54 protein-coding genes and 1 pseudogene (1 of these 55 only partly in view) are annotated in these 54693 nt (G+C 74.7%); 17 read left to right on the top strand and 38 right to left on the bottom strand.

Translation table 11 applies throughout. From position 1 onward, the window contains the following. Nucleotides 1–335, top strand: the 3' portion of a protein-coding gene (locus BMY40_RS11740) for an FAD synthase family protein (protein WP_093658393.1). The gene continues 94 nt to the left of window position 1, outside the view; the window shows 335 of its 429 coding nt (coding positions 95–429); its start codon lies off the left edge, out of view; it ends in the stop codon at nt 333–335. 89 nt (nt 336–424) lie between these two features. Here BMY40_RS11740 and BMY40_RS11735 read toward each other — a convergent pair whose 3' ends face one another. Then, nucleotides 425–1165 (bottom strand): CDP-alcohol phosphatidyltransferase family protein, encoded by a 741-nt coding sequence (locus BMY40_RS11735; protein ID WP_093658391.1) that lies wholly within the window; start codon nt 1163–1165, stop codon nt 425–427. Nucleotides 1166–1387: 222 nt separating this feature from the next. Here BMY40_RS11735 and BMY40_RS11730 point away from each other — a divergent pair, with 222 nt between their 5' ends. From BMY40_RS11730 to BMY40_RS11720, 3 genes are read left to right on the top strand one after another with little or no spacing between them, the layout of a single operon-like run. Next, nucleotides 1388–2554 carry an exonuclease SbcCD subunit D gene (locus BMY40_RS11730; RefSeq protein ID WP_093658389.1) on the top strand — a complete coding sequence of 389 codons (1167 nt, stop codon included), beginning with the start codon at nt 1388–1390 and terminating at the stop codon, nt 2552–2554. After that, nucleotides 2551–5589 carry an AAA family ATPase gene (locus BMY40_RS11725; protein WP_093658387.1) on the top strand — a complete coding sequence of 1013 codons (3039 nt, stop codon included), beginning with the start codon at nt 2551–2553 and terminating at the stop codon, nt 5587–5589. The genes BMY40_RS11730 and BMY40_RS11725 overlap by 4 nt, the downstream gene beginning before the upstream one ends. Before the next feature lie 34 nt (nt 5590–5623). Next, nucleotides 5624–6445 carry an SDR family oxidoreductase gene (locus BMY40_RS11720; RefSeq protein WP_093658385.1) on the top strand — a complete coding sequence of 274 codons (822 nt, stop codon included), beginning with the start codon at nt 5624–5626 and terminating at the stop codon, nt 6443–6445. Between the two features lie 94 nt (nt 6446–6539). Here BMY40_RS11720 and BMY40_RS11715 read toward each other — a convergent pair whose 3' ends face one another. From BMY40_RS11715 to BMY40_RS11680, 8 genes are all read right to left on the bottom strand, one after another. Then, entirely contained in the window at nt 6540–7667 is a 1128-nt protein-coding gene (locus BMY40_RS11715; RefSeq protein ID WP_245770019.1) for a cytochrome P450 family protein, read from the bottom strand. Continuing rightward, entirely contained in the window at nt 7631–9100 is a 1470-nt protein-coding gene (locus BMY40_RS28570; RefSeq protein WP_245770018.1) for a cytochrome P450 family protein, read from the bottom strand. Before BMY40_RS28570 ends, BMY40_RS11715 begins: the two co-directional genes overlap by 37 nt. Beyond that, nucleotides 9097–9708 (bottom strand): GTP-binding protein, encoded by a 612-nt coding sequence (locus tag BMY40_RS11705; RefSeq protein WP_093658381.1) that lies wholly within the window; start codon nt 9706–9708, stop codon nt 9097–9099. The genes BMY40_RS28570 and BMY40_RS11705 overlap by 4 nt, the downstream gene beginning before the upstream one ends. After that, on the bottom strand, nt 9686–10048 hold the full coding sequence (locus BMY40_RS11700) for a DUF742 domain-containing protein (protein WP_093658379.1): 363 nt from the start codon (nt 10046–10048) through the stop codon (nt 9686–9688). The genes BMY40_RS11705 and BMY40_RS11700 overlap by 23 nt, the downstream gene beginning before the upstream one ends. Continuing rightward, entirely contained in the window at nt 10045–10455 is a 411-nt protein-coding gene (locus BMY40_RS11695; RefSeq protein WP_093658377.1) for a roadblock/LC7 domain-containing protein, read from the bottom strand. Before BMY40_RS11695 ends, BMY40_RS11700 begins: the two co-directional genes overlap by 4 nt. After that, a complete protein-coding gene (locus BMY40_RS11690) occupies nt 10452–11840 on the bottom strand; it encodes an ATP-binding protein (RefSeq protein WP_177213968.1) in 1389 nt (462 codons plus the stop codon). The genes BMY40_RS11695 and BMY40_RS11690 overlap by 4 nt, the downstream gene beginning before the upstream one ends. 387 nt (nt 11841–12227) lie before the next feature. Continuing rightward, nucleotides 12228–13958: a DUF885 domain-containing protein gene (locus BMY40_RS11685; RefSeq protein ID WP_093658375.1), complete on the bottom strand. Its 1731-nt coding sequence runs from the start codon at nt 13956–13958 to the stop codon at nt 12228–12230. Nucleotides 13959–14061: 103 nt separating this feature from the next. After that, entirely contained in the window at nt 14062–14544 is a 483-nt protein-coding gene (locus tag BMY40_RS11680; protein WP_093658373.1) for an Lrp/AsnC family transcriptional regulator, read from the bottom strand. A gap of 59 nt (nt 14545–14603) precedes the next feature. Here BMY40_RS11680 and BMY40_RS11675 point away from each other — a divergent pair, with 59 nt between their 5' ends. Beyond that, entirely contained in the window at nt 14604–15875 is a 1272-nt protein-coding gene (locus tag BMY40_RS11675) for a trans-sulfuration enzyme family protein (RefSeq protein WP_245770017.1), read from the top strand. On the opposite strand, the gene BMY40_RS11670 is transcribed toward BMY40_RS11675, so the two are convergent. From BMY40_RS11670 to BMY40_RS11660, 3 genes are all read right to left on the bottom strand, one after another. Next, nucleotides 15823–17319 carry a GNAT family N-acetyltransferase gene (locus BMY40_RS11670; protein WP_093658371.1) on the bottom strand — a complete coding sequence of 499 codons (1497 nt, stop codon included), beginning with the start codon at nt 17317–17319 and terminating at the stop codon, nt 15823–15825. The two genes, BMY40_RS11675 and BMY40_RS11670, sit on opposite strands and share 53 nt — an antisense overlap. Nucleotides 17320–17438: 119 nt before the next feature. Further along, entirely contained in the window at nt 17439–18005 is a 567-nt protein-coding gene (locus BMY40_RS11665; RefSeq protein WP_093658369.1) for a DUF1990 domain-containing protein, read from the bottom strand. Between the two features lie 60 nt (nt 18006–18065). After that, the gene (locus BMY40_RS11660; RefSeq protein WP_093658367.1) at nt 18066–19655 is read right to left on the bottom strand and encodes an alkaline phosphatase D family protein; all 1590 of its coding nucleotides are present in this window, start codon (nt 19653–19655) and stop codon (nt 18066–18068) included. 365 nt (nt 19656–20020) lie between these two features. On the opposite strand from BMY40_RS11660, the gene BMY40_RS11655 reads away from it, so the two are divergent. The 4 genes from BMY40_RS11655 to BMY40_RS11640 all read left to right on the top strand — a co-directional run bounded on the left by BMY40_RS11655 (nt 20021) and on the right by BMY40_RS11640 (nt 22267). Next, nucleotides 20021–20458, top strand: coding sequence for a roadblock/LC7 domain-containing protein (locus tag BMY40_RS11655; protein WP_093658365.1), 438 nt, complete (start codon nt 20021–20023; stop codon nt 20456–20458). 17 nt (nt 20459–20475) lie between these two features. Continuing rightward, complete coding sequence (locus BMY40_RS11650; protein WP_093658612.1) at nt 20476–21273, top strand: DUF4388 domain-containing protein; 798 nt, start codon at nt 20476–20478, stop codon at nt 21271–21273. A 37-nt stretch (nt 21274–21310) separates the two neighbouring features. Continuing rightward, nucleotides 21311–21745, top strand: a complete 435-nt coding sequence (locus BMY40_RS11645; protein WP_093658364.1) for a roadblock/LC7 domain-containing protein — start codon at nt 21311–21313, stop codon at nt 21743–21745. A gap of 147 nt (nt 21746–21892) precedes the next feature. Further along, the gene (locus BMY40_RS11640; RefSeq protein WP_093658362.1) at nt 21893–22267 is read left to right on the top strand and encodes a hypothetical protein; all 375 of its coding nucleotides are present in this window, start codon (nt 21893–21895) and stop codon (nt 22265–22267) included. A gap of 133 nt (nt 22268–22400) precedes the next feature. Here BMY40_RS11640 and pdxR read toward each other — a convergent pair whose 3' ends face one another. Next, entirely contained in the window at nt 22401–23918 is a 1518-nt protein-coding gene (gene pdxR / locus BMY40_RS11635) for a MocR-like pyridoxine biosynthesis transcription factor PdxR (RefSeq protein WP_425443101.1), read from the bottom strand. 47 nt (nt 23919–23965) lie between these two features. Here pdxR and BMY40_RS11630 point away from each other — a divergent pair, with 47 nt between their 5' ends. Beyond that, nucleotides 23966–25003: an EamA family transporter gene (locus BMY40_RS11630; RefSeq protein WP_093658358.1), complete on the top strand. Its 1038-nt coding sequence runs from the start codon at nt 23966–23968 to the stop codon at nt 25001–25003. A gap of 109 nt (nt 25004–25112) precedes the next feature. Here the strand turns inward: BMY40_RS11630 and BMY40_RS11625 are convergent, their stop codons facing one another. Beyond that, nucleotides 25113–25862: an SDR family oxidoreductase gene (locus BMY40_RS11625; protein WP_093658356.1), complete on the bottom strand. Its 750-nt coding sequence runs from the start codon at nt 25860–25862 to the stop codon at nt 25113–25115. Between the two features lie 212 nt (nt 25863–26074). Here BMY40_RS11625 and BMY40_RS11620 point away from each other — a divergent pair, with 212 nt between their 5' ends. Beyond that, nucleotides 26075–26818 (top strand): GntR family transcriptional regulator, encoded by a 744-nt coding sequence (locus BMY40_RS11620; RefSeq protein ID WP_093658354.1) that lies wholly within the window; start codon nt 26075–26077, stop codon nt 26816–26818. 30 nt (nt 26819–26848) lie between these two features. On the opposite strand, the gene BMY40_RS11615 is transcribed toward BMY40_RS11620, so the two are convergent. Together BMY40_RS11615 and BMY40_RS11610 are read right to left on the bottom strand one after the other, a co-directional pair. Further along, nucleotides 26849–28003, bottom strand: a complete 1155-nt coding sequence (locus BMY40_RS11615; RefSeq protein ID WP_093658352.1) for an ROK family protein — start codon at nt 28001–28003, stop codon at nt 26849–26851. Nucleotides 28004–28168: 165 nt separating this feature from the next. Continuing rightward, a pseudogene (locus BMY40_RS11610) lies at nt 28169–28543 on the bottom strand (helix-turn-helix transcriptional regulator); the annotation flags it as partial. A gap of 93 nt (nt 28544–28636) precedes the next feature. On the opposite strand from BMY40_RS11610, the gene BMY40_RS11605 reads away from it, so the two are divergent. Continuing rightward, nucleotides 28637–29371, top strand: coding sequence for an ABC-2 transporter permease (locus tag BMY40_RS11605; RefSeq protein WP_093658350.1), 735 nt, complete (start codon nt 28637–28639; stop codon nt 29369–29371). Between the two features lie 41 nt (nt 29372–29412). Here BMY40_RS11605 and mug read toward each other — a convergent pair whose 3' ends face one another. The 12 genes from mug to bioB form a co-directional block, all read right to left on the bottom strand. Continuing rightward, the gene (gene mug, locus BMY40_RS11600; RefSeq protein WP_425443100.1) at nt 29413–29985 is read right to left on the bottom strand and encodes a G/U mismatch-specific DNA glycosylase; all 573 of its coding nucleotides are present in this window, start codon (nt 29983–29985) and stop codon (nt 29413–29415) included. Between the two features lie 82 nt (nt 29986–30067). Then, nucleotides 30068–31498: an adenylosuccinate lyase gene (gene purB / locus BMY40_RS11595; protein ID WP_093658348.1), complete on the bottom strand. Its 1431-nt coding sequence runs from the start codon at nt 31496–31498 to the stop codon at nt 30068–30070. Between the two features lie 11 nt (nt 31499–31509). After that, a complete protein-coding gene (locus BMY40_RS11590) occupies nt 31510–32361 on the bottom strand; it encodes an SGNH/GDSL hydrolase family protein (protein ID WP_093658608.1) in 852 nt (283 codons plus the stop codon). Between the two features lie 80 nt (nt 32362–32441). After that, nucleotides 32442–33449, bottom strand: a complete 1008-nt coding sequence (locus BMY40_RS11585) for a hemolysin family protein (protein ID WP_093658346.1) — start codon at nt 33447–33449, stop codon at nt 32442–32444. Continuing rightward, entirely contained in the window at nt 33446–34912 is a 1467-nt protein-coding gene (locus BMY40_RS11580) for a hemolysin family protein (RefSeq protein WP_093658344.1), read from the bottom strand. Before BMY40_RS11580 ends, BMY40_RS11585 begins: the two co-directional genes overlap by 4 nt. Nucleotides 34913–35182: 270 nt before the next feature. After that, nucleotides 35183–35665 (bottom strand): GNAT family N-acetyltransferase, encoded by a 483-nt coding sequence (locus BMY40_RS11575; protein WP_093658342.1) that lies wholly within the window; start codon nt 35663–35665, stop codon nt 35183–35185. A gap of 67 nt (nt 35666–35732) precedes the next feature. Continuing rightward, nucleotides 35733–36623, bottom strand: coding sequence for an LLM class F420-dependent oxidoreductase (locus BMY40_RS11570; protein WP_093658340.1), 891 nt, complete (start codon nt 36621–36623; stop codon nt 35733–35735). Between the two features lie 147 nt (nt 36624–36770). Next, on the bottom strand, nt 36771–37550 hold the full coding sequence (locus tag BMY40_RS11565) for an ABC transporter ATP-binding protein (RefSeq protein WP_245770016.1): 780 nt from the start codon (nt 37548–37550) through the stop codon (nt 36771–36773). A gap of 151 nt (nt 37551–37701) precedes the next feature. Continuing rightward, complete coding sequence (locus BMY40_RS11560) at nt 37702–38364, bottom strand: class I SAM-dependent methyltransferase (protein ID WP_093658336.1); 663 nt, start codon at nt 38362–38364, stop codon at nt 37702–37704. Nucleotides 38365–38386: 22 nt separating this feature from the next. Continuing rightward, nucleotides 38387–39121, bottom strand: coding sequence for a dethiobiotin synthase (gene bioD, locus BMY40_RS11555; protein ID WP_093658334.1), 735 nt, complete (start codon nt 39119–39121; stop codon nt 38387–38389). A 66-nt stretch (nt 39122–39187) separates the two neighbouring features. Beyond that, nucleotides 39188–40555 carry an adenosylmethionine--8-amino-7-oxononanoate transaminase gene (locus BMY40_RS11550; protein WP_093658332.1) on the bottom strand — a complete coding sequence of 456 codons (1368 nt, stop codon included), beginning with the start codon at nt 40553–40555 and terminating at the stop codon, nt 39188–39190. Further along, the gene (gene bioB / locus BMY40_RS11545; protein WP_093658330.1) at nt 40548–41819 is read right to left on the bottom strand and encodes a biotin synthase BioB; all 1272 of its coding nucleotides are present in this window, start codon (nt 41817–41819) and stop codon (nt 40548–40550) included. The genes BMY40_RS11550 and bioB overlap by 8 nt, the downstream gene beginning before the upstream one ends. Nucleotides 41820–41969: 150 nt before the next feature. On the opposite strand from bioB, the gene BMY40_RS11540 reads away from it, so the two are divergent. Beyond that, nucleotides 41970–43142, top strand: a complete 1173-nt coding sequence (locus BMY40_RS11540; RefSeq protein ID WP_093658328.1) for an 8-amino-7-oxononanoate synthase — start codon at nt 41970–41972, stop codon at nt 43140–43142. Nucleotides 43143–43177: 35 nt separating this feature from the next. Here the strand turns inward: BMY40_RS11540 and BMY40_RS11535 are convergent, their stop codons facing one another. The 3 genes from BMY40_RS11535 to BMY40_RS11525 all read right to left on the bottom strand — a co-directional run bounded on the left by BMY40_RS11535 (nt 43178) and on the right by BMY40_RS11525 (nt 44761). Next, on the bottom strand, nt 43178–43678 hold the full coding sequence (locus tag BMY40_RS11535) for a DUF6328 family protein (protein WP_093658326.1): 501 nt from the start codon (nt 43676–43678) through the stop codon (nt 43178–43180). Nucleotides 43679–43769: 91 nt separating this feature from the next. Further along, entirely contained in the window at nt 43770–44075 is a 306-nt protein-coding gene (locus BMY40_RS11530; RefSeq protein ID WP_093658324.1) for a hypothetical protein, read from the bottom strand. A 17-nt stretch (nt 44076–44092) separates the two neighbouring features. Beyond that, nucleotides 44093–44761, bottom strand: coding sequence for an ATP-dependent Clp protease proteolytic subunit (locus BMY40_RS11525; protein WP_093658322.1), 669 nt, complete (start codon nt 44759–44761; stop codon nt 44093–44095). Between the two features lie 92 nt (nt 44762–44853). Between BMY40_RS11525 and BMY40_RS11520 the strand changes: the two genes are divergently transcribed. Beyond that, a complete protein-coding gene (locus BMY40_RS11520; RefSeq protein WP_093658320.1) occupies nt 44854–45159 on the top strand; it encodes a type II toxin-antitoxin system Phd/YefM family antitoxin in 306 nt (101 codons plus the stop codon). A gap of 106 nt (nt 45160–45265) precedes the next feature. Here the strand turns inward: BMY40_RS11520 and BMY40_RS11515 are convergent, their stop codons facing one another. After that, nucleotides 45266–45997 (bottom strand): lysophospholipid acyltransferase family protein, encoded by a 732-nt coding sequence (locus BMY40_RS11515; RefSeq protein ID WP_093658318.1) that lies wholly within the window; start codon nt 45995–45997, stop codon nt 45266–45268. 349 nt (nt 45998–46346) lie between these two features. Next, nucleotides 46347–47771, bottom strand: coding sequence for an argininosuccinate synthase (argG, locus tag BMY40_RS11510; protein WP_093658316.1), 1425 nt, complete (start codon nt 47769–47771; stop codon nt 46347–46349). A 211-nt stretch (nt 47772–47982) separates the two neighbouring features. Between argG and BMY40_RS11505 the strand changes: the two genes are divergently transcribed. After that, on the top strand, nt 47983–48390 hold the full coding sequence (locus tag BMY40_RS11505; RefSeq protein ID WP_177213966.1) for an SSI family serine proteinase inhibitor: 408 nt from the start codon (nt 47983–47985) through the stop codon (nt 48388–48390). A gap of 111 nt (nt 48391–48501) precedes the next feature. Here the strand turns inward: BMY40_RS11505 and BMY40_RS28035 are convergent, their stop codons facing one another. The 4 genes from BMY40_RS28035 to BMY40_RS11490 all read right to left on the bottom strand — a co-directional run bounded on the left by BMY40_RS28035 (nt 48502) and on the right by BMY40_RS11490 (nt 51915). Beyond that, nucleotides 48502–48663 (bottom strand): hypothetical protein, encoded by a 162-nt coding sequence (locus BMY40_RS28035; RefSeq protein WP_177213965.1) that lies wholly within the window; start codon nt 48661–48663, stop codon nt 48502–48504. Nucleotides 48664–48768: 105 nt separating this feature from the next. Next, nucleotides 48769–49719, bottom strand: coding sequence for a cytochrome c oxidase assembly protein (locus tag BMY40_RS11500; RefSeq protein WP_093658312.1), 951 nt, complete (start codon nt 49717–49719; stop codon nt 48769–48771). A 136-nt stretch (nt 49720–49855) separates the two neighbouring features. Then, nucleotides 49856–50584 carry a type 1 glutamine amidotransferase gene (locus BMY40_RS11495; protein WP_093658310.1) on the bottom strand — a complete coding sequence of 243 codons (729 nt, stop codon included), beginning with the start codon at nt 50582–50584 and terminating at the stop codon, nt 49856–49858. 92 nt (nt 50585–50676) lie between these two features. Then, a complete protein-coding gene (locus tag BMY40_RS11490) occupies nt 50677–51915 on the bottom strand; it encodes a MurT ligase domain-containing protein (protein ID WP_093658308.1) in 1239 nt (412 codons plus the stop codon). Between the two features lie 108 nt (nt 51916–52023). On the opposite strand from BMY40_RS11490, the gene def reads away from it, so the two are divergent. Then, nucleotides 52024–52554, top strand: a complete 531-nt coding sequence (gene def / locus BMY40_RS11485) for a peptide deformylase (protein WP_093658306.1) — start codon at nt 52024–52026, stop codon at nt 52552–52554. A 49-nt stretch (nt 52555–52603) separates the two neighbouring features. Here the strand turns inward: def and BMY40_RS11480 are convergent, their stop codons facing one another. Beyond that, entirely contained in the window at nt 52604–53245 is a 642-nt protein-coding gene (locus tag BMY40_RS11480; RefSeq protein ID WP_093658304.1) for a TetR/AcrR family transcriptional regulator, read from the bottom strand. Nucleotides 53246–53407: 162 nt separating this feature from the next. Here BMY40_RS11480 and BMY40_RS11475 point away from each other — a divergent pair, with 162 nt between their 5' ends. Further along, on the top strand, nt 53408–54682 hold the full coding sequence (locus BMY40_RS11475; protein WP_093658302.1) for an acyl-CoA dehydrogenase family protein: 1275 nt from the start codon (nt 53408–53410) through the stop codon (nt 54680–54682). Nucleotides 54683–54693: the final 11 nt, after the last annotated feature.

Below are 54693 nucleotides of genomic sequence, written 5' to 3'. Positions count from 1 at the left end.
ACCTGGTGGCCGGGGTGGTGTCCGACGAGATGGCCCGGCAGGCCAAGGGCAGGTCGCCGGTCGTGCCGCTCACCGAGCGGCTGGAGATCGTACGCAGCATCCGCTTCGTGGACGCGGCGTTCGTGGAGACGGTGCCCGACAAGCTGGAGACCTGGCGGCAGGTGCGCTTCGACGTCATCTTCAAGGGCGACGACTGGCGGGGCACCGAGAAAGGGGAGAAGCTGGAGCGCGACTTCGCCGGGGTCGGGGTCGAGGTCGTGTACTTCCCCTACACCGTCCACACCTCCAGCACCCTGCTGCGGCGGGCGCTCGACGGGCTGGTCGAGTCGGCCTGAGCCGGCCGGGCTACCCACCATCGTTCTCCACGCGGCCCTTTCGCCGCCCCGGCCCCGTGCGCCGGGGCGGCGAAAGGGCGAGCGGCCGGTCAGCGGGCGGGGGCGGACAGCTCGCGGTACCACTTCGCCAGGAACGCCGGCAGGAACAGCAGATGGGCGGCCAGCAGCGCGCAGTACAGCACCAGGAACACCTCGCGGCTGCCCAGGAAGAGGAAGACCGCGCACAGCAGCCCGTAGTCCAACGGCAGCAGGGCCACCGAGCGGAGCGCGGAGGGCGCGGTCGGCGGCGCGGCGGCCGCGCCGCCGACCGCGCCCTCCGCGGCCCTGGCGTTCCGCTTCAGCTGCTCGGTGAGGACGCCCCCGAAGAAGACCGTCACGGCGGCGAACTGGAAGGCCAGGGGGATGAGCAGGTACACCGGGTCGGAGAAGCCGAAGTGGCGGTGGAAGGAGACCAGCACCGCCATGTGGAGCGCCAGCATCTTCGCGCAGTCCACCACGTGGTCCAGCCACTCCCCGGCAGCACTGCCCCGCCGCGTCAGCCGGGCGAGCTGCCCGTCGGCCGAGTCCAGCGCGAAACCGGTCACCAGGGCGGCGAACACTCCCAGCGCCAGGGTGTGCGAGGGCGGCAGCAGGGCGATCAGCGCCACCCCCGTGAACGTGAGAACCGCGCTGACGGCCGTTACCTGGTTGGGCGACATCCGCACCCCGTAGGCCGCGGCGGCCAGTAATCGGCCGGCCGGCCGGTTGACGTACCGCGAGTACAGCGACACCCCCTTGGCCGACTTCTGCGCCGCCGCCAACTCCCCCACCGCGTAACGGAACCGGCTCATTCTCTCTCCCCCCACTCGGACTCCCCCGCTCGAAGCACCGAGCGCCGGGGAGCACATCATGGCAGGCGGCCCCCGGCCGCCCGGGCCGCCGGGCTCCCCGATCCGCCCGGTCCGCCCGGTCCGGCCGTATGCGGCGCTCCGCCGAACGGATCATGCGAGAATCCGGAGGGCGGCCGACGGGGGCTGAGGAGAGGGACAGACGTTGCGGGGCGGAGCCGGATCTTGAGACTGCTGCACACCTCCGACTGGCACCTGGGCCGGAGTTTCCACCGGGTGAGCCTCCTGTCCGCCCAGGAGGCCTTCGTCGACCACCTGGTGGAGGTGGCGCGCGCCGAGCGCGTCGACGCCGTACTCGTCGCCGGGGACGTCTACGACCGGGCGGTGCCCCCGCTGGCCGCCGTCGAACTCTTCGACGACACCCTGCACCGCCTGGCGGACCTCGGCGTGCCGACCGTCATGATCTCCGGCAACCACGACTCGGCCCGCCGGCTGGGGGTGGCCGCCGGGCTCATCGAGCGGGCGGGCGTCCATCTGCGTACCGACCCCGCCGGCTGCGCCACCCCCGTCCTCCTGCCCGACGCCTACGGCGAGGTGGCGTTCTACGGGCTGCCCTACCTCGAGCCGGCCCTGGTCAAGGACCACTTCGGGGTGGAGCGGGCCGGGCACGCGGCGGTGCTGGGCGCCGCCATGGACCGGGTGCGCGCCGACCTGGCCGCCCGCCCCGCCGGGACCCGCTCGGTCGTCCTCGCCCACGCCTTCGTCACCGGGGGCCGGCCCTCCGACAGCGAGCGGGACATCACCGTCGGCGGCGTCGCCTCCGTCCCGGCCGGTGTCTTCGAGGGCGTGGACTACGTGGCGCTGGGCCATCTCCACGGCTGCCAGACGCCGGCCGAGCGGATCCGCTACTCCGGATCGCCGCTGGCCTACTCCTTCTCCGAGACCCACCACCGCAAGTCGATGTGGCTGGTCGACCTCGGACCGGCCGGGCAGGTGGCGGCCGAGCGGATCGACTGCCCCGTGCCGCGCCCACTGGCCCGCGTCCGCGGGACACTGGAGGAACTGCTCGCCGACCCCGCCCTGGAGCGCCACGAACAGGCCTGGGTCGAGGCCACCCTCACCGACCCCGTCCGCCCGCGCGAGCCGATGGCCCGGCTCGCCGCCCGCTTCCCCCACGTCCTCACCCTCGTCTTCGAGCCCGAGCGCGCGGAGGGGGACCCCTTCGCCTCCTACGGGCGCCGGCTGCGCGACCGCACCGACCAGGAGATCGCCGAGGACTTCGTCGCCCACGTACGCGGCGGAGCGGGCCCGGACGGGGGCGAACGGGCCCTGCTGGGCGCCGCTCTGGACGCCGTACGCGCCGAGGCGGCCCGCACGGAGGCGCCCCGATGAGACTGCACCGGCTCGCCGTCACCGCCTTCGGGCCCTTCGGCGGCACCCAGGAGGTGGACTTCGACGAGCTGTCCTCCGCCGGGCTGTTCCTGCTGCACGGGCCCACCGGCGCGGGCAAGACCTCCGTGCTGGACGCCGTCTGCTACGCCCTGTACGGCGGGGTGCCCGGCGCCCGCCAGGCATCCGGCCCCGCCAGGCTGCGCAGCGACCACGCCGACCCCGGCACCCGTACCGAGGTGGTCCTGGACCTGACCGTCGGCGGACGGCGGCTCGAGGTCACCCGGCAGCCCGAGCAGCGGCGCCCCAAGAAGCGCGGCACCGGCACGACCACCGACAAGGCCCAGTCCTGGCTGCGCGAGTACGACGCCGCGACCGGCACCTGGAAGGCGCTCAGCCGCTCCCACCAGGAGATCGGCGAGGAGCTGGCCCAACTGCTGGGCATGAGCCGCGAGCAGTTCTGCCAGGTGGTGCTGCTGCCGCAGGGCGACTTCGCGCGCTTCCTGCGGGCCGGCGCGGAGGAGCGCGCGAGACTGCTGGGCCGTCTCTTCGACACCCGCCGCTTCGCCGCCGTCGAGCAGCACCTGGCCGAGCTGCGCACCGCCGCGCAGCGCCGGGTGCGCGACGGCGACGAGCGGCTGCTCGCCCTGGCCCACCGCATGTGGCAGGCGGCCGGGGGCGCCGGCGAGCCGGACGGCGATCCCTTCGCCGGTCTCTCGCCCGGCGACATCGGCCTGACCGACGCCGTACTCGGCTGGGCCGCGCCCGCCCGCGCCCTGGCACGCGAACGGCTGGACGCCGCGGCCTCGGCCCTGCGCCTGGCCGAGCGGGCCCACACAGACGCCCGGCGGCGGCTGGAGGAGGCGCGCGAGCTGGAGCGGCGCCGCAGGCGGTACGCACAGGCCCGGCGGCGCGCCCAGGAGCTGGCCGCGCGGGAGGATGAGCACCGCGCCGACCGCGCCCGGCTGGAGCGGGCCCGCGCCGCCGACACCGTCGCCCCCGCCCTCGCCCTGCGCGAGGAGGCCGAGCGGGAGGGCCGCGACGCCGCGTACGCCGAGGAGCGGGCCCGCGCCGAACTGCCCGGCGAGGCGGCCCAGGCCCCCGCCGAGCGCCTCGCGGACCTGGAACGCGCCGCCCGCCGGGAGCTGGGCGCACTGGAGGCCGCCCGGCGCGCCGAGGAGCGCGTCGCCCGCCTCAGCGCCGAACTCGCCCTGCTGGAGAGGGAGTCGGGCTCGGACGAGGAACTGCTGCGCGAGGTGGAGGACTGGCTGGAGGGCTGGGAGGCCACCCGCGCCGCCCACCAGCGGAACGTGGACGCCGCCGCGGAGGCCGCGCCCCGCGCCGAGCAGCTCGCCCGGCGGCTGGACGGCCTGCGGCGCACCCTGGACGCCGCGCGCCGACGCGACACCCTGGCCGCCGAGCGGACCGCGGCCGGCGAGGGGCTGTCGGCCGCCCTTGACCGGGCCCTGGCCGCCAAGGAGCACTGGCTGGATGTCAAGGAGCGGCGGCTGCGCGGCATCGCGGCCGAACTCGCCGCCGGGCTGGAGGAGGGCGCGCCGTGCACGGTGTGCGGCTCCCGCGAGCACCCCGACCCGGCCCGCCCCGGGACCGGGCACGTCGACCGGCGCGCCGAGGAGAGCGCTCTGGCCGACTACCAGCGGGCGGAGGACCTGAGGCGGCGGGCCGAACAGCGGCTGGACTCCATACGCGACCAGTTGGCCGCGGCGGCCGAGGAGGCGGGCGAGACGCCCGCTGCCGAACTCGCCGAGCGGATCGCCGCACTGGAGGACGACCACGGCGCCGCCCGCCGGGCGGCGGCCGCCGCACAGGACGCCCGGGCCGCCCTGGAGCGCGCCGTCCGCGAGCACGACGCCCGCCTCGCCGCCCGGCGGGAGGCCGAGCGGCGGGTGGCCTCCCGTCTCTCCCGGCGCGAGGCGCTGCTGGGCGAGCGGGCGGAGCTGGAGGAGCAGGTGGCCCGCGCCCGGGGCGAGGCCCCCTCCGTCGCCCACCGGGCGGCCGAACTGGAGCGTCTGGCACGGCGGCTGGCCGGTGCCGCCGAGGCCGCGTCCGCCGCCGAGGCCGCCGCGCTGCGGCTGAAGGAGGCCGACGCCCGGCTCGCGGACGCCGTCTGGCGGGCCGGGTTCGACACCCCGCAGGCCGCCGCCGACGCCCGGCTCGCCGGCGACGAGCAGCGTCTGCTGCAACGCCGCATGGACGACCGTCAGGCCGAGGAGGCGGCCGTCGCGGCCGAACTGGCCGCCCCCGAACTCGCCGGCTTCGAACCGGCCGACGCGGAGTCGGCCGGAGCCGAGCCGGCCGGCGCGGCAGGGGCCGAGGCCGCGCTGGCGTCGGCCGTGGCGCGGCTGAACGCCGCCTCCGCCGCCCACGCCGAGGCCCGCACCCGCTGCGAGCAGCTCGACCGGCTCTCCGCCCGCGCCCTGGCCGACGCCCGGGAACTCGCCCCGCTGCGCGAGGAGTACGACCGCGTCGCCCGGCTGGCGGCCCTCACCGCCGGTACGTCGGCGGAGAACGAGCACAGGATGCGCCTGGAGTCCTACGTGCTGGCCGCCCGCCTGGAGCAGGTCGCCGCCGCGGCCAGCGCCCGCCTGGCGCACATGTCCGCGGGCCGCTACACCCTCGTCCACTCCGACGCGCGGGCCTCCGGCCGCGGCCGTTCCGGGCTCGGCCTGCACGTGATCGACGCCTGGACGGGCAACGAGCGCGACACCGCCACCCTCTCCGGCGGCGAGTCCTTCTTCGCCTCCCTCGCCCTCGCCCTCGGCCTGGCCGACGTCGTCTGCGAGGAGGCGGGCGGACTGCGTCTGGACACGCTCTTCATCGACGAGGGGTTCGGCAGCCTGGACGACCAGACCCTCGACGAGGTGCTGGACGTCCTGGACTCCCTGCGCGAACGCGACCGCAGTGTCGGCATCGTCAGTCACGTCGCCGATCTGCGCCGGCGCATCCCGGCGCAGCTGGAGGTGGTCAAGACCCGGACCGGTTCCGCCGTACGCCACCGGGTGCCGAAAACCGGGTGACGGCCACCGCGGTGCGCCGCGAGGATGACGGATCATGACCCACGAAGCGCCCCACCGCGACCCCCTGCCCCTGCTCGGCCGCACCGCCCTGGTCACCGGCGCCTCCCGCCGGGCCGGGATCGGCTACGCGATCGCCCGCCGGCTGGTGGCGTACGGCGCGAGCGTCCACCTCCACCACCACATCCCCCACGACGCCGGACAGCCCTGGGGAGCGGACCCGGACGGCCCCGAGGCGCTCGCCGCGGACCTGCGCACGCTCGCCGCCGACGGCGCGGCCGTCACCCACAGCCCTGCCGACCTCACCGCCCCCGGCGCTCCCGCGGAACTCGTCGCCACCGCGGCCGGGGCCCTCGGCGGACGGCTGGACGTCCTGGTCGCCAACCACGCCCTCAGCGGCCGCGACGGCACGCTCGACGAGATCGACGCGGACATGCTGGACGCCCACTGGGCGGTGAACACCCGCTCCACGGTGCTGCTGGTCCAGGCGTACGCGCGCCGCCGCGGCGAGGGGCAGGACGGCGGCCGGGTGGTGATGACCACCTCCGGCCAGGACCGGGGCGGCGGCATGCCGGGCGAGATGGCCTACGCGCTGGCCAAGGGGGCGCTGGCCTCCGTCACCCGGAGCCTGGCGACCGCCCTGGCCCGCCGGGGCGTCACCGTCAACACGGTCGACCCCGGCCCGGTGGACACCGGTTACGCCACCGGCGAGACCCATGCGTTCATCGCCTCCCTCTTCCCCGGCGGGCACTGGGGGAGGCCGGACGACCCGGCCAGGCTGGTCGCCTGGCTCGCCACCGACGAGGCTGCCTGGATCACCGGCCAGGTCATCACCTCCGACGGCGGCTTCAACCGCTGACGCCGACGGGGCGGCGCACCGGCGGGTCGGCGCGCCTGCGGGCCGCCGGGCACGGAGCCCGGCGGCCCGCAGGCGCGGAAAGGTTCCGGCGGCTTCAGGCGACGGGCTTGAGATGGACCGGCAGGGACCGGTGGCCGTTGGCGATGAACGATGCCTGGGGCACGGGCCCCTCCACCCCGGAGGCCGGCCGGATGTCCGGGAAGCGCTCGAAGAGGGCGGGGAGCGCGACGGCCGCCTCCATACGGGCCAGGGGCGCGCCCAGGCAGAAGTGCACGCCGTAGCCGAACGCCAGATGCTCCCGCTCGGTGCGGGTGAGGTCGAAGGCGTCGGCGTCCTCGCCGTGGAGGGCGGGGTCGCGGCCCGCGGCGCCGAAGGCCAGGATGATGGGCTCGCCCCTGCGGATCCGCACGCCGTCGAGGTCGATGTCCTCCACCGCGTAGCGCAGGGGCATGTGCATGATCGGGCCCTCGACGCGCAGCGTCTCCTCGATCACGTCGTCCCAGCTCGCCTTCCCCTCCCGTACCAGGGCGAGCTGGTCGGGGCGGGTGATCAGGGCGTGGACGGCCTTGGCGATCAGGTTGACGGCCGTCTCGCTGCCCGCGCCGATCATCAGGACGAGGGTGCTGATCAACTGGTCCTCGTCGAACGCGAAGTCGCCGTCGCGGGCGGCGATCAGCTCGGTGGTCATGTCGTCGCCCGGCCGGACGCGCTTGACGTCCGCGAGCGCGCGCATGCAGGCCCACATCTCGGCGTAGGCCGCCCGCGCCTCCTGGGGGGAGGCGCCGGTGTTCAGGACGGCGTCCATGACCCGGCGGGTCCAGGCGCGCATGTCGGCGGGGACGCCGAACAGCTCGCAGATCACCTCGTTGGGGATGATGTAGGCGAACTCCGCCCGCAGGTCGACCGGTTCGCCCGGATCGGCGGTCTCCAGAGAGGTGATCAGCCCGTCGACGATCTCCTGGACGCGGGGGCGCAGCGCCTCGGTTCGGCGGGGGGTGAAGGAGGGGGCGATCATGTTGCGCAGCCGGCGGTGCTCGGCGCCGTAGCTGGTGAAGGCGCTGACCACCCGCACCCACACGTTCAGCGACCAGTCCTGGGGTATTCGCTCCAGCTCCGGCCAGTGCTGCCGCGGATCACGGGAGACGCGCCGGTCGCCGGCCAGGCGCCTGATGTACTCGTGCCCGGTCACCGACCACGCGACCACCCCACCGGGAAGCTCCACCCGCGTCGCCGGCCCCTGGGCGCGGAGGCGGGCCGCCTCGCCGTGGAGGTCGCGTCCCGTGGGGTCGAGGACGGGGATGTCTGGTGATTCCATGGCTGGCCTCCGGATGTCGTGTCGGACGGTGCGGGGGTGTGCACGGGCGTGGAGCCGGACGCGGAGAGTGCCGGGAAGGTCACCGGCAGCGCCGACAGGCTACGGTGGAAGGGCCCCGGCCGCCAGGTCAGTTCGGAGGCCGGGACGGCCAGCGCCACATCGGGCAGCACGTCCAGCAGCGTCTCGATGGCCACGTCGGTGATGATCTCCGAGACGCCCTGCGCGGGGCACACGTGCGGCCCCGCGCCGAACGCCAGATGGGCGTGGTTGGCGGACCGGCGGTCACCGCCGCCGTCGCGCGGCTGCTGGGTGTTGGCCGCCGCGTGGCTGATGAGCACCGGGACGCCCGGGGGGATCAGCAGCCCGGCGCCGGAGTCGTCGCGCAGGTCGTACTCGTTCGTGGCGTAGTGGAAGCAGAAGTTCGCCATCGGCGACTGCTCCCACAGCACCTCGTTGAGCGCGTCGGAGACGGTGAGGCTGCCGCCGGAGAGGTCGCCGGCGAACCGGTCGTCGGTCAGCAGCAGCATGATGGAGCTGGAGATCCAGGCCGACTGCGGCACGGTGCCCGCGCCGATGAGGACCACCAGCTGGTGGATCATCTCCTCGTCCGACAGCTTCAGCGGGTGGTGCAGCAGCCAGGAGGTCACATCGGCGCCGGGGGAGCGGCGCTTGGCGGCGACGAGCTCGCCAAGGCAGCGGGCCAGGTCCTCGCTGCCCTGCTGGGCCGTGGCGGGCTCGGCGTCGATCATCCGCGCGCAGGCCCGGGACATCCGGCCCGCCAGCGCGTCGTCGCAGCCGAAGAGCTGGGTGAACACCAGCGCCGGAAGCCGCTCGGCGTACTGGGAGACCAGGTCCGCCGAGCCGGCGGGGCCGAACTCGCCGATGAGCGCGGTCGCGCTGCGCTGCACGAAGGCACGCACGCGGTAGGAGTCGACGCGGGCCAGCGCGTCGTCGACGGTCCTGCGCAGCCGCAGGTGCCGGTCGCCGTCGGCGAACAGCAGGCTGGGCCGGAAGCCCATCATGGGGACGACCTGGTTGTCCATCGGGATCAGCCCCTGGTTCAGGGCCGTCCAGCGGCGCGCGTCCTTGCTGAACCGCGAACTGCGCAGCACCTCCAGCGCCGCGCCGTAGTCGGTGACCACGATCGCGGGGACGCCGGGGGCCAGCTCCACCCAGCTCGCCGGGCCCTGCGCGCGCAGCCCGGCGTAGGTGGCCTCCGGGTCGGCGGCGAAGGCGGGGCCGTACAGCCGGGGCAGACCGGCGGCGGGTGCGCCCGGGGGCCGGTGGGCGGGGCAGCCCGGCGGGGGAGCCGTGTTGGGGCCGGAAGGCGGGGTCGTCACGAAACGTGCTCCTGGTAGTGGGTGCGGACGTGCTTGACCAGGGCGATCAGCGCCCGTGCGGCGGAGGCGCGGTCCCGCGCGTCGCAGTCGACCAGGGGGGTCTCGGGCCCCAGGTCGAGGGCCTCGCGGAGCTCCTCCTCGGGGAAGCGCGGTGAGTCGGGGAAGGAGTTGAGGGCGACCGCGTACGGCAGGCCGTGCCGCTCCACCGTCTCCATCGCGTCGAAGGAGGCGTCCAGGCGCCGGGTGTCGGCCAGCACCAGGGCGCCGTAGGCGCCGAGGGCCAGCTGCCGCCACACCGGGGCCACCCGCATGAAGCGCTGCTGGCCGGGCGCGCCGAACAGGTACAGCACCAGCTCGGGGGAGAGGGTGAGGCGGCCGAAGTCCATCGCGACGGTGGTGGTCCTCTTGTCCTCCACGCCCTTCAGGTCGTCCACCAGCGCACCGGCCTGCGTCATGACCTCCTCGGTGCGCAGCGGCTCGATCTCGCTGACCGCGCCGATCAGCGTGGTCTTGCCGACGCCGAACGGTCCGACGACCAGGAGCTTGGCGGCGGTCTGGACGGTGTCGCGGACGTAGACACCGCCGTCAGAGAATGTTGTTGAGGCCATCCAGGACCTTCTCCAGGACGTCGAGGTCGGTGGGCCGGGCCACCGGCGGGGGCTTGCGTGCGACCATGTGGCCGCTGTCGATCAGGTCCGCCAGCAGGATGGTGGTGACGGACACGGGCAGCCGTACGTGGCCGGCTACCTCGGCCACCGACAGATAGCCGCCCCGGCAGAGCCGGACCATCCTCTGCTGCTCGGGCTCCAGTTCGGCCACCGGCCGGTCCCCGGTCGCGGTGACCAGGGTGACCAGTTCCAGGGCGTGGGTGTTGCGGCTGGGCCGGTTGCGGCCGCCGGTGATGACGTACTGCCGGACCAGGTCCGTGCGTACGCGGCGGGGGGTCATGTCGGGCCGCCCGCGTCGTGGCGGGGCTCGCTGGCCATCTGCCCGCCGAGCTGGGCCACCAGCTGGTGCATCCGGAAGCCGACGGCCTCCACGTCCGCCGCGCCGGAGGTGCCCACGGCCAGGAAACTCCCGTCGCCCGCGCGGATGGTGATGACGTATCCGTCGCGGAACTGCGTCAGGCTCTGCTCCCAGGAGTCCGGTTCGGAGCGGCACAGCCGGGCGCTGGCGCTGGAGGTGGCCTGGACGCCGGCCAGCGCGGCGGCGGTCTGCTCGGCGGTGTCCCGGTCCAGGCCCGGGGTGCAGGCCCGGACCAGGCCGTCCCCGGAGACCAGCAGGGCGTCGTGGACCTCGGGCTGGTCCATGATCTGTCCCAGCATCCAGGCCAGCTTCTCGTTGTCGAAGATCATGTCTCGGTGTTCCCTTCAGACCCGTCCGGCTCGGATCCTCCGGACGTCGGCGTGGTGCGCTGGGCGGCCCGTGCGGCACGGGCGAAGCCGCCCAGGGCGGCGGCGGAGTCCCGCGCCGAGCGGCCGGCGGCCGGCGGCTCGGCGGACCGGGGCGCGGGGACGGAGGGTGGTGGCGCGTCGGCGGTGCGCCGCCGGCGTTTGGGCAGTCCGCCCGCGGTCGTCGCCCCGGCCGCCCCGGTCGCGTCCCCCGCCGCCGCGCCGGTCGCCGCGCCGGTCGCCGTTCCGGCGGACGGAACGGCGGCCGTTCCGTCCGCGTCGGAGGAGGCGCCGGTGTCCGCGGGCGGGGAGCCGGACGAGCCGAGCGAGGCCACCGGCCGGCCCGGGGACGGGTCGGTGAGCAGCGAGCTGGGCAGGAACGCCACGGCCCGCACACCGCTGTAGGGGGACTTGGTCACCGACACCTCGAACCCGTACCGGCTGCTCAGCATGCCGATCACGGCGAAACCGAACTTCGGGGGGTCGCCGAGCCGGGTGACGCTGACGGCCCCCTGACCCGACAGCAGGCGCTGGGCCCGCTCCCGCTCGCCCGGCTGGAGGCCCACGCCCTTGTCGTCCACGATGACGGACAGCCCGTTGTGCGCGCGTTCGAACTGCACCAGCACCTGGGTGTCCGGGTGCGAGTAGCGGGTGGCGTTCTCCAGCAGTTCGGCGAGCGCGAGCACCAGACCCTCCACGGCCCGCCCCACGACGGCGCGGTCCCCCTCGTCGTGGAAGATCCTGACGCGCCGGAAGTCCAGGATGCGGCTGACCGCGCCCCGCACCACGTCGCTGAGCGGGGTGGCGTTGTGCTGCCGGCCCGGGTACGAGCCGCACACCACGGTGATCGCCTGGGCGCGGCGCAGGATCTGGGCGGTGGCGTGGTCGACCACCTGCAGATCGCCCAGCACCTCGGGCGAGTCGTGCTTGCGGAGCATGTCGGTGACGGCCATCTGCTGCTTGTTGGCCAGTGCCTGGAGGGTGCGGGCCACGGACAGCAGCGTCGCCTGGGTCATCTGCGCGGTGCGGCCCTCGGCGTCGGTCAGGGCACCTACGACCTGCTCCTGGAGGTCGTCGAGGTGGCGGGCGAACGGCGTCCCGGCCAGTTCCGCGGAGACCGGCGGGAGGTCCGGCACCGGCTGCCGGTCGCTGACGGCCTGGACGGTCGCCGGCAGGCTCACCCCGGCCAGCCGGGCCAGCTCGGCGTCCCGCGCCCGGCTGCCGGAGCGGGCTTCGGACAGTTGCGTCCGCAGCCCGCGGATCAGACGAGCCTGGCGTACCGCCACCGGCGTGAGGGCCACGGCCAGCCCCGAACCGAACAGACTCGCCACGGTCGTTATATCGGTCATCAACTTTCCTCGCGGACGCGTCGTTGCGGGAAGAAACGGTCAAACCGCCGGGTGGTGCCGACCGGGGTAACCGCGGGTCGCGTGCGACGACAGCGTAGGGCCCGGGCCCGCGAGGGGGAGGGGAAATGGCCAGGCTGTGGCCCTGTGGGCGATCATCTGATATGGCGTCGGGCCGGAGCGCCGGAACGGTGCCCGGAGCGGGCCGGTGACGCTTTCCGCAAACCCGCTCTGTACGCCGGCAACGTGTCGAAAGCGTGACAGCGCGGTGGCGGGCGCATGGCGGCGGGACGAGGGGGCCGCGGCCGGCCGCCGGTCACCGGCCGCCGCAGGGCGCGCGGCGGATGTCCGCGCGCCCTGCGGAGCGCCGCAGGGCGCGCGGAGTGCGGCTCAGAGCGCGGAGAGCTCCGCCACCAGGTCGTCCAGGCCCAGCGAGCCCAGGGACAGCGCGTCCATGTGCCACCTTCTGGCGTCGAAGGCGTCGCCGTGCGCCGCGCGGGCGGCCGCGCGCCCCTTCAGCCAGGCGCGTTCGCCCAGCTTGTAGCCGATGGCCTGGCCGGGCATGCCCAGGTAGCGCACCAGTTCGCTCTCGACGTGGTCGGCGGGCAGGCCGCTGTGCATGCCGAAGAACTCCTGGGCCAGCCGCGGTGTCCACCGCTCGCCGGGGTGGAAGGGGGAATGGCTCGGGATCTCCAGCCCCAGGTGCATGCCGATGTCCACGATGACCCGGACGGAGCGCATCATCTGCGCGTCCAGATAACCCAGCCGCAACTCGGCGTCGTGCAGGAAACCGAGCTCGTCCATCAGCCGCTCCGCGTACAGCGCCCAGCCCTCGGCATTGGCGCTGACCATCCCCACCGACGTCTGGTAGCGCGAGAGCCGGCCGGCGACGTACGTCCACTGGGCGAGCTGGAGGTGGTGGCCGGGGACGCCCTCGTGGTACCAGGTGGTGACCAGCTCGTAGAGGGGGAAGCGGGTCCGTCCCATCGCCGGCAGCCAGGTGCGGCCTGGCCGGGAGAAGTCCAGCGACGGCTCGGTGTAGTACGGCGCGGCGGCGCTGCCCGGCGGGGCGATCATGGACTCCACGCGCCGGACCGGTCCGGCCAGGTCGAAGTGAGTGCCGTCCAGCTTCTCGATCGCCTCGTCCATCAGCTCCTGGAGCCAGACCCTGGTCTCCTCCACGCCCTCGATCGCCCGGCCGTGCGTGTCGAGGTGGCGCAGCGCCTCCCACGGGGTCGCGGCGCCCGGCAGGACCTTCTCGGCCTCCGAGCGCATCTCGGCGTGGACGCGGTGGTACTCCTCCCAGCCGTAGGCGTACGCCTCCGCAAGGTCCAGGTCGGTGCCGTTCCAGTAGCGCGCCCACCGCCTGTACCGCTCGCGGCCCACGGTGTCCGGCGCGCCGTGGACGGCCGGGGCGTAGGTGTCGCGCAGCCAGTCGCGCAGGCCGGCCACCGCGCCGGCGGCCGCGGCCGCGCCCCTGTCCAGCTCGGTGCGCAGGGACTCGGGACCGCCGGCGGCGAAGGAGGCGAACCAGCTCCGGCCGCCCTCCGCGCCCAGCCACTCGCCGAGCTGCCCGATCACGGTGCCCACCTGGCGCGGACCGGCCGGAAGCCCGCCGGCCAGGCCCTTGGCCAGCGAGGCGCGGTAGCCCTCCAGAGCGGCCGGCACGGCCGCCATCCGCCGGGCGACGGCCGCCCAGTCCTCGTCGGCCGCGGTCGGCATGAGCGTGAACACGCTGCGCACCGAGTGCACCGGGGAGTGGAGGTTGCTGACGGCGCGCAGCCCCTCGCCCGCCTCGTGCACGGCGAGTTCCGCGGTCAGCCGCTCGCGCAGCAGGCGCGCGCAGCGCCGTTCGGCGTCGCCGTCCCCGCCGGGCCGCCGCTCGGCCTCGGCGAGCCGCTCCAGGGTGGTGCGGCCCAGGACGGCCACGGCCTCCTGGCCCTCGGGGGAGAAGTCGGGCAGCTCTCGCGGACCGCCGGGGAGACCGAGGTAGGTGCCGAGGACCGGATCGAGTGCGACCAGGTCGTCGACATAGGCGTCGGCGACCCGGCGGGGCAGGGGCGCTGTGCCGGGCGCGGTGCCGTGCGCGGTCCCGGATGAGGTGTTCGTGGCATCGGACATGGGCCTCATCCTGGTACGGCGGCGCCCGCCGGGCCATGGGGAACGCCGCCGGGGAGGCGGCTTCCGCCATCGCGGGACCGGGCCGGCCGCCGGAGCGCCCCGGTCAGCCCGGCCGCTCGGGCGGCAGCAGCGGGCCGCACGTCCACTGCTGGAAGATCAGCCGCGTCTCGACCCGGGCGACCTCCCGGCGCGAGGTGAACTCGTCCAGCACCAGCCGCTGGAGATCGGCGGTCCCGGCGACCGCGACATGGACGAGGTAGTCGTCGGGACCGGTCAGGTGGAACAGTGCCCGCGACTCCGGCAGCGCTCGGACGCGCTCCACGAACGGTCCGATCAACTCCCTTCTGTGAGGCCGGACCTGTACCGAGAGGAAGGCTTCCAGAGGCCTTCCGAGTTTGGCCGGATCCAGTCGTAGCGCGTGGCCGAGGATCACCCCGCCGCGACGCAGCCGCGCCACTCGGTCCAGACAGGTCGAGGGGGCCACGCCGACGGCGGCCGCGAGATCGCGGTAGGTGGTCCGGGCGTCGTTCTGCAGAAGGCGCAGAATCTCCAGATCGACCGGATCGAGAACGACTGAATCGGACATTCGCCGAACATAGCACGGCTGTTTTCCGCTACACGCCGGTAGTTGTTCAGCATCACCGCATGACCCACCAGGACAGCATGGACACGACACCGCTGGCCGCCACCCGAACGCTGGCCACCGAGGCCGTGCACGCCGGACGCGAGGACCTCGCCGCCCTCGGCCTGCACGCCGCCCCCCTGGACCTGTCCACCACCTACCCCTCCCGCGACAGCCGGGCCGAGGCCGCCCGGCTGGACGAGTTCGCCGCCACCGGCGCCGAGCTGGAGGGCCCGCCGGTCTACGCCCGGCTCGGCAACCCCACCGTGGCGCGCTTCGAGACGGCCCTGGCCCGGCTGGAGGGCGCGGAGGCGGGCGTCGCCTTCGCCAGCGGCATGGCGGCCCTCACCGCGGTTCTCCTGGCCCGCGCCGCCCAGGGGCTGCGGCACGTCGTCGCGGTCCGGCCGCTGTACGGCTGCAGCGACCACCTGCTCACCGCCGGGCTGCTGGGCACCGAGGTCACCTGGACCGATCCGGCCGGCATCGCCGACGCCATACGCCCCGACACCGGCCTGGTGATGGTGGAGACACCGGCCAATCCCACCCTGGCCGAAATCGACCTGAAGGCCGTGGCGCACTCCTGCGGCTCCGTGCCGCTGCTGGTCGACAACACCTTCGCCACGCCCGTGCTGCAGCGGCCCGTCGAGCACGGCGCCCGCATCGTGCTGCACAGCGCCACCAAGTACCTGGGCGGACACGGCGACGTCCTCGGCGGCGTCGTCGCCTGCGACGAGGAGACGGCCCGCGAGCTGCGGAAGGTGCGCTTCGCCACCGGCGGCGTACTCCACCCGCTCGCCGGCTATCTGCTGCTGCGGGGCCTGTCCACCCTGCCGGTGCGGGTGCGGGCGCAGTCGGCCACGGCCGCGGAACTGGCCCGGCGCCTGGCCGGCGACCCGCGGATCGCCCGGGTGCACTACCCGAGGCTGGGCGGGGCCATGGTCTCCTTCGAGGTGCACGGGGACCCGCACGAGGTGATCGCGGGAGTCCGGCTGATCACCCCGGCGGTCAGCCTCGGCAGCGTGGACACCCTCATCCAGCACCCCGGGTCCATCAGCCACCGCATCATCGGCGAGGACGACCGCCGCACCGGCGGGATCGGCGAGAGGCTGCTGCGCATGTCGGTCGGTCTGGAGGACGTCGAGGACCTGTGGAACGACCTCGACGCGGCGCTCGGCTCCGTCCGGGGAACCGGAGGCGGAGCCGAACGCCGCGTCGGGGGAGCCGGGAACGGCGCCGCGGGCGTCAGCGCGGCTCCGGCTCGACGGCTGCCGGAACCGGGACGAGCCGGGCGGTGATCACCAGGGTGCCCTCCTCGACCTGGTAGTCCAGCGGCAGCCCCAGGCCGCGCATGGCCGCCACCATGCCGGTGTTGTGCGACTGCGTCACGGCGTAGACGCTCTCGCACCGCGCCTCGGCGGCCATCGCCACCAGACGGCGCAGCAGTTCGGCGCCGATGCCGCGGCGCTGCCAGACGTCCTCGACGAGGAGGGCCACCTCCGTCTCGTCGCCGTCCCACATCAGGTGGCCGAGCGCCACCAGTTTCCCCGAGGCCGTCTCGGCCGCCAGGGTGCGGCCGAAGCGGGGGCTGAGCAGGTGGTCCAGATAGCGGTCGGCGTCCCCGACCGGACCGTGGTAGCGCGCGGCCAGGGTGCGCGCCGAACAGCGCCGGTGCATCGCGCGCGCGGCCTCCAGGTCGGAGGTGTCCGCCCGCCGTACGGTGATCTCGTTCCCCTCCGGGAGCGTGAGCGTCTCACGGCGGCGCGGCATCCGGCCCGCCGACCCCTTGCCGGCGCCGGGCCCGGCGGTTCCGGAAGGGCGGGGGTCCGGCTGGGCGTCCAGCCGTGCGTCCAGCTCGACCAGGGCACGGGCCCGGGCGAACTCGGTCGGGGTGAAGGGCAGGTGGGGGCGCTCCACGACGATCGTCCCGCCGCGCGGATCGCGCATCCGGATCACCGTCCCCTCCAGCACACCGTCCTCGGGGGTCTCCTCCCCGCGCCGCTCCCCTCCCGGCTGCCCGCCCGCCGTCCGGGAGGGCACCGAGCGGATCGTGCAGCGGCCGAGCAACTGGCGGAGCGCGAGCGGGAGTTCGGCACTGTCCAGCGCGGTACGGGTGGCCAGGCCAAGCACCCGGGTGGGGGTGTCCACCAGATCGTGTGCGTCGGCCCGCTCCAGCCAGGTGTCCCGTCCGCCCGCCGAGGCCACCGCCCGGCCCAGCTCAGCGGCCTCCAGTGCGCGGGGTGCCCGCAGCAGGAACTCGTCCACCGTCACCTCGCCCAGCGGATGCGTCTGGAGCCCGATGACGTCCACCCGCAGCTCCGCCAGGACGGTGCACAGCGCGGCGAGCGATCCGGGCTCCTCCCGCACGGTGGTGCGCAGCCGCCACAGCACCGGCGGCTCCTGCGAGGCGGCCGCGGAGGCGGTGGAGGCCGCGGAGGCGGTGGGGTCCGCCCCGCCCGCCGGGCCTCCGCCGGGATCGGGCGGCGGGTGGTGGTGGCGCCGCGCCCACCAGGTGTGGATTCCGGCCGTGGCCAGCAGGGCGGCGGCGGACAGGACCAGCAGCACCGGGCCGTCCGGCCCGTGCGCCACCGTCTTGGCGATGCTGTCGGCCACGGTCACGGCCGTGAACAGCGCCGCCAGTTCGACCAGGTCGTGCCGCCAGTGGTGCGGGCCGCGGGCCCTGCGGCGGAGGGCGCGGCGAGCGGTGCGGCGGTCTGCGCGGTGCGGGGAGGATTCGGTCATGCGGCCACTCTCGCCGACCGGTGTTGCGTGATCACGAACGGTTTGTGACCGATGGGTTAAGGGCCTTCTGGGAACCATGCCCTTTTTCGCCGGTTTCGCCGGTTTCGCCGAGCGCTCCGTCAGGCACGGGGGCGGCGCGAGGCGCGGGAGAGCCTCCGCAGCACCGCCCCGCACCGCCGGGCGTACAGCCGCTGGAACAGCGGGACGAGCGGCCCGGCGGCCCGCGCCCACCACACCTCGGGGCGGCTGAAGGCCCGTACCTCCAGCCAGACCGCCCCGTCGTCGTCCAGTTCCACGACGAACGCCTCCTCGCCGCTCTCCGGGTGCCCCGGCAGCGTCCCGTAGCCGAAGCCCGCCCGCCGCTCGCCGTCCGCCGTCCACACCACCCGGCACGGCGCGTGGATCCTCAGCCTTCCGGTGCCCAGGCCCACCACCACGCGCACCCCGGGCTCGGCGCGCGGGGAGGCGGTGGCCATCCCCACGCCCATGGCCCGGTGCATCCGCCAGGTCAGCACGGCCCGCCCGGCGGCCAGGAAGACCTCCCGGCCCGAGCCGAGGCGGGTGCGCACCCGCAGCCGCCCGAAGCCCGGCGGGTAGCCGGACGGGTCCCCCTCGCGGGTGGCGCCCGCCCCGGCGTACGTCAGGCCGGCCGCGGGGTCGTCCGTGCGGTCGTCGCTCGCGTCCATGGGCGCAGCGTATTGCGCCGTATCGCGCCGTGGCGCGCCGGACCCATGGACGCCCGGGCCCTACTGCCCCACGAGACCGGGACGCAGCACCTTGGTGAACAGCACCGCGCCGCCCTCCTCGCGCAGCCGCACCGTCAGCTCGCCGCTGTCGCCGTCGATGTCCACCTGGCCGTAGAACTGGTAACCCTCGCTCGGCGGGACGTTGCCGCGCTCGGGCGCCTTGACGAAGACCCGCTCGGGGCCGAAGGTGCCGTCCAGCGCGCTCGCCGGGAAGGCCCCGGCGTTCAGCGGCCCGGTGACGAACTCCCAGAACGGCGCGAAGTCCCCGAACGCCGCCCGCGCCGGGTCGTAGTGCTGGGCCGAGGTGTGGTGCACGTCCGCGGTCAGCCACACCGTGCCGGTGATCCGCCGGTCGCGGACGAACCGCAGCAGTTCGGCGATCTGCAGCTCGCGCCCCAGCGGCGCGCCCGGGTCGCCCTGCGCCACCGCCTCGACGTCCGCGCCGTCGGAGACGACCAGCCCCAGCGGCATGTCCGAGGCGATCACCTTCCACACCGCGCGCGAGCGCGCCAGCTCCCGCTTGAGCCAGGCCAGTTGCTCCGCGCCCAGCACACCCTGTGGGTCGGAGGTCTGAAGGCCGCGGGAGTTGGCGTTGCGGTACGTGCGCATGTCCAGCACGAAGACGTCCAGCAGCGGGCCGTGGCGCACCACCCGGTAGATCCGCCCGTCGCGGTCGCGCCGCGGCGAGGACAGGGGGAAGTACTCGCCGAACGCCCGCCGGGCCCGGGCCGCCAGCACGTCCACGCGCCGCTCGGTGTAGCGGGCGTCGGTGAGGATCTCGCCGGGATACCAGTTGTTGACCACCTCGTGGTCGTCCCACTGCACGATCGAGGGAACCTGCGCGTTGAAGCGCCGCAGCGACTCGGCCATGAGGTTGTAGCGGAAGTTGCCCCGGTACTCGTCGAGGGTCTCGGCGACCTTCGCCTTCTCCTCGGTGACCACGTTGCGCCACGTACCGCCGCCGGGCAGCGCCACGGTCTCGGCCAGCGGGCCGTCGGCGTAGACGGTGTCGCCGCTGAAGAGGAAGAAGTCCGGGTCCAGCCGGGCCATCTCGTCGAAGATCGGATAGCCGCCGCGGTCGGGGTTGATGCCCCAGCCCTGCCCGGCCAGGTCGCCCGACCACACGAAGCGCACCCCGTCCCGGCGCCGCGCGGGGGCGGTGCGGAAGGTGCCGTGGACCGGCTCGCCGGTGCGCCGGGGGTCGTCGGGGTCGGCCAGTACCACCCGGTAGTGGATCTGCCGGCCCGGCGGCAGTCCGTGCAGCGCCGTCGTCCCGGTGAAGTCCGTGTCCGGCCCCAGCAGGGGACCGTGCCAGCGGCGCGCGTTGCGGAAGGACTCCGTGGCGGAGGTCTCCACCAGCATCCGGGCCGGGCGGTCCGAGCGCACCCACACCAGGCCGGACGTGGCCGTCACGTCCCCGGTCTGCACCCCCCAGCCGGCCCTCGGCCGCCCCGACAGCGCCAGCGCGGGGGCGGCGGCCGGTCCCAGCGCGGCGGCCGGCAGGGACAGCGCGGCCGAGGCCGCCAGCGTGCCGCGCAGAACCGAGCGCCGTGCGGGCGCGGCGCTCTCCGGTGATTCCTGTTGTGCCATGGGCGGACAGCCTCCTGAACGTCGGGCGGAGCGGGTCGTACGGCCGGTCATGGTGGCCTCGCGAGGCGAACGGAGGGGAACCGCTCCGCCGCGTGCCGACCTGTTCCGGGTAAACGCGGCGGTGCCCGTCCGCGCCGGCATCCCGCGCCGGGCGGATGCCGGAGCGGACGCCGGAACAGGCGCCGGGCAGGCGGGCGGAGAGCGACGTGAAAATGACAAGTTCATTTGCCACTCGAACAGTACGTCGCTTCCACGGTCGGAATCGATCAAATGTGCCCGGAACGGGTGACACGATGCGTAATCTCATCGTCACTTCCGCACCACCGGTGGGTGCGTCCGCGCGTCGAGCAGGAGGGGAGCCGCGCGTGCCCGGAATCGACGAGTGCCTGCTCGAGGCCATGACACTGCCCGGCGCCCGCGGCGCCGCCGTGGTCGACTGGACCAGCGGGCTCGCGCTCGGAGCGGTGGGCGAGCCGTCGTGCGGAGACCACGAGACGACCGCCGCCGAGACTGCCGAACTCGCCCGCACGGCGGCCGAGCACACCGCGTTCGCCGGACCCGGCGGCTCCAGGAGCGCAAGCGGCGACGGGGAGCCGGGGAGGGAGGCGGAGCCCGGTGCGGGAGAGCCGGTCGAGGACCTCATCGTCACCACCCGCGACGGTTACCACCTGCTGCGCTTCATCGGGCAGCAGGTCTTCGACGGCAGCCTCTTCATCCATCTGTGGCTCGACCGGGAGGACGGCAACCTCGCCCTCGCCCGCATCCGCCTGCGCCACCTCTGCGAGCGGCTGGTGCTCGCGTGAGGGCCGCCCTCTCCCCGATGCTCGGCCATCTCGCGGCGCGGCGGGCCACCGGGGCGCTGCTGCGCGGCAACGGGACCCTCTACCTGCGCGACGGCGAGGTGGTCCACGCGGAGAGCCCCGTCTCCCCGGGGCTGGAGGTGCTGCTCACCCTCGGCGGCAGGCTCCCCGCCGAGGGGTGGCGGGAGGCCGTGGAGCGGGCGGGGGCCCGCCGGCAGGTCGCACGCTTCCTGGTCGACAACGGCCGGCTGACCCGGGGCGAGCTGGAGGTCTACCACCTGGGCGCGCTGTACGACGCGGCCTTCTTCGCCCTCGCCCCGGGCAGCGGACCGGCCCGGTTCCGCAGCGGCCTCTCCCACTGGCTGGGGCCCGTCCGTCCGGTCCCGGCCGGGGACCTGCAGCGCGAGGTCCTGCGCCGCAGAAGGCTGCTGGAGGACCTGTGGCCGCACCCGGAGGTGGACACCGCCCCGGTGGTCCGGACGCGGGAGACCGGCTCTCCCGCCCCGACCCGCAGGCAGTGGGCCGTCCTGGAACTGGCGGACGGGGTGCGCACCCCCGCCGGCATCGCGCGCCGGCTCGGCCGCCCGGCCTTCCACGTGCTGATCGACGTACGGCGGCTGGCCGCCGCCGGGCACATCCGGACGCCCGCCCCCGCGACGGCGCCCCCCTCCCGGGCCCCGTCGGCACCGGTGACCCGGGTGCCAGGGTCCCTCCCGCTCCCGTCCCCCGCGTCCGCCGCCCGGACCCCGGAGATGTCCGCCGACCCGGACATCGCCCTGCTGCTCCGGATCCGCGATGCCCTGGAGGCGCGCCTGTGATGCACCGAACCGTTCCCGCCGGCCCCGGAGCCCTGCCGTGAGGCGCGCGCTCAAGCAGTTCGCCGGGCTGCGGCAGCCCGCCGCGGCCGACCCGGAGGTGCTGCGCGAGCTGCGCGTGCTGCGTTCCCGGGTCCCCCATCTGACCGGTGCCCTCGCGGTCGGCACCGGGGGCGTACTGCTCGCCGAGGACGCCCCCGGAACACAGGCCGCCGCCCTGGCGGCGCTCACCGCCGCCGCCCTTGCCGACGCGCTGCGGCTGGCGGACACCGCCGACCGGGGGCACTTCCGCGAACTGCTGGTACGGGGGGAGAAGGGCTACGTCGCGGCCTACGCGGCGGGCCCCGCCGCCGTCCTGGCCGTCCTGGCGGAGCCGCGCGCCAACGTGGGCCGGATCCACCTGGAGGCCCGCCGGACCGGAGCGCGCATCGCCCGCCTGGCCGCGGGCGCGGACGAACGGCCGGAGGACGACTGAGCCGAGCCGAGACCACCGGCGCCACCCGGCCGCCCGCCCGGCCATCCCGGCCCCGCACCGCGGGCGAACCCGCCTGCGGTCACCCGATATGTCAACGAAAGACCGGAACGTGCACCGCGGTGCACGCGGAAAGGAAGTGCGACAGCCATGGCCAACGTCGAAACCTCCCTCAAGGAAGCGATGACCGCCATCGAGGGCTCCCTCGGAGCCGCCCTCGTCGACTACACCAGCGGCATGGCGCTGGGCACCGTCGGAGGGGGCAAGGACCTCGACCTGAACGTCGCCGCCGCCGGCAACACCGACGTGGTCCGCGCCAAGGTGCGCACCATGGAGATGCTGGGCCTGAAGGACGAGATCGAGGACATCCTGATCACCCTCGGCGGGCAGTACCACCTGATCCGCCTGCTGAGGGGGCGCGGCAACAACGGCCTCTTCCTCTACCTGGCCCTGGACAAGACGCGGGCGAACCTCGCCATGGCCCGGCACCAGTTGCGCAGGATCGAGGCGGAGCTGGAGATCTGACACGGCGGCGGACCCTTCGGGCGCGCACGGCGGTCCGGCACTCGGGGGAGGCCGCGTGAGACCGCGGACGGGCCGGGGGAGGGCGGCCGCTTTTCCTCACAAGCCCTCTCCTCCCCTCGCGAGCCCTCCCTCCTCATGGGCTCAGGGCCGCCTCGGCCAGCAGCCGTACGCCGTGCGCGATCCGGTTCGGCGTCAGATGGGCGTAGCCCAGCACCAGCCGCACGCGCCCGTCGTCCTCGCCGTCGCTCCCCGGCGGCGAGGACGACGGGCGCGGCGGCAGGTAGTCGGACAGCGGCCGCACCGCCACCCCCGCCCGGGCCGCGCGGGTGAGGAGGCGCTCCTGCGGGCCGCACCGGTGCGGCAGCGCGGCGATGACGTGGAGCCCCGCGGCGATCCCCGTCACCTCCGTGCCCCCGATGTGCTCCGCCAGGGCCCGCAGCAGTGCGTCGCGCCGCTGCCGGTAGGCGCGTCCGCAGCGGCGCAACTGCCGGTCGTACTCGCCGCGGGCGATGAAGTCGGCCAGCAGAGCCTGGTCCAGCACCGGATGGCCCAGGTCCATGGTCCGCTTGCGCTCCACGATCTCCCCGGTCAGAGCGTCCGGCGCCACCAGCCAGCCCAGCCGGAGCCCCGGTGCGAGGGACTTGCTGACCGACCCGGTGTAGGCGACCCGCCGGGGGTCGAGCCCCTGGAGCGCGCCGACGGGCGCCCGGTCGTAGCGGAAGTCGCCGTCGTAGTCGTCCTCGACCAGCAGCCCGTCCACGTCGCGGGCCCAGGCCAGCAGCGCCGAGCGGCGAGCGGCGGAGTAGGCGATGCCGGACGGGAACTGGTGTGAGGGGGTGAGCACCGCGGCCCGCGCTCCCGAGGCCGCCAGCTCCCCGGGGAGCAGTCCCTCCGCGTCCATGCCGACCGGCACGGTGCGCAGCCCGGCCGCCGCGAACAGCGCCGCGTGTTCGAAGCTTCCCGGAGCCTCCACCGCCACCGTCCACCTCCCGCGTTCGTTCAGGGTGAGGGCCAGGAGCGTCATCGCCTGCGCCACGCCCGAGCAGATCACCACCCGCCCGGGATCGGCGGCCACCCCGCGCCGCCGAGTCAGCAGGGCGGCCACCGCGGACCGCAGTTCGGGCAGCCCGCGCGGATCGGGGTAGCCCAGGGCGTTGTGCGGCAGGCCGGCCAGCGCCCTGCGGTGGGCGGCGGCCCAGGCGGTACGCGGGAACAGTGCCGGGTCGGGGGAGCCGGGCCGGAAGTCCACGGCCGGCAGTGCCGTACGCTCCCCGGCGGGCGGGGCACCCGCCGGGGCGTCGCGCACGGCGCTGCCCACCCAGGTGCCCGAACCCCGGCTGCTGGTGAGATAGCCCTCGGCGGTCAGCTGCTCGTACGCCTCGGTGACCAGGCCCCGGGAAACCCCCAGGTCGGCGGCGAGTTCGCGGCTGGAGGGCAGCCGGGCGCCGGGCGCCAGCCGACCCGAGCGCACCGCCTCGCGCAGCCGGGCCTGGAGCGCGCGCCCGCGCTGCCGGGGCGGGGCCGAGGAGACGGGGAGCAGCAGCCCCCACGCCGCACCCCCGCCGCGCCCGGCGCCCGGCTCCGCGCCCTGCCCCGCCTCGTCCCCGCCCCGGTCCCCGTCTTCGCCGGAAGTGGTCCCCGTAACCGTCACGGAAGTGGACCTTAAACCGGACCGCACCGCTTCCTAGCGTCGATCTCATGACCTCCCCCTCCTCCGTCCCCTCCTCCGGCCCTTCCACGGCCGCGCGCCGCCGCGGCGCCCTGCTCGCCGCCGTCGCCTGCTGCCTGGTCGGCGCATCCTTCACCGCCAACAGCGTGCTCGGCGACTACCCCCACGCCGGGGGCCAGGCCCTGCGCTACGGCCTGGCCTGCCTGCTGCTCCTGCCGCTGCTCGGACGCGGCGCGCAGGCTCCCCTGCGCCTGCTGACGGCACGCCAGTGGGCGCGCCTCGCCCTGCTCGCCGCCGTGGGGATGGTCGGCTTCAACCTCGCCGTACTGGCGGCCGAGCGGACCGCCGAGCCCGCGGTGCCCGGCGTACTGGTCGGCTGCGCGCCGGTCGTCGTGGCCGTGGTCGTCCCCGCCCTGGACGGACGCCGGCCCGCGCGCCCGGTGGTCCACGGGGCGCTGCTGGTGGCGGCCGGCGCCCTGGCCGTACAGGGCTGGGGCCGCACGGACGCCGCCGGACTGCTGTGGTCGGCCGCCGCGCTGGCGGGCGAGGTGGGGTTCGCGGTGATCGCCGTCCCCCTGGTGCGCCCGCTGGGCGCCCGGCTGCTGTCCGCGGCGGCCTGCGCCCTGGCGGCGCTGGAGGCCGCGCTGCTCGGTGTGGTGCTCGACGGCCGCGCCTGGCTGCGGATGCCGGACCCGGCCGAGGCGGCGGCGCTGCTGTGGCAGGCGGTCGTCGTCACGGTGGTCGGCTTCGTCTGCTGGTACGCGGGCGTCCGCCGCATCGGTGCCGAGCGGGCCACGCTCTTCTCCGGGCTCATCCCGGTCTGCGCGGCGCTGACCGCTCCGCTGGTGGCCACCGGCTCCTACGGCTGGGCACAGGCGGGCGGCAGTCTGCTGGTCGGGGCGGGGGTCGCGCTGGGCGCGGGCGCCCTGGCCCGCCGCCCGGCCGCGCCGGAGCCGGAGGGATCGGCGGGGTCACCCGAACCGTCCGGGACGCCGGCGGCACCGGAGGAGCCCGGGGAAGGCGTGCCCGTGCCGGAGCGGACCACCGGCCGGGGGCATCCGGGATGACCCGCCCGGCCCCGGACCGCCCTCGACCGGTACGGGGCCCGCCCGGCCGCCCGGCGCACCGGCCGACGCACCGTTCGCGGGCGCACTGATCCGCCGCCCACGGCCGCCGCTAAATTCCGCCGCTCACCCGCAGCACGGCCCCGGTGGTGTAGGACGCCTCCGGAGACATCAGCCAGGCGACCGCGCCCGCCACCTCCTCCGGCTCTCCGGGGCGGCCCATCGGGATCACCTCGGCCTTGCGCCAGGGCCGCTGCGGATCGCCCATCGTGGCGTGCATGTCGGTGAGGATCGCCCCGGGCTGGACGGAGTTCACCCGCACCCCGTCGGGCCCCAGCTCCTTGGAGAGCCCGACGGTCATGGCGTCCAGCGCCGCCTTGGCCGCGGCGTAGTGGACGTACTCGCCGGGACTGCCGAGCGTGGCCGCGCACGAGGAGAGGGTGACGATCGAGCCGCCGGAGCCGCCGTACCGCGTGGACATCGCCAGGGCCGCGCGCCGGGCGCACAGCAGTGTGCCCATGACGTTGACGTCCACCACCCGGCGCATCACCTCGGTGGAGGTCTCGGTGAAACGGCCCAGCGGGCCGGTGATCCCGGCGTTGAGGACCGCGCCCGTGACCGTGCCCAGCCGCCGGGCCGCCTCCTCGAAGAGGGCGTCGACCTCGCTCTCCACACTGGTGTCCAGCCGCACGGTGATCGCCTCGGCGCCCTCGGCGCGTACCGCCCGCGCCGTCTCCTCGGCCGCCTCGCGGGAGTGCTGGTAGCCGACCGCGACGCGGTGCCCGTCCCTCGCCAGCCGCCGGGCGACGGCCGCTCCGATTCCGCGGCTGCCGCCGGTGACGACCGTGACCCGCTGCTCCATGCCCGCCCTCGCCCTCTCGTCGCCCTCTTGCCGTTCCCGTCGATCTCTCGTCGCTCCCGCAGCCGCTTCCCGGCGGCCCGGCTCGGCACGCTAGCGGGTCGGATTGGTCTTGACCAAATGGGCCGCCGCTCCCTAAGGTCGGCATACGCAACAACCTTTAAAAAAGAAGCGCGCATAAATTCCGACGGAACACGGCGACTGCGGAGGCAAGGGTGGGGACCACGCGACTGGAGACGGTGCCGGAGCCGAAGTACTGGCACCTCAAGACCGTGCTGTCGGAGGCGCTCGACTCGGAGTTCGCGGTGGGGGAGATCCTGCCGAACGAACGGGAGCTCGCCGCGCGCTTCGGCGTCGCCCGCGCCACGCTCCGTCAGGCCCTGGAGCAGCTCGAGCTGGAGGGCCGCCTCCAGCGCCGCCGCGGGGTCGGCACCACCGTCGCCCCGCCGCGCGTCGGCGTCGACGTGAACCCCGTCCGGCACAGCTGGCCCGGCGCCCCGGGCGACGCCTGGCAGACCGAGGACTGCGAGGAGACCGCCCCGCCGGTCGCGGTGGCCGGGGCGCTCGGCGCGGAGGCCGGCCGGCCGGTGTACGCCGTCCACCGCGTCCGCATGGCCCACGGCCAGGCGGTCGCCACCGAGACGCTCTACGTACCGGCCGCTTCGGTGCCCGGGATGTCCGGCATCGGGACCGAGGCGGGAGCCGCCCGCGGCCGTGCCGTCCTCCGCGAGCTGAACCGCCTCGAACTGGGCGGCCAGGACCGGGCCGTGGAGCTCGGCTCCGCCCGGGCGGAGGACGCCAGGCGGCTCGACCGGCTGCCCGGCGCGCCCGTCCTCGTCGTCACCACCCGCTACCTCGCCGCGGGCGGCACCGCCGCGGTCGCGCTCTCCACCTACCGGGCCGACACCTGCCGCCTCACCTTCGGCGACTCCGCCGGGGTCTCGCTGCTGGCGAGCTGAACCACGCGCCGCGCGCCCGGTGGCGGGACGTCAGCGGGCGACGGCGCCCTCCACGGTGAACAGCTCCTCCTCGACGTGGTCGAGCGCCAGCCGCAGCGCGCCGGTCGCGATGGCCTCCCCGCCCAGCAGGGACAGCGCGACCCGCGGCGGCCGCAGGCAGTAGCGCTCCAGCTCGCGGCGGAGCGGGTCCAGCACACCGTCCAGTCCGGTGGCCCAGCCGCCGACGACCACCAGCTCCGGATCCAGGGCCAGCACCAGCGCGGCCACATCGTGCACCAGCCGCCGTATGAACCGCTCGACGGCCTGCCGTGCCCGCTCGTCCCCCTCGCGCGCCAGCGCGAAGACCCTCGCCACCGCCGCCTCGTCCAGTGGGTGCAGCGGCTCGCCGGTCGTGGACAGCAGATGTTCGGGGGTGGCCTCACGCCCCAGCAGGTGCAGTGCGCCGATCTCCCCGGCCGCGCCGCCGAATCCGCGGTGCAGCCGCCCGCCGATCAGCGAGCCGGCGCCCGGGCTCAGCCCGGCCAGGACGAACACCGCGTCGTCCACGCCGACGGCCGCGCCCTTCCAGTGCTCGGCCAGCGCGGCGGCGTTGGCGTCGTTCTCCACCAGCACCGGGCAGCGGAAGGACCGCCGCAGCCGCTCGCCCAGCGGCAGGCCGGTCCAGCCGGGCAGCGCCGTGCACAGCCGCACCGTGCCGTCGGCCTCCACGATCCCCGGGCTGCCCACCCCCACCGCGCGCAGGGTGCTGCGCGGCACCTCGCAGGTGCGCAGCAGTTCGGCGACCACGGCGCGCGCCCGCTCCAGCCGCTCGTCGGCCGTCGCCTGTTCGGAGACCGCGCGCCCGACCGTGCCCAGCCGCCGCCCGCACAGGTCGGAGAGGACGGCGGCCACCCGGTGCGGGCCGATCTCGATACCGAGCAGATGGCCGGCCTCGGCCCGGAAGCGGTAGCGGCGCGCCGGCCGTCCCTGCCGCCGGACGTCACCGGAGGCGACGGCGGCCTCGGCCGCCAGCCCGGCCTCCACCAGTTGCTCCACCACGCCCTCGACCGTCGGCCGGGACAGCTCCGCGACCTGGGCCAGATCGGACAGCGTCGGTGGGCCGTCGGCGGCGCGCAGCGCGCGCAGGACGACGGCGGAGTTGATCCTGCGCAGCAGGGAGGGGTCCCTGCCGGTGAGCCGCCCCAACGTCCGCCTCCTGGGAAGTGCGCATGTGTGGGCGGATCGTATCCGGTGAGCGCGGGAGGAGCGAGAGCCGGGTGAGGTGCTCGGGGACGGCGGGCACCGCCCCGGGGCGGGTCTGCGACCGGCCCGAGCCCGACCCGCGGCAGGCCGGGCGCGGCGGCCCGCAGCTCAGCCCGGCGTGATGAAGCCCGACTCGTACGCCGTGATCACCGCCTGGGTCCTGTCGCGTGCTCCCAGCTTCGCCAGCACCGAACTGACATGGGACTTCACCGTCTCGCCGCCCAGCACCAGCCGACCCGCGATCTCCGCGTTCGACAACCCGCCGGCCATCAGCCGCAGCACCTCCCGCTCCCGTCCGGTCAGCGCCGCCCGCTCCAGCACCCGCCGGGCGCTCTCGTTGCCGCGCCCCGCGGCGAGTCGCCGTACGGCGGCGGGAAAGAGCAGCGAATCGCCTTCGGCGACCAGCCGCACCGCATGCACGATCTCCGCGGGGCGCGCCCGCTTCAGCAGGAAGCCGTTCGCTCCGGCGCGCAGCGCCTCATAATTGAATCATGCAGTTCACGGGCGAGCCGGCTGTGCTCCAGCAGCCGCTCGGTCCGCTCCTCGCGCTACCGGACGAGGAAGGAGGCGTGAGGGGTGCGGAACACACCGTTCACCGCCGCACTCCGGTCGGAGTGGCTCAAGGTGCGCACGACGCCCTCGTTGATGGGCGGTCTGTCGGCCGTCCTGATCGCCACGGTCGGCGTCGGGGTACTGGTCACCGCCTTTCTCGGGGATGCGGAGAGCGACAACCCCGGCTTCGAGCCGGTCTCCTTCTCCTTCTTCGGCCTCAACTTCGGCCAGGTGGCCGTGATCTGCTTCGGCGTACTGGCCGTCGCGGGCGAGTACGGACACGGCACCATCCGCCTCTCACTGACCGCCGTGCCCCGCCGGGAGACGTTCCACGGTGCGAAGCTCGCCGCCGTCGGCGGCCTCGCACTCGCCGTCGGCCTGCCCGCGGGCCTGGCCGCCGTGGCGGTCGGCCAGATGCTGCTGGGCGAGCACGGGGCCGGCCTCGGGGATCCCGGGGTGCTGCGGGCCGGGTTCGGCTGCGGGATCTACCTGGCGCTGCTGGCCCTGCTGTCCGCCGGCACCGCGACCGCGGTGCGGAGCACGGCGGTCGCGGTGGGACTGCTCGTACCGCCGGCCTTCCTGATATCCCCGGTGGTGGGCGAGGAAGCGTGGTTCCTGCCGGACCGGGCCGGCCAACAGGTGCTCCATCCGGTGCCGGAAGGTCCACTGGACGCGTGGGGCGGTATGGCGGTGATGGCCGCCTGGACGGTCGCGGCGCTCTGTGCGGGGCTGGCCGTGCTGCGCCGCCGTGACGCCTGACGGCGGGCGGCCGCGCGGGAGAATCAGGCCGACTGCCGTCGTCAGGACGGGCCGTCGAACGCGGCGGCGCGCAGCCGGCCGTACTCCTCGGCCATCGTCTCCAGCGTCCAGTGGGCGTTGAGCCCGCTGGGGTTGGGCAGCACCCACACCCGGGCGCCGCCGATCGCCGTCTGCTGAGGGCCTGTCCGGGCCTTCCGGTCCCCGAAGGCGGCCCGGTAGGCGGTCACCCCGACCACCGCGAGCCACTCCGGGCGCAGCCGCGCCACCTTCTCGGCCAGCACACGCCCGCCCGTGCGGTACTCCTCGGGCGTCAACTCGTCGGCACGGGCGGTGGGGCGGGGCGAGATGTTGGTGATGCCCAGCCCGTACGACAGCAGCTCGTGCTGCTCCGAGGGCTTCAACCGCCGGGGGGTGAAGCCGGCGGCGTGCAGCACCGGCCAGAAGCGGTTGCCCGGGTGGGCGAAGTGGTGGCCCAGCCGGGCGGTCGTCAGCCCGGGGTTGATCCCGCAGAACAGGACGCGCAGCCCCTCGGCGACCACATCCGGCACGGTACGGGCGCGCAGCGCCTCCATCTCGTCCCCGGACATCGTGCTGCCGGAGGTCTCCTCGGACATGGCCCTCCCGGACATGGATCTCCCTCGCGGTCCTTCCACCGGGCCTTCTGCCCGGGAGCGCCTCCGGCAGTCGGGGACAGGGTCAGAGAATCGCGCCGGGTGTGTAGGAGGCGGCCTCCGGGTACCGCTTCGCGATCTCCTCGATCCGGGCCACCACCGAGGCGACCTGATCACCGGCCGCGCCGGTGAAGGACAGCCGGTCGGCCAGCAGGGCGTCCAGCCCCTCCCGGTCCAGCGGGATGCGCTCGTCCGCGGCCAGCCGGTCCAGCAGCTCGTTGCGCTCGGCCCCCTCGCGCAGCGCCAGCGCCGAGGCCACCGCGTGCTCCTTGATGGCCTCGTGGGCCGTCTCCCGGCCGACCCCGGCCCGCACCGCGCCCATCAGCACCTTGGTGGTGGCCAGGAACGGCAGGTAGCGGTCCAGCTCGCGGGCGACGACCGCGGGGAACGCGCCGAACTCGTCCAGGACCGTCAGGAAGGTCTCCAGCAGGCCGTCGAGGGCGAAGAAGGCGTCCGGCAGAGCGACACGGCGCACCACCGAGCAGGAGACGTCCCCCTCGTTCCACTGGTCGCCCGCGAGCTCGCCGACCATCGAGGCGTAGCCGCGCAGGATGACGGCGAAGCCGTTGACGCGCTCGCAGGAGCGGGTGTTCATCTTGTGCGGCATCGCCGAGGAGCCGACCTGGCCCGGCTTGAAGCCCTCGGTCACCAGCTCGTGCCCGGCCATCAGCCGGATGGTCTTGGCCAGGGAGGAGGGCGCGGCGGCCAGCTGGACCAGCGCGGTCACCACCTCGTAGTCCAGCGAGCGCGGGTAGACCTGGCCGACGGAGGTGAAGGTGTGGCCGAAGCCCAGGTGCGAGGCGATCCGCTCCTCCAGCTCGGCCAGCCTGCCTCCGTCCCCGCCCAGCAGGTCCAGCATGTCCTGGGAGGTGCCCACCGGTCCCTTGACGCCGCGCAGCGGGTAGCGCGCCAGCAGCTCCTCCAGCCGCGCGTGGGCCACCAGCAGTTCGTCGGCGGCGGTCGCGAAGCGCTTGCCCAGGGTCGTGGCCTGCGCTGCGACGTTGTGCGAGCGCCCCGCCATCACCAGCTCGGAGTGCTCGGCCGCCAGCCGTCCCAGCCGCGCCAGCGCGGCCACCGCGCGGTCGCGCACCAGCTCCAGCGACAACCGGACCTGGAGCTGCTCGACGTTCTCGGTCAGATCCCGGGAGGTCATGCCCTTGTGCACGTGCTCGTGCCCGGCCAGCGCGTTGAACTCCTCGATCCGCGCCTTCACATCGTGGCGCGTGACCTTCTCGCGCTCGGCGATCGAGGCGAGGTCGACGTCCTGGAGCACCCGCTCGTAGTCGGCCAGGGCCTGCTCCGGCACCTCGACGCCCAGGTCCTTCTGGGCCCGCAGCACGGCGAGCCACAGCCGCCGCTCCAGTACCACCTTGTGCTCGGGGGACCACAGTCGGGCCAGCTCCGCGGAGGCGTAGCGGCCTGCCAGGACGTTCGGGATGCGCGGCTTGTCAGTCACACCCGGGGATTCTACGGGGTGTCGTCGCAGGCCAGCGCAGTCAGGTCGGCGTCGGAGTACCGTCCCCGGTCCACTGCCGGGGCCAGCGGCGCCAGGTCGGGCCGCTTGGGCGTCAGCCCGTCGCCCGAGGAGCGTCCGGTCAGCCGCCGGCCGATCCACGGGAGCAGATGGCGGCGGGTGAAGCGCAGGTCGGCGACGCGGCGCGCGTACCAGCCGGGCAGGACGGCGGGCGGCAGGGTCGCGTGCCAGTCGGTCTCGGGCTCGTGCCCCAGCCGCTGCCAGACCGCCTCGGCCACCCGCCGGTGCCCCTCGGTGGTCAGGTGCAGCCGGTCGTCGGCCCACATCCGCGGGTCGCCCAGCGCGTCGCAGCCGTACAGGTCCACCACCAGGGCGCCGTGCCGCTCGGCGAGACCGTCGATGAAGCCGAAGAGGTGCTCCATGCGCGCCCGGTAGCGCTCCAGCACCGGCCCGCGCCGCCCGGGGCTGCGCATCAGCACCAGATGGCGGCAGTTGGGGGCGAGCTTGGCGACCGACTCCTCCAGCAGACCGCACACCGTGTCCATGTCGCACTTGGGACGCAGTACGTCGTTGAGGCCGCCGACCAGCGTCACCAGGTCCGCGCCCATGGCCGCGGCCACGTCCACCTGCTCCTCGGCGATCTGCCGGATCAGTTTGCCGCGCACGGCCAGGTTGGCGTAGCGGAAGCCGTCGGTGCGCGCGGCGAGACGGGCGGCCAGGAGATCGGCCCAGCCGCGGTAGCCGCCGTCCGGCAGCAGGTCCGACATGCCCTCGGTGAAGGAGTCTCCCAGGGCGACGAAGCTGGTGATGGCGGACGGGGCGGGCGAGTTGGTTGCGCTGTCCATGACGCAGGACATGGTAACCGACCGCTCGGTACGTGCCTTCTCGCGGTACGCACCTGCTCGCGGTGCCGCCCCGCCCGCCGTCAGCGGCCCACCAGTTCGCGCAGCACGTCCTCCATGGTGACCAGCCCGACCGCGCGCCCGTCCGCGCCGATCACCGCCGCGAGGTGGGTGCCGCTGCTGCGCATCGCGCCCAGCACGTCGTCCAGCGGCGTCGTGGCCCGCACCCGGGCGATCGGCCGCAGCGCCCCGACTGGGAACGGCGCTTCGCGGTGCGCGGCGTCGAGAGCGTCCTTGACGTGCAGATAGCCCAGCGCCCTGCCCTGGCCGTCCACCACGGGGAAGCGGGAGAAGCCGCTGCGCGCGGAGAGCTGCTCCAGCCCCTCGGGAGTGACGCCGAACGGGGCGAAGACGACGCGGTCGGTGGGCCGTACGACGTCCACGACCGGGCGGCGGCCCAGTTCCAGCGCGTCGCGCAGCCGCTCCGTCGCGCGCTCGTCCAGCAGCCCGGCCTCGCTGGAGTCGGCCACCAGACGGGCCAGCTCGTCGTCGGAGTAGGTCGCCGAGACCTCGTCCTTGGGCTCCACCCGCAGCAGCTTCAGCAGACCGTTGGCCAGGGCGTTGACGCCGAAGATCACCGGCCGCAGGGCCCGGGTGAGGCCGACCAGCGGCGGTCCCAGCAGCAGCGCGGCGCGCTCGGGCGCCGCCAGCGCGATGTTCTTCGGCACCATCTCGCCGAACAGCATGTGCAGATACGTCGCCACCGCCAGCGCGATCACGAAGGCGATCGGATGGATCAGGCCCTCCGGCACGCCCACGAGGTGGAACACCGGCTCCAGCAGGTGGGCGATCGCGGGCTCGGCGACCACGCCCAGCACCAGTGTGCACAGGGTGATGCCCAGCTGGGCGGAGGCCATCAGCGCCGAGACGTGCTCCAGCCCCCACACCACGCTGCGCGCCCGCTTCTCGCCGCGCTCGGCGAGCGGTTCGATCTGGCTGCGGCGCACCGAGATCATGGCGAACTCCGCGCCCACGAAGAAGGCGTTGGCGACCAGCGTCAGCAGGCCGATCAGCAGTTGGACGGCGGTCATCGGCTCGCCTCCTGGTTCTGGACACCACCGCGGTCGTGGACCCGGTCGCGGGGGTCCCGTTCCCAGTCGGCCGGCTCGGCCAGGCCGTCCCGGCCGCGGTCACCGGCGGCGCCGCGGTGGGCACCGCGTTCGCCGTCGTGGTCCTCCCCGCCGCCGGGGTCGGGCGGAGCGGTCAGCCGCACCCCGGCGGCCCGCCGTCCGGTCGCGTCCACGACCTCCAGCCGCCATCCGGCGACCTCCAGGACGTCGCCCACGGCCGGAATGCGGCCCAGCTCGGTGGCGATCAGCCCGGCCAGGGTCTCGTACGGGCCGTCCGGGGCGCGCAGGCCGATCTCCTCCAGCCGGTCGGTGCGGGCCGCGCCGTCCGCGTCGTAGACGGTGCGGCCCTCCTCGTCCGCGCCCGCCGGGACCAGATCGGGAGTTTCGAGCGGGTCGTGCTCGTCGCGGACCTCGCCCACGACCTCCTCGATGATGTCCTCCAGGGTGACGACCCCGGCGGTGCCGCCGTACTCGTCGATCACCACCGCCATGCTGTTCTTCCCCGACAGCCGGTCCAGCAGCCGGTCCACGGTGAGGGACTCCGGCACGAGCACCGGCTCGCGCAGCAGCCTGGTGACCGGGTGGCCGGCGCGGCGCCCGGCGGGGACGGCGATCACGTCCTTGACGTGGGCGACACCGACCACGGTGTCGAGGTTGCCGCGGTAGACCGGGAAGCGGGACAGGCCCGTCGCCCGGGCGGCGTTGGCGATGTCCTCCGCGGTGGTGTTCTCCTCCAGCGCGGTGACCTGGACGCGCGGTGTCATCACGCTCTGCGCGGTCAGCTCGGAGAGCCGGATGGTGCGGACGAACAGTTCCGCGGTGTCCGCCTCCAGGGCGCCCTCCTTCGCCGAGTGGCGCGCGAGCGCGACCAGCTCCTGCGGGGAGCGTGCCGAGGCCAGTTCCTCGGTGGGCTCCAGGCCGAGCCGGTGGAGGACCCGGTTGGCGGTGTTGTTCAGATGGGTGATCAGCGGCCGGAAGGCGGCGCTGAAGCCGCGCTGCAGGCCGCCGACCCGGCGGGCGACCGGCAGCGGCCGGGAGATCGCCCAGTTCTTCGGCACCAGCTCGCCGACGACCATCAGCACCACCGTGGACAGCGCCGTGCCGGTCACCAGCGCCACCGAGGACGCCGCCGAGGCGGGCAGTCCGGCCGCCCGCAGCGGGCCGGACAGCAGCCGTGCGGTCGAGGGCTCGGAGAGCATGCCGATGATCAGGCCGGTCACGGTGATGCCGAGCTGGGCGCCGGAGAGCTGGAAGGTCAGGGAGCGCACCGCCTTCAGCGCGCTGTCGGCGCCCGGCTCGCCGCGCTCGACGGCCCGTTCCAGATCGCCGCGCTCGACGGTGGTCAGCGAGAACTCCGCCGCGACGAACACGGCACAGGCGAGGGTCAGCAGCAGTGCCAGGAGCAGGAGGAGCACTTCGGTCACCGGGTCACCTCCGTCCTCTGGTCCGGCGGGACGGAGAGAGCCGCTCGACGGCCGGGGTCACGGCCGGTTCGGCTGCCGGTTCTGCTGCCGGGACTACTGGGAGGCTCGCCCATGGGCGGACGCTCACACACCTTTCTCTGGGATGTCTGTCGGGCACGCGCGCCGTGGACGCGGGAACCGCGGCACACGGCGCGAACGCGCGATGGGCTGTCCATCGTATGCGAGCGGCCGTACGCTCCCCGGAGCCGTCGGCCCGCCGGGACGCACCCGTCAGTCCAGCGGTTTCACCCAGCGGCTCCACTGCGGCTGCGGCGCGTACCCCGCGGCACGCCAGGCATGGTGGGCGGAGGCGTTGCGGTCGAGCACCATGGCGTCGCCCCGCCGCCCGCCCAGCGCGGCGAACCGCGCCTCGGCCGCCGCCAGCAGGGCCGAGGCCACACCGCGGCGGCGGTGCGCCGGATGGACCGCGAGCCGGTACAGATGGCAGCGCCAGCCGTCGAAGCCCGCTATCACCGAGCCGATCACCGGCCCGGCCGCCGGGGCTTCCCGGTCCGCCGGATCCGCCGGGTTTCCGCCGGGCACCGCCAGCAGCAGCGCCTGCGGGTCCCGTTCGATCAACCGCGCCACGCCCGCGCGGTCGTCGCTGATGCTCATGCCCTCCGCGGCCTCCGCCCAGAAGGCCAGCACGGCGTCGATGTCCGCGGCGAGGGCCGCCCGAATCCGGAGACCGGAGCCGTTCACAAGATCGTCCATGGCGGTATCCCAGCACCGGCCGGGCAGCGGACGTGCGGTGTTTCGGCATGTGGTCACCAGGGGAGCGTCAGCTGCCCCGCAACTCCTCGATCACCGGTCCGAAGGTCTCCATGAACGGGTCGAGCACGCAGATGTAGCTGAAGCCGTACCGGTCGCGGTGAGCGCGCACCTGCTCGGCGATCTGCCCCACGCTGCCGGTGAGCAGGGCCGGGTGCTCCAGGAGCTCCTCCTCCGTCGCGCCCAGGGCGTACGGGACCAGCTCGCGGGCCACCGCGCGCCGGTCGTCGGTGACGACCACCCGCTGTACGAGGTAGTTCAGCTCGGCGGGCTCGTCCCGGCCGGCGGCGAAGCGGCGGTAGGCGGCCGTCCGCTCCTCCAGCTCGTCCGGACTGATCAGGTGGATGACGCCTTCGGGGGCGCCGGGGGCCTGCCGGGCTCCGGTGAAGGCGGCGATGTCGGCGCGGCGGGCGGCCAGGCGCAGCACCCGGTCGCCGTTGCCGCCGATCAGCAGCGGCGGACGGGGCCGCTGCCGGGGCGATGGGACGTGCTCGGGGTCGGACAGCAGGCGGTCCAGCTCGGCGACGGTGTGCTCCAGGTGGTCCACCCGTTCGCCCGGCGATCCCCACGGCAGCCCGGCCCGTTCGTGCTCGGAGCGCACGTACCCGGTGCCCAGCCCGAGTTCCAGCCGTCCGCCCGTCAGCCGGTCGCAGGTGGCGACCTCGCGGGCCAGCAGGGCGGGGTTCCAGAAGCCCGCGTTGAGCACGAAGGTGCCCACGCGGGGCCTCCGGGTCGCCTCGGCCGCGGCGACCAGCGCCGGGAACGGGGCGGGAGCGCCGAGGTGGTCGGGTACGAGCAGCACGTCGTACCCCAGCTCCTCGGCGCGGCGGCACTTGGCGCGCCAGGCGTCGCGGGAGTCGAGGGCGACCAGGTTGACGCCGAAGCGGAACGGTCGTGTCACACGGCTCTCCTCACGGTTCCGGGATCCGGGACGGGCTCGTGCCCCCGGGCGGGCGCGGCCGGGTACGCGTTCGGGGGTGGACGACAGCGTCCCGACGTGTCCCCGCGGTGTCCCGGCGGCTCACCGGAGACGGCGGGGAAGGGCGGGTCAGTACTGCCGCACGGGGTCGAACCGCTTCATCCGCTCCAGGACCGCCTCGGCGGTGGGGCTCGGCATCTCGTCGACGATCCGCCCGTCGGCCAGGAAGAGCACCTGGTCGGCGTGGGCCGCGGCGCCCGGGTCGTGGGTCACCATCACCACCGTCTGCCCCAGGTCGTCCACCGCCCGGCGCAGGAAGTCCAGCAGTTCCAGCCCGGAACGCGAGTCGAGGTTGCCGGTCGGCTCGTCGGCGAAGACCAGCCTCGGGCGGGAGGCCAGCGCGCGGGCGCAGGCCACCCGCTGCTGCTGGCCGCCGGAGAGCTGGGTGGGCCGGTGGTCGAGGCGGTCCCGCAGCCGGAGCGTGTCGATCACCGTGTCCAGCCATCGCCGATCCGGCCTGCGGCCCCCGATGTCCATGGGCAGCGTGATGTTCTCCAGGGCCGTCAGGGTGGGCAGCAGGTTGAAGGACTGGAACACGAAGCCGATCTCGTCCCGCCGCAGCCGTGTCAGCTCCGCGTCCCCCAGCCCGGTGATCTCGGTGCCGCCGATCCACACCCTCCCCTCGGTGACGGTGTCCAGCCCGGCCAGGCAGTACATCAGCGTCGACTTCCCCGAGCCGGACGGGCCCATCACCGCGGTGAACCGGCTCTCGGCGATGTCGACGTCCACCGAGTCGAGCGCCACCACGGCCGTCTCACCGCTGCCGTACGTCTTGGTCAGCGCGCGGGCCCGGGCGGCGGGCCGCCCGGCCTCCGGCGCCTCGCCGGTCTTCTCCGCGTCAGTGGACACCGCACCTCCCGGCTCGGACGGACGGCTCCCTCGCGGGAGCCGGGACTGATAGGGCCGTACCCGGTGCGGGGCCATCCATCCACGAGGCGGCGGCGGGAAACGCCACGACACCCCCGGCCGCCGCCCGCCCGCCCGCGCCCGCCCGGCGGTGTCAGGGCCGCCGGGCACTGCCCAGGACGTGTGCCGAGACCGGCGTCGGCACGCCTCCCTCCGGAACCCGCAGCCGCCGCAGTGACACCTCGGTGAAGCCGGCCGCCCCGATCGCGGCCACGGTGTCCCGCGCGGTGTGGCAGCCGCCGAACAGGTGCGGCCACACGGTGCGGTCCAGCGTCCGCTGGGTGAGCGCCATGGCGGTGCCGCCGGCCCGGACGTGCTCGTAGAAGCACAGGCGGCCGCCCGGCCGCAGCACCCGCCGGATCTCGGCCAGGGCGCGGTCGGGGTCCCGTACCGAGCACAGCACCAGCGACACCACGGCCGCGTCGAACGCCCCGCTGTCCAGCGGGAGCTCCTCCGCGACGCCGGGGACCACGGAAACGGGGACCGCGGCGCGCGCCGCGGCGTCCCGCGCGGCCCGCCGCAGCAGGGGCTCCGGCTCCACCGCCACCACTTCGCGCACGGCGTCCGGGTAGCGGCCGAAGTTCAGGCCGCTGCCCGCCCCGACCTCGACCACCCGGCCGGACAGCGGGGCCAGCAACTCGGTGCGGTGCGCGCCGATCCCGGCCCGCTCGTCCACCGCCGGGGCGAAGCGGGCGTAGTAGCGCGCGAAGACGGGGTGGTGCACGGCCTCGGGCGCGGACCTGCGGCGGGCAGCCATGGGAATCCTCCGGAAAGGGCGGTCACCTGGGTGCGCCCTCCCATTCTCTCCCCGCCGGCCGTACCTCACCCTCCCAGGAGCCGCCGAGCCGCGGGGAGAGCCAGCCCGCCGCCCGCCCGCGGAAGACCGGGGGCTCAAGCGAGCCCGCCCCCTGCGGCAGCAGCCCCGCCAGCGGGGCGCCCGCCGCCACCGGGAGGTCCGCCAGATTGCAGCGGGCCGCGAGATCCGGCTCGCGCGGCCAGCTGCCGACCACCACACCGGCGCACTCCAGGCCCCGGGAGCGCAGCGCCTCGGCCGTCAGCGCCGTCGCGTTCAGGGTGCCCAGCCCGGCCGCGGCGACCACCAGCACCGGGGCGCCCAGCAGCCGCGCGGCGTCGGCGAGGGTCGATCCCCGGTCGTCGAAGCGCACCAGCAGCCCGCCCGCGCCCTCGACCAGCACCAGGTCGTGCTCCTCCTCCAGCGCCCGCGCCGTCTCCGCCACCGCCTCGGGACGCACCCGGGGCAGACCGGCACGGCGCGCCGCCGTCTCGGGGGCCAGCGGCTCGGGGTAGCGGGCGAGTTCCACGGCGGTCACGTCCGCGCCCGCCAGCCGCCGCACCTCTGCCGCGTCCCCCGGCTCGCCCTCGGCCACCCCGGTCTGCGCGGGTTTGAGCACGGCCACCGAGCGGCCCGCCGCCACCGCCGCGGCGGCCAGCGCCGCCGTGGTCACGGTCTTGCCCACCTCCGTGCCCGTCCCGGTGACGACCAGCACCGACATCTTCGCGCCTCTCCTCGCTCTTTCGGGCACGGGGACGTCCCCGTGCCCGCTTTCCGCCCCGTCTTCTCAGCCGGCGCGCGCCGCCGCGCACACCGCCTCCGCGATCCGCGCCACGTCCTCGTCACCGGTGACGTAGGGAGGCATGGTGTACACCAGGTCGCGGAACGGCCGCAGCCACACGCCCGCGCGCACCGCGGCCTCGGTGGCCGCCGCCATGTCCACCTCGTGGTCGAGCTGGACCACCCCGATCGCTCCCAGCACGCGCACGTCCCGCACCCCCGGCAGCGCGGCGGCCCCGGCGAGCCCGTCGCGCAGCCCGGCCTCGATCCGCTTCACCTCGCCCGCCCAGTCCTGGGCGAGCAGCAGGTCCAGGGAGGCCCCCGCCACCGCCGCCGCCAGGGGATTGCCCATGAAGGTGGGTCCGTGGGCCAGCACCGGCACCTCGCCGCGCGAGATGCCCTCCGCCACCCGCGTCGTGCACAGGGTCGCGGCCATCGTCAGGTAACCGCCTGTCAGCGCCTTGCCCACGCACATCACATCGGGGACCACTCCCGCGTGGCCGGCCGCGAACAGGGAGCCGGTGCGGCCGAAGCCGGTGGCGATCTCGTCGAACACCAGCAGCACGCCGTGCTCGTCGCACGCCTCGCGCAGCACCCGCAGATAGGCGGGGGAGTGGAAGCGCATCCCGCCCGCGCCCTGCACCACGGGCTCCACGATCACCGCGGCCAGCTCCTCGGCGCGGGAGGCGACCAGCTCCCTCAGATGCGCCTCGTAGGCCGGGTCGGGGCCGGAGCCGAAGCCGTCCGGCGGAGCGTCCGCGAAGACCTGCTCGGGCAGCGTCCCGGACCACAGGTGGTGCATGCCGCCCTCGGGGTCGCACACCGACATCGGCTGCCAGGTGTCCCCGTGGTAGCCGCCGCGCCAGGTCAGCAGCCGCCGCTTGCCCGGCCGTCCCAGCGAACGCCAGTACTGCAGGCACATCTTGACGGCGACCTCGACCGACACCGAACCGGAGTCGGCGAGGAAGACGTGCTCCAGCCCCTCCGGGGTGATGTCCACCAGCCGTCTGGCCAGGCGTACGGCGGGCTCGTGCGTGAGCCCGCCGAACATCACGTGGCTCATCCGCTCCAGCTGGGCGCGCGCCGCGTCGTTGAGCACCGGGTGGTTGTAGCCGTGGATCGCCGACCACCACGACGACATCCCGTCGACCAGTTCCACGCTGCCCCAGGCCGGGCGTGCCAGCCGCAGCCGGACCCCGGAGGCGGAGGAGACGACCAGCGGCTCGGAGCGGCCGGGCATCGGGCCGTAGGGGTGCCAGACGTGGCGGCGGTCGAGCTCGGTCAACTCCTCGGGCGAGAGGCCCGGGGGAGGGGGGAGGAAAGGGGCGTGGGAGGGGTCGGGGGAGAGGGGGAGCGGGACGTCGGCGTCAGGCATTGGGCGGCAGCTCCGTGCCCGCGCCCCGCCGCCGCACCGCCACCAGATCGGTGCGGGCCCGTCCGGGCGCCCCGGCGGCCTCCGCCTCCCCGGCCGCATCCGAGGCGGGCTCGCCCGCTGTGCCCGCCGCGCACGCTGCGTTCCCTGCGCCCGCCGTGTCCGTGCCGTCCGCGTCACCGCCGCCGCACGGCCCGCAGCCCCCGCCGGCTTCCGCGCCGCCGTGTCCGCCGCAGCCTCCGCCGGACGCGGCGAGCACGTCCGCCCGGTGCTCCGGCAGGGTCCGCTCCCCGGCGCCCTCCACCTCGAAACCGGCGTCGGCGATCATCTCCAGGTCGGCCTTGCCCGCCTGGCCCTCGCTGGTGAGGTAGTCGCCCAGGAAGATGGAGTTGGCAAGGTGCAGGGCCAGCGGCTGCATGGACCGCAGGTGCACCTCGCGCCCGCCGGCCAGCCGGACCTCCACATCGGGGCAGACGAAGCGGACCATCGCCAGGATGCGCAGGCAGCGCTGCGGCGTGAGGTTCCACTCCTTGGCCAGCGGGGTCCCCTCGAAGGGGATGAGGAAGTTCACCGGCACCGAGTCCGGGTCCAGTTCGCGCAGCGAGAAGACCACGTCCACCAGGTCCGCGTCCGACTCGCCCATGCCCGCGATCAGCCCCGAGCAGGCCGACAGTCCGGCCGCCTGCGCCTGGTGGACCGTCTCCACGCGGTCGGCGTAGGTGTGGGTGGTGGTGATCTCCCCGTAGGTGGCCTCGGAGGTGTTGAGGTTGTGGTTGTAGGCGTCCGCGCCCGCCTCGCGCAGCCGTTCGGCCTGGCCGCCGGAGAGCAGGCCCAGGCAGGCGCACACCTCCACGCCCTCGTTCTGCTCCTTGATGGCGGCGATGGTCTTCGAGACCCGGTCCACGTCCCGGTCGGTGGGCCCGCGCCCGCTGGCCACCAGGCACACGCGCTTGGCGCCCCCGGCCACGCCCGCTCCGGCCGCCGCGGCGGCCTCCTCCGGCTTCAGCCAGGTGTACTTGAGGATGTCGGCCTTCGAGCCCAGCCGCTGCGAGCAGTACGAGCAGTCCTCCGGGCACAGCCCGGACTTCAGGTTGACCAGGTAGTTGAGCTTCACCCGCCGGCCGAACCACTGACGCCGCACCCTGCCGGCCGCGGCCACCACATCGAGGAGTTCGTCGTCGGAGGTGGCCAGTACGGCCAGCGCCTCCTCGCGCGTGGGCAGCTCGCGCCGCAGCCCCTTGTCCACCAGCGTCTTCAGCAGGTCCATGGCGCTGATCCTCGCCTACGCGCCCGCCCGCGGCCAAGGACGAACCCCCACAACCAGGCGGATGGAAGGTGTGTGTATCGCCACACCCTGTGCGGGTCCGTCCGCCACTACCTTTGGGCGGAACCGACAGAAGGCGAGGGACGGCCCGCCATGCCGCAGGAGCACCGCAGCACCCCGGACCCGTTCGACTGGATCGACGAGCACGCCGAACTGCGCCGCCGCGCGGGCCTGGTGCGCTCCCTGCGCCCCCGGCCCGCCGACTCCCCCCTGCTCGACCTCGCGGGCAACGACTACCTGGGCCTGGCCCGGCACCCGGAGGTCGTCGCCGCCGCCTCGGCCGCCGCCCGCCGCTGGGGCGCGGGCGCCACCGGCTCCCGCCTGGTCACCGGCACCACCGAGCTGCACGCCGAACTGGAGGCGGAACTCGCCGACTTCTGCGGCTTCGAGGCGGCCCTGGTGTTCTCCTCCGGCTACGCGGCCAACCTCGCCGCGGTCACCGCCCTGACCGACCGCGGCACGCTGGTGGTCTCCGACGCCGCCAACCACGCCTCCCTGATCGACGGCTGCCGGCTGTCCCGGGCGGAGACCGCCGTCGTCCCGCACTCCGACCCCGGTGCCGTGGGCAAGGCGCTCGACGGCTTCGCCGGCCGCGCCGTGGCCGTCACCGACTCCGTCTTCTCCGTCGACGGCGACGCCGCGCCGCTCGCCGAACTGGCCGCCGTCTGCCGCGGACACGGGGCCGCGCTGCTGGTGGACGACGCGCACGGCCTGGGCGTCCTGGGCGACGGCGGCCGGGGCGCCCTCCACGCCGCGGGCCTGGCCGGAGACCCGGACGTGGTGGCCACCGCCACGCTGTCGAAAGCGCTCGGCAGCCAGGGCGGCGCGGTCCTCGGGCCGGCCCGGGTGATCGACCACCTGGTCAACACCGCCCGCACCTTCGTCTTCGACACCGGCCTCGCCCCGGCCGCCGCCGGCGCCGCACTCGCCGCGCTGCGGCTGCTGCGGGCCGAACCCGGCCGCTCCGCCCGCGTCCGCGAGGTTGCGACGGGACTGTACGAGCGGCTGGCGGGCGCCGGTCTGGACGCGACCCGCCCGGACGCCGCCGTGGTGTCGGTGCGCGCGCCCTCTCCGGAGGCGGCCGTGCGCTGGGCCGCCGACTGCCGCGGCGCCGGGCTGGCCGCCGGCTGCTTCCGCCCGCCGTCGGTGCCCGACGGGATCTCCCGGCTGCGGCTGACCGCCCGCGCCGACCTGACGGAGGCCGAGCTGGACGCGGCCGCGGCCACCGTCACGCGCACCGCGCCGCCCGTACGGCCGGACGCCTGACCGCCCGTGCGGCCGGCGTCTCACCCGGTGTCCGCCTACCGCCCCGGGGGCGGGTCCGCCGTACGGCTCCGCCTCCCCGCGGCCCTGCGGCGCAGCCCGAAGGGCAGCAGCGCCCACACCGCCGCGCAGAACGCCAGCACGCACGCCGCCACCGCGATCCCCGCGGCCCTTCCCAGCACCACGTCCACCACGAGCAGCACGGACCCGGTCAGCGCCAGGGCGAGGACGACCAGCCCGGCTCCGGCCAGCCGCGAGGACACGTCGACGATCAGCCGCTTGACCCCGCGCCGGAACAGCGCCCGGTGCAGTGCCGCGGGTGCCGTGAAGAGGATGGAGGCGGTCACGGCCAGCAGCAGCGTGGTGACGTAGGTGCCGCGCTGCACCGTGTCGAGGCCGGTGAAGCGCTGGGTGAAGGCGAGGGTGAGGAGGAAGGCGAAGAGGATCTGGACGCCCGTCTGGATGACCCTCAGTTCCTGCAGCAGCTCGACGAAGTTGCGGTCGGCGCGTTCCAGGGGTGTCTCGTGGCGGTCGGTCATGTGCTCCGGTGTTGCCGCCCGGGGGCGCGTCACTCGCCGCCGACCCGGTACGGCTCCGGCCGTGCGGGCCCGGGCCCGTACGGCCGGCCTCTCAGCTCCCGGACTCCGGCGGGAGCCCGACCAGACCCGCGCGCCGCCGCCCGTCCAGCACGCGCAGCGCCCGTGCCAGGGTGTGGGCGTGGAGCTCCGTCTCACCGCGCTCGTACATCACCGTCAGCGCGTCCCGCAGCGCCGCCGCCCGGCCGGCGAGCGCCTGGGCGGCGCGCAGGGCCCCGTAGGTGTCGCGCCCGCGCGCGGGGTTGATCCTGCCCAGCAGGTCGACCACCTCCAGGTAGCGGTCGACCAGCTCGCCCTCGGCGCGGGTCAGGGCGGGCAGGGGCGGGGGCTCCGGAGGCATCCGGCCCGCCTGCCCGCTCACCTCGGCGCGCGCACGGCGCGGGGCCCCTTGCGGCCGGCCGTCAGCCGGTCCACGAGCCCGTAGGCCACCGCGCCCTCGGCGTCGAGGAAGGTGTCCCGCTCGATGTCCCGCCGGACGCGCTCCGGCGGCTGCCCGGTGTGCTCGGCCAGCATCCCCTCCAGCCTCTCCCGGGTGCGCAGCATCTCCCCGGCCTGGATCTCCAGGTCCCGGGCCTGTCCCCGGACGGGTTCGGGGAGGGAGGGCTGGTGGATCATGACGCGCGCCCCGGGCAGGGCCAGGCGCTTGCCGGGGGTGCCCGCCGCGAGCAGCACGGCCGCCGCGGAGGCGGCCTGCCCCAGGCAGACGGTCTCGATGTCGCAGGAGACGAACCGCATCGTGTCGTAGATCGCGGTCATCGCGGTGAAGGATCCGCCGGGGGAGTTGATGTAGAGCGAGATGTCCCGCTCGGGTGCGGCGTGTTCGAGGTGGACCAGCTGTGCCATGACGTCGTTGGCGCAGGCGTCGTCGATCGGGGTGCCGAGGAAGACGATGCGCTCCTGGAGCAGCTTGGAGTACGGGTCCAGCGTCCGGACGCCGTCGCCGGTGCGCTCGGTGAACTCCGGCAGCACGTAGCGGGCGGCCGGCCGGCCGGGACGGGCGGGTGACGGGGCGGCGGATCGGTACATGGCGGTGGGATCCCTCCGTGGGCTCGGCGAGGCGCCCTGCACACAGGCGACGTACAAAATGTACAGGACGTACATACGGTTATGCTGGGAGCATGGCCTACGAAATTCCGGTGACGCAAGCCCGTGCGGAACTCGCCGACCTGATCAATCGCGTGGTGTACGGCGGCGAACGGGTGGTGGTGACGCGCCACGGGAAGCCGCTGGTGGCCCTGGTGACCGCCGCTGACCTGGAACGACTGGAGGAGCAGGACGCCGGTGAGCGGGACGGGGTGATCAGTACGGTCTCGGCCGTGCGCGAAGTGCCGTCCGCTCCGGGCGAACGGGGCCGCTTCGGTATCGCGGCGCACCACCCCGCCCCGCCCGCCGGGGACCGGAGGCCGGGGCACCGGGGCGTGTAGAGGGCGCGCGGAGAGCGCGAAGGGACGTGCGGGAGCACGCGGAAGGCCGGGCACCGGCCGCCTGCCGGTCCGCCGCGCCGGGCGGCCGCTCCCGGCGGTACCGGTCCTAAGGAGCGGCGTTCCCCGGGGCCGGGTCCGCGTCGTCGCCGCTCCTGCGGGCCTTCACCTGCGCGGCCTTGGCGTCGGGCGCGTACAGGTCCACGTACTCCTGGCCGGAGAGGTTCATGATGGTGTACATGATCTCGTCGGTGACCGCGCGCAGCACCGTGCGCTCGCCGTGCTGGTCCGCGAAGCGCGAGAAGTCCAGCGGTTCGCCGAAGCGGATGGTCACCCGTCCGATCTTCGGCAGCACCCTGCCCGGCGGCTGGAGTTCGAAGGTGCCCACCATGGCGCACGGGACCACCGGCACCCTCGCCCTGAGGGCCATGGAGGCGACGCCGACCCGTCCCCGGTACAGCCGTCCGTCGTGCGACCGGGTGCCCTCGGGGTAGATGCCGAGCAGCTCCCCCCGGCGCAGTACCCGCAGCCCCTCCTCGACCGCGGCCTGCCCGGCGCCGCGGCCCGAGCGGTCGACCGGGATCTGCCCCACGCTGCGGAAGAACGCGGCGGTCAGCCTGCCCTTCAGGCCCGGCCCCGTGAAGTACTCCGCCTTGGCGAGGAAGGTGATGCGCCGGTGCAGGATCGCGGGCATCAGGAAGTGGTCGGAGAACGACAGATGGTTTCCGGCGATGATCGCCGCGCCCTCGTCCGGGACGTTCTCCAGCCCCTCGATCCGGGGCCTGAACAGCAGTCGCAGCAGCGGGCCCAGCAGGACGTACTTGAGCACGTAGTAGAACACGGGGTGGCTCCCTACCGCACCGGACGGGCCTGCGAACTGCTTCTCCCCCCGGCCGAGGAGCGGCCGGGAAGCGGCCGGGCAGACGATCGGAGAGGGTTCAGTCTATGCGCGGGCGCCGCGGTGTGCGACCACCTCCGGCGCCCCTCCGGCCCCCTTCCAGCACCGTGCCCGCGCCCGCCGGGCGGCGGCTCCCGCGACGGCCCGCTCCCGCCAACCCGCTCCCGCCAACCCGCTCCCCGGGCCGCCCGGTTGCGGCCCGGGACGGGAAACGCGAAGCCCGGGCGGACGGCTGCCGCCCGCGGGCGGAACGCCCGCCGGGAGCCTCGCGCCCGGGCGGCCGCGGCCGGCCTCAGTCCGTACCCGACTCGATCGCCGCGTGGTCGAGCGCGTCGGAGTCCACCGGTGTCTCCCCTCCCTCGTGGCTGCCCGCCGAGATGGCCTCGGCGCCGCCCGGGGGCAGCTCGCCGATGAGCCCGCCCCACGCCGCGAGCTGGCCGTGGGCGGCGTACTGCTCCAGCTTGCTCCGCGAGTCGGCGATGTCGAGGTTGCGCATGGTCAGCTGCCCGATGCGGTCGTCCGGGACGAACGCCGGGTCGTGGCTGCGCTCCATGGACAGCTTCTCGGGGTGGTAGCTGAGGTACGGCCCCTGGGTGTCGAGGACGGAGTAGTCCTGGCCGCGGCGGAGCCGCACCGTGACGCTGCCGGTGACCGGGCGGCCGACCCAGCGCTGGAGGCTCTCGCGGAGCATGAGCGCCTGCGGGTCGAACCAGCGGCCCTCGTAGAGCAGCCGCCCGAGCCGGCGCCCCTCCACGTGGTACATGGCCACGGTGTCCTCGTTGTGGATGGCGTTGAGCAGCCGCTCGTACGCCACGTGCAGCAGTGCCATGCCGGGGGCCTCGTAGACGCCGCGGCTCTTGGCCTCGATGATGCGGTTCTCGATCTGGTCGGACATCCCCAGACCGTGCCGGCCGCCGATGAGGTTGGCCTCCCGCACCAGTTCGACCGCGCTGGGGAACGCGCGCCCGTTGATCCGCACGGGGCGGCCGTGCTCGAACTCCACGGTGACGTCCTCGGCGGGGATGTCGACCTCGGGGTCCCAGAAGCGGACACCCATGATCGGGGCCACGATCTCCATCGGGGTGTCGAGGTACTCCAGCCGCTTGGCCTCGTGCGTGGCGCCCCAGATGTTCGCGTCCGTCGAGTACGCCTTCTCGGCCGAGTCGCGGTAGGGCAGGTCCCGCTGCGACAGCCAGGCGGACATCTCGTGGCGCCCGCCGAGCTCGGCCACGAACGCCCGGTCGAGCCAGGGCTTGTAGATCCGCAGGCCGGGGTTGGCGAGCAGACCGTAGCGGTAGAACCGCTCGATGTCGTTGCCCTTGTAGGTGGACCCGTCCCCCCAGATGAAGACGTCGTCCTCGCGCATCGCCCGCACCAGCAGGGTGCCCACCACCGCACGGCCGAGCGGGGTGGTGTTGAAGTAGGTCTGCGCGGCCGAGCGGATGTGGAAGGCACCGCAGGCCAGGGCGGCCAGGCCCTCCTCGACCAGGGCGTCGCGGCAGTCGACCAGCCGCGCCCGCTCGGCGCCGTACGCCAGGCCCCGTTCCGGCACGTCGGCCAGATCGGGCTCGTCGTACTGGCCGACGTCGGCCGTATAGGCATAGGGGACGGCGCCGCGCTCGCGCATCCACGCCACCGCCACAGAGGTGTCCAAACCTCCTGAGAACGCGATGCCGATGCGCTCACCGACTGGAAGTTTATTCAGTACCTTCGACATGTATGCATCCTAGACCCGCGTACATGCGGGGATGTCGTCCGTGCCGGGGGAGCGGCTCGGGCGCGGGAGACCGGACGGTGGGACCGCGGGCCCCGGCCGGGGGAGCGGTGTCCGCCGGCCGGGTGAAGGGCCGGGCGAGGTTCCTTGCCCGGGATGCTCCGCCACGGTGGTCTTGGGCGCGCAATCGTGCCCTGCCCCCCTGGAGGCCAGCATGTTCCCGCGCCCCCGCACCACCGTCGTCGCCGCCGCTGCCGCCGCCGCGCTCCTGGCTCCGGCGTCCGCCGCCCTCGCCGAGGCCCCCGGGCCCGAGCCGGCCCGCGGCGAGGTCTTCCTGACCGTCTCCGACGCCGAGGACACCTGGACGCGGGGCGTGATGCTGGTCTGCCCGGACGGCGGTGGCGGCCCCCACCCCCGCGCCGCCGAGGCCTGCCGCGACATCGACCGGTCCGGGGGCGAACTGCGCAGGCTCTCCGACCGCCGGAGCGACTGCACCAACGAGCACAGGCCCGTGGTGGCCGAGGCCACGGGCACCTGGCGGGGGAGCCGGATCCACTGGCGCTCGGAGTTCCCCAACGCCTGCGACCTCCTCAGGCAGACCGGGGCGGTGTTCGACTTCTGAGCCCGTGAGCCGGTGAGCCAGGAGGGGCGTGTGGGTTCCGGCGCGGACGCCGTCCGCGCCGGAACCCACACGCCCCTCCTGACGGGCCGGGCGTCCGTTTCGCGGAGCGGCTCACCGCCCCCGCGACGTCGTCGCCACGCCCAGGGTCACCAGTCCCAGCACCACCCACGCGAACCACAGCCAGCCGCTGCCGCCCAGTGCCACCGAGTAGGCGGTCACCAGCACCAGGGCGGCCACCGTGGTGATGGTCATGGCCTTCGCCGTCTCCGGCATCGCTCACACCTTCCTCCCGAGTCGGTCGGAGCGGGGCCGCCGGCCGCCGCGGCCGTCACACGGCCGCGGCCCGGGCCCCGTCCTGTCCGGCCTCGGCCCGGCGCACTACTGGCCGCGGGCCTGCAACGACGCCAGGTAGGCGTTGTACGCGGTCAGGTCCTGGTCGCCGTTGCGGTCAGCGGCCCGGTCGTCGCGCCGAGCCTGCCGCTGTTCTGAGAAGTACCACTGGAAGACGAGTGCAATCAGCACGATGACCGTGGGAATCTCGCTGAACGCCCAGGCGATGCCGCCCGCGGCGTTCTGGTCGGCCAGCGCGGTGACCCCGAGCGAGGCGGGCGGGTTCGCGTACGCCTGGACCATCGGTTCGCCGGCCATCATCAGCGCGATGCCGAAGAAGGCGTGGAAGGGCATGCCCGCGAACAGTTCCAGCATCCGCATCACATAGCCGGGGCGGTGCGGCCCCGGGTCCACGCCCATGATCGGCCAGAAGAAGACCAGCCCGACCGCCAGGAAGTGCACCATCATCCCGATGTGCCCGGCCTTCGACTCCATCAGGAAGTCGAACAGCGGCGTGAAGTACAGCGCGTACAGGCTCGCGATGAACATCGGGATGGTGAACCCCGGGTGCGTGACCACCCGCATGTAACGGCTGTGCAGCACCGCCACCAGGATCTCGCGCGGTCCCCTGCGGCCGCGTCCGGCGGCCGGGAGCGCGCGGAGCGCCAGCGTCACGGGGGCGCCCAGCAGCACCAGGATCGGCGACAGCATGCTGATCACCATGTGCTGCACCATGTGCACGCTGAACAGCACCATGCCGTAGTCGTTGAGCCTGGTGCACATCACCAGCGCGACCGTCAGCACGCCCAGCGCGAAGGAGACCGTGCGGCTGGTCTGCCAGGTGTCGCCGCGCTGCCGCAGCCGCAGAACGCCCCAGCCGTAGAGCACCAGCGCCAGCAGGCAGCTCACCAGGAAGAACGGCTCGGGGGAGAACTCCAGGCCGCGTCCGAGAGTGAACGGCGGGAGATCCGCCATCGTGCCGTGTCCGTCGTGGTCCATCCGCAGCTCTCCCGATTCGTGCCGATCCGCTCGGACCAGAGTAGGACCGCCCCCGGCCGGGGTTCCGGCCGGGGGCGGTCCCGATCCGGCCCGGACGGGCGCCGTACGGGGGCGGCCCCTGCCCGGGCGGGGGCCGTCAGGCGGGCTGGGTGGCCGCCGCGATCCGCTCGGCGCGCAGCGCCTCGTACCACCGGTCGTCCACCGGCGGCAGCGCGTTCACGTCCAGCGCCAGCTTGAGCAGCAGGTCCGCGATCTGCGGGTTCCTGGCCAGCACCGGACCGTGCATGTAGGTGCCGAAGACGGTGTCGTTCCAGGCGCCCTCGGTGCCGTCGCCGGTCCCGTTGCCCCGGCCCAGCCGCACCCGGGCCAGCGGCCGCGCGGTCGGGCCCAGGTGCGTGATGCCCTGGTGGTTCTCGAAACCCGTCAGCTGGGGCAGGCCCAGCCGCTCGTCCATGTCGGCCAGCACGTCGCCGACGCACCGCTCGCCCTCGCCGCGGGTGCTGGTGACGTCCAGCAGGCCCAGGCCCGGCTCGCGCTGCCCGAGGTCGTTGATGAACTCGTGCCCCAGGATCTGGTAGCCGGCGCACACCGAGAAGACGATGGCGCCGTTGTCCACGGCCCGGTTCAGCCCGCCGTCGCGGCGCAGCCGCTCGGCCGCCAGCCGCTGCGGCCGGTCCTCGCCGCCGCCGACCAGGTAGATGTCCCCGGAGGTGGGGATCGGCTGGTCGGAGCGGACGTCGATCCGCTGCACGCCCAGCCTGCGCTGCCGCGCACGCCGCTCCACCACCAGTACGTTGCCCTGGTCGCCGTAGGTGCTCAGCAGGTCCGGGTAGACCCACACCACGCGCAGGCCGCTCTCACTCATGCTCGCTCGCATCCTCGCCGTGTCTTCGGCGTCTCTGGCATCTCTGGCGTCTTCGGCCGTCTCGCCCCGGCCGTGGTCCGAAGGGCCCGGGATCAGTTGCCGACGATGCGGCGCAGGTCCTGGAAGGCGGTGTAGTTGGCGATCGCCTCGATCCGGCCGGGCGGGCACTGCCGTACCGCCTCGGCGGCGTTCTCGCAGACCTGGAAGTCGACCCCCGCGACCTCCAGCCGGACCGCCAGGTCCAGCTTGCGGTCGCCGATCACGCAGATGGGGTGCCCGGCCAGCCGGGAGTAGTCCACGTCCCACAGCCAGGAGGTGTCGGTGCCGTCCGCGCCGCGCGCGTTGACCGACAGGATCACGGGCGCCGGCGGGCCGTCGATCAGGGAGAAGGTCTCCAGCCAGCCGGCCGGGTTCTTCGCCAGCAGCAGCCGGATCTCACGGCCCTGGAAGGACACCACGTCGTAGCGGCCGGCCACCGCGGTCACCGAGTACATCCGCTCCAGCGCCGTCTGGGGCGGCACCCCGAAGGCGGCGGCGACGGCCGCGGAGGTGGTGGCGTTGGCCTTGTTGGCCCGGCCGGGGAGCTGGAGGTGGATCGGCCAGGCCGACCCGTGCGGGTCCAGCACGTGGTCGCCCGACAGGGCCCAGCTCGGGGTGGGGCGGCGGAAGCCGCACTCGCCGCAGAACCAGTCGTCCCCGGGGCGCTGCATCACGCCGCCGCAGGCCGGGCAGGACCAGGCGTCGTCCTTCCACTCCTGGCCCGCGGCCACCCACACCACGTTGGGGGAGGAGGAGGCGGCCCACACCACCAGCGGATCGTCGGCGTTCGCCACGATCACGGCCTTGGAGCCGGACAGGCCCTCGCGCCAGCGCTCGGCGAGCATCCGGGTCTCGGCGGCGCGGTCGAGCTGGTCGCGGGAGAGGTTGAGCAGGGCGATCGCCTTGGGGGTCACGTCGCGGGCGACCGCGGCGAGGTACTTCTCGTCCACCTCGATGACGCCGTAGCGCGCGTCGCCGCTCCCGGCGAGCGCCGCGGTGATGCCCGCGGGCATGTTGGCGCCCAGCGCGTTGGAGACGACCGGACCGGCGGCCCGCAGGGCCTCGGCGATCAGCCGGGTCGTCGTGGTCTTGCCGTTGGTCGCCGACACCAGGACGACGTCCAGGTTCTGGGCGAGCTTGGCCAGCAGGTCGGGGTCGAGTTTGAGCGCCACCCGTCCGCCGATCACCGACCCGCTGCCACGGCCCGCGGCCCGTGACACCGCCGCGGCTGCCTTGCCCGCCGTCACGGCCAGTTTGGCCCGCGGCGGCAGCGGCTCCGTGTTGCCTGCCATCGTCCTTGTCCCTCCTTGCCCCTGGGTCGGGGATCAGCCTACCGAGGTCCGCTCCCGGCCCCGAACCGCGCCACCCCTGGATGATCAACACGGCGTAGGGTGACACCCATGCACCGCGGCGCCATTCCCGGAAGTTCCGGTTCCGTCCATCCCCTGCGGCTGTCGGCCGATCCGGCCCTGCGCACGCGCTGCGCGGAGGCGGTGTCCTTCGGCGCGGAGCTGGACCGCCTGGTGGAGGACCTGTTCGCGTCGATGTACGCCGCCCGCGGCGTGGGGCTGGCGGCCAACCAGATCGGCGTCCTCTCGCGGGTGTTCGTCTACGACTGCCCCGACGACGAGGACCGCCGCCACCTGGGTCATGTGGTCAACCCGCGCCTGGTGGAGACCGGCGGCGTCATCGTACGCGGTCCGGAGAGCTGTCTGTCCCTGCCCGGTGCGGAGGCCGCCGTGGAGCGCCACGACCGCGCCGTGGTGGAGGGGTACGACAGGACGGGGGCGCCGGTGCGGATCGAGGGGACCGGCTTCTTCGCCCGCTGCCTTCAGCACGAGTGCGACCACCTCGACGGGGCCGTGTACACCGACCGCCTCACGGGGCTGCGCCGCCGCCGGGCGCTGCGCGCGGTGCGCCGGGCTCCGTAGTCCGGGCCGCCCCGCGGGCGCTGCGGCGGGCACGCCCGCGGGGCGGTGCTCACAGACCCGGGCCGCCGGCCAGGTCCTCCGCCGTGGCCAGGCCTCCCCACAGCAGGTCGGCCAGGTGCCGCACCAGCCGTTCCCGTGGGCAGGGCCTCTCGCCCAGCCACCAGTCGCCCGCCGCGTGCATCATGCCGACGATCCCGTGCCCCCACACCCGGGCCCGCTCCTCGCGGTCGGCGCCGAGGTCGACGCGTTCGGCGATCACCGTGGCCAGTTCCTCGCCGAGCCTGCGCAGCAGCGGGGCCGAGTACTGGCCGACGTCGAAGCCGCGCTCGCCCCCGGGCTCCTCGGCCGGGTGCATCAGGAAGCGGTAGACCTGTGGCCTGGCCTCGATGGCGGCCAGGTACGTGTCGAGCGCGGCCTCCACGCGCTCGCGCCGGTCGGTGGGGGCGTCCAGGGCGGCCCGCAGCGCGTCCACCAGGGCGTCGGTGTGCCGCACCGCCAGGGCTCGGTAGAGCCCGCCCTTGTCGCCGAAGTGCCGGTAGAGGATGGGCTTGGTGATGCCGGCCTCGGCGGCGATGGCGTTCATCGAGGCGCCCGGGCCGTCGCGCAGCACCACGCGCTCGGCGGCCTCCAGGAGTTCCCGGCGGCGGCGCTCGGTGGCGCTGCGCTGGTCCTCCCGATGTGTGGTCTCCATGTTCCTCGGCCTCCCCGAGCCTGCTGTGACGCCTCGCTGCCGCCTGAGCGCAACGTAACACCCGCGGGGCGCGGGGGAGGGCGCCGACGGTGGGAGGTTGACATCGCACTGGCCGGTAACATATTCACGTTACCGCTAGTAACAACGGATGGAGGGGCTTCCATGGCGGAGTTCGCACTCGACCTCAACGACGACCAGAAGGCCGTACGGGAATGGATCCACGGCTTCGCGGCCGACGTCATGCGCCCCGCCGCCGCGGAGTGGGACGAGCGCGAGGAGACGCCCTGGCCCATCATCCAGGAGGCGGCCAAGATCGGCCTGTACTCGCTCGACTTCTACGCCCAGCAGTACTTCGACCCCACCGGTCTGAGCATCCCCATGGTCATGGAGGAGCTGTTCTGGGGCGACGCGGGCATCGGCCTGTCGATCGTCGGCACCGCGCTGGCCGCCGTCGGCGTGCTCGCCAACGGGACCGAGGAGCAGATCGGCACCTGGATCCCCCAGATGTACGGCGACGCGAACGACGTGAAGGTCGCCGCCTTCTGCTCCTCCGAGCCGGACGCCGGATCGGACGTCTCGGCCATGCGCACCCGCGCGGTCTACGACGAGGCCAAGGACGAGTGGGTGCTCAACGGCACCAAGACCTGGGCCACCAACGGCGGCATCGCCAACGTCCACGTCGTCGTCGCCGTCGTCGACCCCGAACTCGGCTCCAGGGGGCACGCCTCCTTCGTGATCCCGCCGAACACCCCCGGCCTGTCCCAGGGGCAGAAGTTCAAGAAGCACGGCATCCGCGCCTCCCACACCGCCGAGGTGGTGCTCGAGGACGTCCGCGTGCCCGGCCACTGCCTGCTGGGCGGCAAGGACAAGCTCGACGAGCGCCTCGCCCGCGCCCGTGAGCGGGCGAAGGAGGCGAAGAAGGGCGGCGAGCGAAGCGAGATGGGGGTCCCCCCGGCCGGAGGCCGGGGGAGGGTGAAGAACGCCGCGATGGCCACCTTCGAGGCCTCCCGCCCCGCCGTGGGCGCCCAGGCCGTCGGCATCGCCCGCGCCGCCTACGAGGTCGCCCTGGACTACGCCAAGACCCGTGTGCAGTTCGGCCGCCCGATCATCGACAACCAGGGCATCGCCTTCCAGCTCGCCGACATGCGCACCCGCATCGACGCCGCCCGGCTGCTGGTCTGGCGGGCCTCGTGGATGGCGGCGGCGGGCAGGCCCTTCGAGGGCGCCGAGGGGTCGATGTCCAAGCTGTTCGCCGGCGAGACCGCCAAGAGCGTCACGGCCCAGGCGATGCAGATCCTCGGCGGCAACGGCTTCACCCGGGAGTACCCGGTGGAGCGCATGCACCGGGACGCCGCGATCTACTCGATCTTCGAGGGCACCAGCGAGATCCAGCGCCTGGTCATCGCCCGCACCGTCTCGGGCGTGCACGTCCGCTGACCTCCCGCCCC

The organism is Streptomyces radiopugnans (assembly GCF_900110735.1).
GTDB classification, from domain to species: Bacteria; Actinomycetota; Actinomycetes; order Streptomycetales; family Streptomycetaceae; genus Streptomyces; species Streptomyces radiopugnans.
Note: the sequence above shows the minus strand (reverse complement) of the source record. Positions and strands in the feature narration are given on the sequence as shown.

Excerpts from the sequence above, each read along its gene's own strand:
- BMY40_RS11735 (WP_093658391.1), bottom strand. The coding sequence starts at position 1,165 with ATGAGCCGGTTCCGTTACGCGGTGGGGGAGTTGGCGGCGGCGCAGAAG.
- BMY40_RS11725 (WP_093658387.1), top strand. The coding sequence starts at position 2,551 with ATGAGACTGCACCGGCTCGCCGTCACCGCCTTCGGGCCCTTCGGCGGC.
- BMY40_RS11720 (WP_093658385.1), top strand. The coding sequence starts at position 5,624 with ATGACCCACGAAGCGCCCCACCGCGACCCCCTGCCCCTGCTCGGCCGC.
- BMY40_RS11705 (WP_093658381.1), bottom strand. The coding sequence starts at position 9,708 with ATGGCCTCAACAACATTCTCTGACGGCGGTGTCTACGTCCGCGACACC.
- BMY40_RS11700 (WP_093658379.1), bottom strand. The coding sequence starts at position 10,048 with ATGACCCCCCGCCGCGTACGCACGGACCTGGTCCGGCAGTACGTCATC.
- BMY40_RS11695 (WP_093658377.1), bottom strand. The coding sequence starts at position 10,455 with ATGATCTTCGACAACGAGAAGCTGGCCTGGATGCTGGGACAGATCATG.
- BMY40_RS11690 (WP_177213968.1), bottom strand. The coding sequence starts at position 11,840 with ATGACCGATATAACGACCGTGGCGAGTCTGTTCGGTTCGGGGCTGGCC.
- BMY40_RS11685 (WP_093658375.1), bottom strand. The coding sequence starts at position 13,958 with ATGTCCGATGCCACGAACACCTCATCCGGGACCGCGCACGGCACCGCG.
- BMY40_RS11680 (WP_093658373.1), bottom strand. The coding sequence starts at position 14,544 with ATGTCCGATTCAGTCGTTCTCGATCCGGTCGATCTGGAGATTCTGCGC.
- BMY40_RS11675 (WP_245770017.1), top strand. The coding sequence starts at position 14,604 with ATGACCCACCAGGACAGCATGGACACGACACCGCTGGCCGCCACCCGA.
- BMY40_RS11670 (WP_093658371.1), bottom strand. The coding sequence starts at position 17,319 with ATGACCGAATCCTCCCCGCACCGCGCAGACCGCCGCACCGCTCGCCGC.
- BMY40_RS11665 (WP_093658369.1), bottom strand. The coding sequence starts at position 18,005 with ATGGACGCGAGCGACGACCGCACGGACGACCCCGCGGCCGGCCTGACG.
- BMY40_RS11660 (WP_093658367.1), bottom strand. The coding sequence starts at position 19,655 with ATGGCACAACAGGAATCACCGGAGAGCGCCGCGCCCGCACGGCGCTCG.
- BMY40_RS11650 (WP_093658612.1), top strand. The coding sequence starts at position 20,476 with ATGCTCGGCCATCTCGCGGCGCGGCGGGCCACCGGGGCGCTGCTGCGC.
- BMY40_RS11640 (WP_093658362.1), top strand. The coding sequence starts at position 21,893 with ATGGCCAACGTCGAAACCTCCCTCAAGGAAGCGATGACCGCCATCGAG.
- BMY40_RS11630 (WP_093658358.1), top strand. The coding sequence starts at position 23,966 with ATGACCTCCCCCTCCTCCGTCCCCTCCTCCGGCCCTTCCACGGCCGCG.
- BMY40_RS11625 (WP_093658356.1), bottom strand. The coding sequence starts at position 25,862 with ATGGAGCAGCGGGTCACGGTCGTCACCGGCGGCAGCCGCGGAATCGGA.
- mug (WP_425443100.1), bottom strand. The coding sequence starts at position 29,985 with ATGTCCGAGGAGACCTCCGGCAGCACGATGTCCGGGGACGAGATGGAG.
- BMY40_RS11590 (WP_093658608.1), bottom strand. The coding sequence starts at position 32,361 with ATGGACAGCGCAACCAACTCGCCCGCCCCGTCCGCCATCACCAGCTTC.
- BMY40_RS11585 (WP_093658346.1), bottom strand. The coding sequence starts at position 33,449 with ATGACCGCCGTCCAACTGCTGATCGGCCTGCTGACGCTGGTCGCCAAC.
- BMY40_RS11575 (WP_093658342.1), bottom strand. The coding sequence starts at position 35,665 with ATGGACGATCTTGTGAACGGCTCCGGTCTCCGGATTCGGGCGGCCCTC.
- BMY40_RS11560 (WP_093658336.1), bottom strand. The coding sequence starts at position 38,364 with ATGGCTGCCCGCCGCAGGTCCGCGCCCGAGGCCGTGCACCACCCCGTC.
- bioD (WP_093658334.1), bottom strand. The coding sequence starts at position 39,121 with ATGTCGGTGCTGGTCGTCACCGGGACGGGCACGGAGGTGGGCAAGACC.
- BMY40_RS11550 (WP_093658332.1), bottom strand. The coding sequence starts at position 40,555 with ATGCCTGACGCCGACGTCCCGCTCCCCCTCTCCCCCGACCCCTCCCAC.
- bioB (WP_093658330.1), bottom strand. The coding sequence starts at position 41,819 with ATGGACCTGCTGAAGACGCTGGTGGACAAGGGGCTGCGGCGCGAGCTG.
- BMY40_RS11540 (WP_093658328.1), top strand. The coding sequence starts at position 41,970 with ATGCCGCAGGAGCACCGCAGCACCCCGGACCCGTTCGACTGGATCGAC.
- BMY40_RS11535 (WP_093658326.1), bottom strand. The coding sequence starts at position 43,678 with ATGACCGACCGCCACGAGACACCCCTGGAACGCGCCGACCGCAACTTC.
- BMY40_RS11530 (WP_093658324.1), bottom strand. The coding sequence starts at position 44,075 with ATGCCTCCGGAGCCCCCGCCCCTGCCCGCCCTGACCCGCGCCGAGGGC.
- BMY40_RS11525 (WP_093658322.1), bottom strand. The coding sequence starts at position 44,761 with ATGTACCGATCCGCCGCCCCGTCACCCGCCCGTCCCGGCCGGCCGGCC.
- BMY40_RS11520 (WP_093658320.1), top strand. The coding sequence starts at position 44,854 with ATGGCCTACGAAATTCCGGTGACGCAAGCCCGTGCGGAACTCGCCGAC.
- argG (WP_093658316.1), bottom strand. The coding sequence starts at position 47,771 with ATGTCGAAGGTACTGAATAAACTTCCAGTCGGTGAGCGCATCGGCATC.
- BMY40_RS11505 (WP_177213966.1), top strand. The coding sequence starts at position 47,983 with ATGTTCCCGCGCCCCCGCACCACCGTCGTCGCCGCCGCTGCCGCCGCC.
- BMY40_RS28035 (WP_177213965.1), bottom strand. The coding sequence starts at position 48,663 with ATGCCGGAGACGGCGAAGGCCATGACCATCACCACGGTGGCCGCCCTG.
- BMY40_RS11500 (WP_093658312.1), bottom strand. The coding sequence starts at position 49,719 with ATGGACCACGACGGACACGGCACGATGGCGGATCTCCCGCCGTTCACT.
- BMY40_RS11495 (WP_093658310.1), bottom strand. The coding sequence starts at position 50,584 with ATGAGTGAGAGCGGCCTGCGCGTGGTGTGGGTCTACCCGGACCTGCTG.
- BMY40_RS11490 (WP_093658308.1), bottom strand. The coding sequence starts at position 51,915 with ATGGCAGGCAACACGGAGCCGCTGCCGCCGCGGGCCAAACTGGCCGTG.
- def (WP_093658306.1), top strand. The coding sequence starts at position 52,024 with ATGCACCGCGGCGCCATTCCCGGAAGTTCCGGTTCCGTCCATCCCCTG.
- BMY40_RS11480 (WP_093658304.1), bottom strand. The coding sequence starts at position 53,245 with ATGGAGACCACACATCGGGAGGACCAGCGCAGCGCCACCGAGCGCCGC.
- BMY40_RS11475 (WP_093658302.1), top strand. The coding sequence starts at position 53,408 with ATGGCGGAGTTCGCACTCGACCTCAACGACGACCAGAAGGCCGTACGG.